We start from the raw sequence: 57,671 nt of genomic DNA on the forward strand, positions 1-57,671 counted from the left end.
CGCATTTGTACCTGGTTTTGATTTGATGTTAGCGCTATTCGTAATATTCACATTAATTTCTTCGGAGTTAATAGTTGTGGAACCTGAATCAGAAAGTACGTTTATAACACTTTCAATCAAACTTCCACCCCCAATATGTAATGTAGAGTCATTATTAGCTAAAGTAACATTTGCTGAATTATTGATATTTACGTTTACACTACTTTTAGAAGCAATCGTCCCAATTATTAAATCTTTAATTAAAGCTGGCTCTATAGAAGATGTATCTTCAATAATATTATCATTTTCATCGTAGTTTTTTTCTCCTACAATAAGAGTATTTAAAAGTTCTACATTGGCGCTATTATCAATATTTATAGTAACTGAGGCGCCTTCCCCTATATTTCTAATTAAACTAGGGATAAGTGAACTTGAGTCTGTATCAAAATGAAAATTATCAAATGTTGAATTTTTATAGTTTGAAATAGAAATTACTATGTTTGAATTTGGTTCTATATCAATTGGTGATGGTGAATGAAATGGAGTTTTTTCACCACCATCTTTTTGTATATACATGCCCTCATACATATTACCTATTGAACTAAGTCTACGGGAGGGGGCAGGGATAGGTAGTTCTTTATCATAGGTTATGTTTCCAGATCCAGTTTCTTTAAGAATTAAGTCCCCAACTCTTTCTACATGTATATCGCCGGATCCATCATCAATAATGACTTTTTGTTTAACATTATTAACAGTTATATTACCAGCATCATTTGTAATATCAACATTACCATGGACTCTGCTAACATGAACATCGCCGGATCTATCTACTATTTTTATGGAACTATTAATATTTCTTAAGTCAATACTACCAGAGCCATCCTCTATATCTACTGTTTGATTTGAGCTTGGAGCATCCAAAAGGTTACTATTATTGACTTTTATATTCCCTGATTTGTCTTTTATTGATAAATTACTTGTATTTTCAATATAAATGTCTTCTTCATTATCAGTAATAGATATTTCTCCAGAGAGATCATATAATTCAAGGATGCTTTTTTTATCAATAATTTCGATAGTTAAGCTAGGCGGCAAAGTAATTAATAGATCTATTATTTCTCTTTTTTCAACCTTTCGATTTATTGATAAATATGCTATATCCTTATCCTGAGTTAAGTTAAAGTCTATATTATCCAGATTATTTATAGTTGTTAAATTAGCATCTATAGAACTAGCATTAGGAGTGCCTCGAATCGTAAGTTTGTTGATTGAAGAATGAATAACCAATTTTGTTATATTGTTTTGAGATATAGGCAATTGTTTGGCATAGGTAAGATCTGGAGTTATAAAGATAGAAGTGAAAAATAAGATAATAAGAAGAAAAAATGAGAGTTTTTTCATAAAGCCTCCCTGGAAACATTTGGTTTTTATGTAATTATATAATTAAATCTACAAGATGAAAGGTCATAAAATTGTTAATTTTGCGAAATGTCACTCTTTAGGTAAAGCGTTCAAATTTAGCCGCTATATCAATCTTCCCATCGATAAGCCTCTAGTGATTCAAACAGTTCAGTTCTCTCTATTTCATGGAGCGACATCCAGCACGAAGTTCAAAAAAAAGATAGCCTTTACCTTACTTTTGCAAGGTGTAGGGCTATCTTTTTTATGTTTTGAACCGTTGCTGTCATAAATGCTTATTACTTTTTCTTCCGCATTCTTATTACAGCGTATCCGCGTCCTTGAAAATTTGCCGTTCATGTTCTTTCTTTACCGCATTCACTTTTACCATATCGACTACTTTTCCATCCATCGTCACCGCTGGCAATGCTTCAATCCCATACGCCTTCGTTTTCTCTTCAAATTCACCTTCGACACTCTGTTCCAGCTTGTTAAGCACGATGACCTCGCATTTGGGACAGCATAACGCTTTGACCTTTTCCACAAAAGCAGGACTGGAATGACTACCATCTACAAATATCTCGATTTTTGCTCCCATGTCTACTCCCCTCCTTTCGCACATTTTTGCATGATTGGGCATTGCTCCTTTGAGAGGGACCACATCGATGGTGGACGATTCGTGACTTCCTCTAGTAATGATTTGAAATGTTGCAGCTGGCTTATTTTTTTGTTGATTTCTTCTACTTTTACAAGAGCCATCTGGTGCATTTCCTGGGTCGGCAACTCTTCGTCATTTTTGTACAGACTCAAGAGGTTTTTGATCTCTTCTAAGGTAAAGCCAATTTCCTGTGCACGTTTAATAAATAGAATGTCCGTAACGGTTTGGTGAGGGAACATGCGGTAGCCGGATTTATTGCGTGGAGCTGCGGCGATAAGTCCCCTTTTTTCGTAGTATCTGACCGTTTCCATATGCACATTGGCTTCACTCGCCACTTGGCTTCTGGTCAACCCATCCATATTTTCCTCCTCAATCGTTATGATAAAGGCTGTAGTTACGTACAGAGTCAATCAGAAAAAAAGGATTGTCTGTTTGACAACCCTTGTCGGAAGCCGAAACCTCTATTTCGTTCTTGGTTCCCCGAACTCCTCTCACGGTTGAATAAAGGGCTGCCATCAGTCCCACGTTGTATGTTGTAATCGCTTTCTTCATTTGAATAAAAAAAGAGACAATCCAGTGCCAATATCGCTTCTGGACAGTCTCATAGGTTCTGTATTGTTGTGTACTACCATTTTTTCTTAGGTGGACATATCGGTTTGCATGGTGGCGGAAATGTCGGTTTTGGTGGTGGTGTCGGTGGTGGTGTTGTTGGAATAGGAACTTGTTGATCTTGCAAAACCTTTATCCCAAGACGCAGGACGATTTTTTCACGGACGGTCGAGAATGTTTTCGTTGTGTCTTTGCACCGCTTATTTTCCAAACCGATGTCTAATTCGGTGAATTCCGTGAATACCAGCTCACAATACGGTCTCTCGTTGTAAACTTTTCGGTTGCCGAACAAACCTACGTTAATCTTTGCCGCATGACCCGATTTATTCAAATATTCTCCGTGTGACTCGAAATCTGGTGCCAGTTGCAAAGTCGGTCCGGTAGCCGGAAAGGTCAGATCCGTACAGAAATCGAATGGTATCAGCGCCGTTGTATGTCGTACATCACCGCATACAGCAGTTCCCGTTACTTGATCGACTGTGGTGTACTCGATATTTTTGCGAATAAAACCGCTGACGAACAACTTTGCAGACAACGGGTTGAATGTGGGAACCAGCTCACATTGCTCCAGAATGACGCTCTTTAATACCCGAATGATCTCAAGTGCAGGCCTCTCCAAATGTACATTAGCCTCCACACATACGACAACTGCCGTTTCTGCCAATGTTACAGGTACTTTAATCGTTTTTGGAAAAATGGTTTCGGTTGAAGCCATTCCGAACACACGGGCGTTTTCCACCGTGCAGCTATTTTGCGTAACTTGAGTTTGGCCACATTTACAGCCATCGCCATGTATACCCATTTTTACTCACTCCTTTATCACCAACCTACTCTCTTTATATTATATGGACTAGATTCAATATGGATTTGGCTGATGCCAAGCGTTATCTGCCCTTTTTTTCTAGAAAAGACTGTTTACCTTTTTCGTTATGTATGGAGGCGGAACGGGAACCAGCTGCTTCCGATACCACCATACACGACCGCTAATGGTTGCCAAGCCGCTGAACTCCTTCCATTCTGATTGCGAATGGGTGAGCGGATCTGCCATAACTGTGATTTGCCATTCCCCCATCTCTACCCATCTATTCGTCGGACAAGCTGGTGCTGTGAGGAGAATTGCGCTTGTTCCTACATTTGCTTTCGGTAAGGATGGTCGTAATACTGTCGAGTTAAATGGAATGCGAATCGTTTCATGCTCTACTTTTTCCGAATGGACAGTGACCCCCAAACCCTTGATTTCCAACTCACCTGACAGCCAGACAATCTTTTTGCTATCATCGTGGCGAACGTGTTGGACATCGATCTTACTTTGGCATTCAACCTCTTTCCAATCAAGCTTCCAAGGCACACGTAAGGAATGGGTCCACTCTACGTCCCAAATTTCTTCTAGGAAAGCAACCTGCATGAACGATTGACCTGTACGTTCCACGTAGACTACTTTTGCGTGAATCAGTTCTTGCTGAGCACTGTTGTTTTCTTGCGTAAGATCCTTGGCATCCATGGAGGCGGGAGGAGTGGGAGAAGTCGACTGCGGTGTGACTTGTTCAGTAGCTGTCTGATTGACCGGAGGCGGAGGCACATGGTTTCGTTTGCGCTTAGGTTTCTTGGAGCGAAACACTTTCTGCTTATCCATGGCAGCTTCCTGAGGCAGCAGCTGTTCCTTCGGTGCGACAAAGAGGAGCGGGAGTGATGTACTCGACTTTTTCAAGGAGCCTCGATGGTTAAGAATTGGCTTTCTATTCTTAGGTTTTTTCTTGTCGTTCGGCATGTCCTCACTCCTTTCCATCAAAATACTCCTCCCTTTATCCATACGTGATCGCCCGTCTGATTGTATAGACACTTGCCCTTTCGGTAAACAATTCGTCTTCCCATGACAAAAAAGAACAACCCTATCCCGAAAAACCCGAGAAAGCCGTTGCCCCGCCTTGCCAAAATTATGAATCACCGACCGCCCAACCCCTTGCTTGCAACAAAAAGACATCCGCCCTTGTAACGGATGTCTTGCTCACTACGATTCTTCATGGCTGAGCTTTTCTTTTATCAGGTAACGGCATTTCACTTGTCCTTCCGTCATACACGACGTACGTTCTACATGCGCGTCTACTAGCGACTCAAACAAGGAGAGCTCGCATTGACATGCTTGGCGATAGCGAATGGCTACTTGTAGGAGAGGACAATTTACTTCTTCAAGCGTATACAAACCATCCCTGATTTTTTCCAAGTGAGGCATGTATCCTTCTTCATTTTGTATGCTCGCTAACGTTTTCACTCGCTGGTCAAAACCTTGTCCTCTCATTGCCTCTCGATAGTGTTGTAACATCCGTGCCATCCGCTTCTCAAATAATTGATCAACGAAAGCTTCCCCGTATAAATCTTGAATGCCCGCTACCATCTCTGTAGCCAAATCGCTGTAGTGACGCGGAAATAACTGTTCAGCAGTATTCGTTAGATGATACACATGGGCTGGTCTGCCTGTTCGTTGGCGAACGATTCGAGACTCGATATACCGTTCCCTATGCAAAACATCTAAATGCTTACGCACCGCGACTTTGGTTATACCGAGATGCTTTGACAGTTCCTGGACATCGACCGAACGACGCTTCTTAAGCAACACCAAAATTTCTCGACGTTTTTCCTGTTCTTGATAATAGACCGCGTGTCTGTTCATTGATGGACCTGCCTTAGCGAATTGCTTCGTTATACAAACGATTGACTTCCTCCCAGTTGACCACATTCCACCACGACGAGACAAAATCTGGGCGTTTATTTTGGTACTGCAAGTAATACGCATGCTCCCACACATCTACGACCAATATGGGCGTTTTCTTCTCCATAAAAGGAGTATCCTGATTGGGCGTGCTCGTCACTTCTAACTTGTCTCCGTTGACTACGAGCCATCCCCATCCTGATCCGAAACGACTGACAGCTGCTTTTGTCAATTCATCCTTCATTTCCTCAAAACTTCCGAAATATTTGTCGATTCCTTTCGCAATATCCCCTGTTGGTTTCCCGCCGCCAGTCGGACTCATGATTGACCAATACAAGCTGTGTCCATAATGCCCGCCCCCATGATTTCGAACTGCCATGCGAATGTCTTCCGGGATATCCTCCAAGTTACTAATTAGTTCTTCGACCGAAGCATTCCTGAACTGCGAGTCGTTTTCTAGGGCCTTGTTTAAGTTTGCCACATACGTTGCATGATGCTTTCCGTGATGAATTTCCATCGTTCTCGCATCCAGGTAAGGTTCCAGCTCATCATAGCGATATGGCAGTACCGGTAACGTAAAGGCTTCCATTTCCAATCTCCTCCAATCTTGATTGACGGTTACAAGCCTAGTTTACAAGATGAAAAATATTTTGTACATATCCAATTTTGTTTCCTTGATGCAAAACTTAATCACGCATGAAGCTTGCATTGCAAACAATACCGCTATGTTGTAAAATATCGACAACTCATTTTTCCTGAAGGAAACAATTTTTCCTGAATTCAAATCTTTGGTGCAGGAAGGAATATGATTCCATGAACGTCGTATTGGCAAAGGAACCGCCATATCCTGTTTTTCAGCCTCTGGTGCATTTGACGACAGGACAATTTTTCGGGTACGAAGCACTTCTTCGCTCCTCTACACACCACTCACCAGAATTCCTTTTTCGAAAGGCTCGTGCAGAAGGACACTTGTATGAATTGGATACATTGTCGATGAAAAAAGCAATGGAATCATACTTTACGAGTGTGCCTTTTCACGATCATGTCCCACTCTTGTTCATCAATGTGTTTCCTTCTACGTTGTTGAACCCTGCTTTCCTATCGTTTATTACCGAGGGCTTGTTTGGAGCGTGGAACAGTCGAATTGTCCTGGAAATCAACGAGGCCAATGAAGAAGACAAGATGTGGGAGATAAGTTTGTTGGGGCAAAAAATACGTGAGCTGCGTCAGCATGGATTCCTAATCGCATTAGATGATGTCGGCTCGGGTGCCGCGTCATTAAAAAAGATTGTGGAGTATGAACCAGATATCGTTAAGCTCGACAGGTACTTCGGCAAGCAATTGTCCTCCATGCCGAAAAAGCAAAAGCTCGTCTCACTTTTCGTCCAATACTGCCAAGATCAAACGCAGCTTGTACTGGAAGGAATCGAGGAGCCGGAGGACTTATCTGTCGCTTTGGCACTTGGGGTACCTGTTGGTCAAGGGTTTTTGCTGGGGCACCCAGAACCACTTCAAGCAACACAAAAAAGACGATGAAAACTTTCTCATCGTCTCTCGTCTCTGACTATTTTCCTACCGGCTCCATGGAAGCGTCCAGTGCATGAGCCACATATTCTTCTGCACTGTGCTGAATTTGTTCATCCGAAACCCCCAATACCCCTTGGAACAAGAAGGGTTTCAAGAATTTCATTCCCGTTAAATTCGCCATCGCATGCAGCGGTTTGATCAGTTCGCTGATAGAATAGTAGTTGTATCCTTCACGTTGATAAGCTTCCTCAGGTCCGCCCGTAGAAATCGCGAGGAGAAGCTCTTTTCCATGCAGCTTGTTTCCTTCAGATCCGTAAGCCCAACCATACGACAACACAGCATCCTGCCACTGTTTCAAAAGGGCTGGTGTGCTGTACCAGTAAAGCGGAAATTGAAAGACGATACGATCGTGCTCTTGCATCAGCTTTTGCTCATGTTCAACATCGATCTGGAAATCGGGATAGACAGCGTATAAATCGTGAACCGTTACGCTTTCTTCTTTTTGCATTCTTTCCTTCCATGCTTTATTGATACGAGATTGGGACATAGTAGGGTGTACGGCGATGACGAGAGTTTTCATGAATATCCTCCAAACGTTATTTGTTTGTACATACAAATTAACAGAAGGACAGGGCACTGTCAACTATCCCGTTCCTTACAAATGCTGGAATCAAGACTTTGACTCGTTCTTTTCCAGCATTTCGACTGTCTCGTGAATCATCTGTGTGACTGATTTTGCCTGAGCTTCTCCAAGCAATGCCACATAGTTTTTGTAAATATCTGTAATGGCTTCTTCTATGTTCGCCTGAGCTTCTCGGCCTTTTTTCGTAGGCAAAACGAAGATGTTTTTCCCCTCTACTTCTCGCTCCAGAAATCCTTTTCCAACGAGCTTATCAACAAAACGAGTAATCGTTGATGGTGTCATATGAAGAATTTGCGCCAATTGGGTCGGGGTCACCTTCTCCTTTTCGTTTACAGCCAACATAAGATACGCATGTGTAGGAGAAAATCCATAACGCTGGAAGGATTCATCCGCCATTTTCGTGATCACACGGGATAAACGATTGGAAGTGAAAAACAAACAGTTATGCAAATTGTCGCTATTCAAGCCAAGAATCCCCCTATTGCTGTTCTTCGTTCCTTGCGACTGTCTCGTCGCTCTCCTCTAACTATACGTGATATTTCGGTCAAATGTAAGCGAAAGAAAAATCCCTCACAAGAAGGGATTACAGACGAAACATTTGCTGTTCCGCGTATTGTACCAAACGCTTCGTCATCTCTCCGCCGACAGAGCCATTTTGGCGTGCCGACGTATCTGCGCCCAACTCGACTCCAAATTCAGCAGCGATCTCGTACTTTAATTGGTCAAGAGCTGCACGGGCTTGTCCATACACCAAGGAATTCGAACGTGCCATTGCTGTTCACCTCTGGTTGTGATCGATTGAGTGTTGGTAGTATGTGCAGATCATGGAAGTGTATTCAAACATGCTCCGACCGTAGTCTTTGTTCTTTGGAAACCAAGCCACTCACCATGTAAACTGGCGCGCCTTCCTCCGAGTACACTTTTCTGGCAATATTCGTTTGCTCCCATTTTTCTAATAACGTTGCTGCTTCATCCATAGTGATTCTGGCATTGTAAGCCAACTCGTAAACTGCTAAAGCACCGCCATTCTTCGTAGCTACTTGCAGTGCGATTCGCTCCATTCTCTCTAGCACCGGTTTTTGTGTGAAGGCGAAATAACCGTAGATCCCTCCTATGATGGTACAAGCGAGAATGAAGATAAGGCTGTTCCAATGTACAAGGGCATATCCGCCTACATAGCTGAAGACAAATGCTAAACAGCAAAACAGCAGAAATCTCGTCCTTTTATCGATCCATGCAGGGATCGAATCATAATCATCGTCATAATCGTACACTTTTGACTCATCCGTATAATTCGGAAAGTGATAGATGATTCCACCATCTTCTTGATACGTAATCGAGCAGTAGTTGCTTTTGTGCCATTTATCGATAATAAGCTCCATCGATTGATAACTTTCATCCGTATAATAAGGAATCTCTTTCAGATTGAGTTCCCCTTTATTATCCATGACATACTTCAGAACATCGTGTTCCGAATGCCGTTGATCCTCTTTTCGATGGGAGGACAATAGGTAACGTCCGATCAAAACGAGAAAGATAAGTGCAGCAATTGCAGCAGAGAGATACTCTCTCATGTTTAACACAATCTGTTCTTCGGAGATCACAACCAATGTGCCGATGACTGTAATTAATACAGCACGAACGATTCTTTTTTTGCGTATGCGCTGCGTTCGTTCCAGCTTTTGTGTTTCCTCATCATCAGCCTCCTCGTTGTCTTCACTTTCATAAGGCATATGTCCGTATACGTGATCATCCAACTGATACACGGTCATCTTGCCAGGCATGGAGGACGTGCTCAGAACCTTTCGTTGTTCCATTTCTCTCAGAATTTGTTCACACCGCGATAGCGGTAACTGCGATTCCAAAGCAAATGATGCAACAGAGACGACTCCATGATTACGATTGGCGACAGTCATTGCAATTGCTTGCTGTGTTCGTTGCATTTGCTTTTTGGCCAGCCTCTTGCCTTCCAAGTAAAAGACTGCGTAACCAATAGAAATGAGACTCATGAAGATTGCTAAAAAGATTGAGTTGTCTAAGATTTGATAGATGCCATCAATGACAAAATAACCAGAAAGCAAAGCAAGTATGAGAAAAACGCCAATAACAAAAAGAATCACCAAGCTACCTAAAAATTTATTCATTCGCCGCTCATTCCTCACCTTCAGTAAAGCCCGCGAAATAATAGAGAATGTCACCCTTCTCGGTTACACTTAGGTCAGCGAAACCATCTTTTTGAAGCTTATTTAAAATATCTTGCGCTCTTTGTATGGTAAGAGCAGATTGGGACGCGATATCCGCTGCCGTCACATAACCCTGCTGATCACGCGCAAGGGAAAGAATAAACAGGATATTCTCGGACTCGAGGCTTTCAAGAAACTTGAGCTTCTTGAGCCCTTTTGATTTTGCCCTTTTGTATTTGATTTCAAGTGGCAGGCCAAGGATGAAACCAAGTGTCATGGCATTCACCACATAATGTAAGGCTGTCATTTCATAAGGAATGTACGCTTCATATCTGTCCCCATAAAAAAAGAGCAGAAAAGCCTCCACATAAGGTTGTAGGATCGGTTGCATCCAAAGTGATAACAACCAAATGCAAATCATCATCCCAAAAACAATCATGAAATCCCTTCTTTTCACTCTATTTTTCAGAAATATCGTTCGACTAAATTTTACCTGAACCAATATAAAAAGACACTAACAAATCGCTAGCGTCTTGGGACCCACTTTTCTATGACTCTCGAAGTATATTTGCTCGTTTATCTTTCCATCATAGAGGTGAAGATTGGAAATACACAACACAGGAACTGTCAGGAAGCAACCGAATTCTATGCACTTCAAGAGCCTTTTAGAGTAAATGCTAAGGAAGTGTCGTTGATCGATTTGGTATCGAGTGGCAGTTTAATTACAAGGAATAGCAGTTGGATGAACACCTGCCATTCAGTTCTCTGAATTGCTTTTTTTGATTTCTCCGAATCCAACTCTAGAGGGGAGGTTCTTTACATCCTCATTGTGATAAGCATTGATGATATCCGGTACATATTCTTCCGTCAATCGCATGCCTACAAGAATCATTTCCTTTTCTTCTTCTGACACGCTAAACAACTGGTCACCGCATTTTTCGCAAGCCATCACCCACCGCTCCTCCAGCTTCTGTAGGCGATTCATATCCCATTGCACGTCTTGCTCACATGTTGGGCAGGCAATTATTTTCATCGTGTCTTCCTCCTATACGCACGGCTTACTTTTCTTGCATTTTACTAGAATGGACAAAAAAAGACACTAACCTCGTGTTAGTGTCTTCTCATATGATCGATGCGATGGGAAGATTTCTAAGGTGACGAGAATCCCCCCATATATGTAAAGCTTATCTCCCGAACCTGCACCTGTTGCCTGCCAACCGGACTTTCCAGCACAACAGAATCGTGTGGAGCCGCTAGCAGCAGTTGCCTACCTATGGGCGATAAGAATGAAATTCTGTTGTTATCCGGGTCAATGTCCGTGGGATAAACCACAGTAAATGACTCCTCAAATTGATCATCTTCAAATAGCACTTTTACGCTGCTGCCTAATAAAGTAATTGCTTTAAGCGATTGAAAGAGTGCACTGTCTTCTTTTGCCAAAATGCTTTCAAGTGTTTGCTTGTAACGCTCGACAATCTCATCGATGGCTTGCTTTTCTTTTCCGTAGTTCCGTACATATTGATCGTAAAAGAGTGAATACTGCTCGTCAAAAAAGACAAGCTGGTTGATCAGATGATTTCTGGTGCCATTCAAAATACTAGGGTTCATAGTAGATTTCACCCCCCAGTTGCTTTTCATAGACATGTTTGATGAACGTAATGTTCTTCATCGGAAAAACCCTCCTTAAAAAAATAGCCCCCGAAGGGACTCTCATCATTGTATCAATAATTTCAAAATGATTCCATCGACTGTTTAGAAATGCTTTACAGAGGATGATCAAGACGCTCACGCACCGGCATGATGAATGCTTCCTCCACTTCCGTTGCAGGTAATGGGCGGCTAAAGTAATACCCTTGGATTTCCTTGCAGGCATTCTCCATGAGAAAATCTAACTGTCCCTGCGTCTCGATCCCTTCCGCAATGACATTCATGTTTAAATGCTTCGACATGGAAATGATCGTTGCGACAATCGCTTGATCACTCGGATTCATCGTGATATCCGTAATGAACGAACGATCAATTTTTAGCTTATGAATAGGCAGCAACTTGAGATAGCTGAGCGAGCTGTAACCCGTTCCGAAGTCGTCCAGGCTAATTTTTACGCCATATTCATTCAATTCCTTTAAAATTTCTGTGGAAAGTTCTGGGTCCATCATCATGCTTTCCGTTATTTCCAATTCCAAGTACTGTGGTTCTAGTCCGCTCTCTACCAGAATTTGTCGGATGTAGCCTACGAGATTAGGTTGGTGGAACTGACGAGAGGACAGATTGACTGATACGGGAATCAATGGTCCACCCGCATCATGCCATTTCTTCATTTGCTTGCAGGCTTCCTTCAAAGTCCACGTGCCAATCTCAAAGATCAAGCCCGTTTCCTCCGCGATGGGGATGAACACACCAGGTGACAGGATTCCTTTTATCGGATGATTCCACCGAACGAGTGCTTCCACGCCAATGAGCTGATTGATCCCCGTTTGAACCTGTGGCTGGTAGTACAAAACCAGTTCGTCATTCTTTACCGCTTTTCTCAAATCCCTCTCCAGTTCAATACGCATCAACACTTGGTCATCGAGCTCATTGGTAAAAAACTGAAATCCGTTTTTCCCGTTTTTCTTCACTTCGTACATGGCAGCATCAGCATTTTTGAGCAATTGCTCCTCACTACATCCGTGATCGGGAAACACCGCTACGCCAATACTCGCCGAGACATAATAATCTTTTCCTTGCAAGAGATAGGGGACCTCGATTTCCTTGACCACTCGATCAGCCAACGTCGAAAACTCGTGATCGCCTTCAACATTTTGGCAGATCAGTGTGAACTCATCACCACCCATACGGGCAATCGTCACATCGAATCCTTCCGCGCTTTTTTTGATCCGATCGCTCACTTCTTGCAAAAAACGATCCCCGTACGTATGGCCCAGAGAGTCATTGATCAATTTAAAACGATCTATGTCCAGTACCAGCACCGCAAAACGCGTACCCTGTTCGCTATTGCAAATAATCGCCTCCTGCAAGGCTTGATGGAGCTTCCTTCTGTTCGGCAAGCCGGTTAAATCATCGTGAAACGCCTGATATTCAATCATCGACTTGGCGCGCTGCTCCAGCATACGTGTCTGGTCTTCGTAAGCCTCCAGGACCAATTGCTGCTCAAAGCTAAGCAGCTTCGTAATAGCTTGTGCCAGCTTTTTTGATTCAGGATAAACTTCTTTCCGATCATCTATAATTCGCATAAGTGTGCCTAATAGGTTTTGAAAAGAACCCATGTACCACTTGGGAGGAAGCCCGATTTTTTGATGAACCATCGCAATCTTCAAGCGTTTTTCAATGAAGGCAGGATCGATCCGGCCGTCAAACATCTCGATTAAATGGTTCTTTAAGGTTTGACGTAAACGTTCAACGGTTGTGTGCTCCATCACAATTTGTTTCAAAGAGTCCACGTGGAGAATCGATTCATAAAAAGAAGAAGTAATCTGCTCAATTTCAGTCTCAATGACAGGGCGAAACGCTGCGATTAACTGCAAATCTTCTTCCGTCAAGTTAATCATGTTCATTTGTGCGATAACTTCGGTATTTCCTTCTATTAAAATCCGTGCAGAATCGTCAGCCGGCGCAATCGACGGTTGGCAGCATGCAGCGCTGTTTTCTTTGGACGAATTTGATGACTTCTGCATTTACATAGATTCTCCTTTTCCATAGAACCAACGTACGTATAGGCTCATGCTTATTCATAAATATACATTCGACAAAATTCTACATTGTCCTCCATGTTTATCCATGACATTGATGAATACTACCTCTCTGGGATAAGGAAAGAGTCTGCACGATTTACGTACAGACTCTAAATGTTCCCGCTACTTTTTCAGATCAATCGGCTTTTCTTTTACCAGAGCGGCTACCAGTTGCTGTTGCACCTCCGCTTCCACTTCTTTGAACGTTACTTTATAGCAGACATCTTCTTTTAACCAAAAATAAGTGTGATTGTCCTTCTCCGTTGGGCTACTCAGTGTATCATCGATTTTATACGGCTCTGTGCGGAATACTTCTTGTCCACTGATGTTCAAAGTGGTGACTGGCACTTCAAATTTTACCCCGTCTATTCTCTCAAACGGGATCTTTTTTTGTTTTTCGCTCCCACTGTGCCGATTCTCCCAGTCTTTTATTGTCTGACCATATCTGGTTGAAGCTCACCTTTTCCGTATGGATTATCCCCAATCAATACGATCTTATCATTTTCGGTTACCAGCACATGGTAGTGCGAGCCTGGTCCTTCGATCGCATAGTCGTACGAAGAGGAAATTAGTTTAACAGGTGCAGCCACTTTTTGCTTTTTAAGCGGTTCCCATTCATGTTCGAAAATTTGCCCATCCTTGGTAATCCGCAAACGTCCGCTCATCATGGCAATGCCTTCTTCCGTTTTGGATTCCAGCTTCACTTTGATAGCTCCTGCGTCATTTCCTTCGCTCTCAGGGTAAGCCTGAATTTCCTGAACCTTGCCTGCTTCGTTGATTGCCCAAACTGATGCGATATCCTTTGTATAACGGACAAAATACTCAGGTGCAAGCTCACGAATTCCTTCCAAACCAGCTATTGACGCAAATGAAGTGAACGGCTCATCATTCTTCCGTTCTGCGTACAATACCTGACCATTTTTCGTCACAGCAAAAAACGTATAAAGATTGGCATAAAGCTTGGTCACATCCGCTGCCAATTTTGAATCTATCTTGAGAGTTTCCACTTTCTGTGGGCGCAAGTTTGTGATGACATATACCCCTCCGCGTTCGGCGGAATCATAGCTGAATTCCACAGTCAAGTATTGGTCATCTTCCGTACGCAACAAGAGATGCTCCTCCCCACCAACGAAATCCTTGATGCGAGAAGGCAACGCCAATGTTTCGCAGCTGCTAAATCCACTGCTCCACAACTGGATTTGTCCGTTCTCATTCAAGGTAACCGGAGAATTCAGGATGCTATCCATTGTTTTTACTTTCGTAGGTCCTTTCACTTCATATGGCATTCGATCCGCACCAAAACTCCATACAGAACCATCCTTACGAACGAAGTACGGTCGATCCAGCTCAGTTACTACCTGTTTTACATCACGTAATTCGCCCAATTCTGTCCATTTGTCAAACGTAACAGGGATTCGTCCCAGCTGTCCTGTCATATTGCTGCCAAATGAATAGACGTTTCCTTTTTTATCGAGAGCAATCACATGGTCGGTACCCGCTTGTACGTCTGTAATATCAGAAAGATCTGCTATTTTGACAGGCTCCTCGAGCTCATTTTCCAGATTCGCACCGAGCATTCCAAGCGTATTATGTCCCCAGCCCCAAACAGTTCCGTCCGCTTTTACGACCAAGTACAATCCTTCTCCGCCAACTGCCATCCGCTTGGCACCATCTGCATGAGCGGCACGTACTACTTTTTCGTTTTCTTTTGTATTGTAGCTATACACTTCGCCCTTTTCTGTTTGGATCAAGGCGCGATCCGTGTAATCGACGGCAACCTGCTTTACTTTCCCTGGGATATCCATTACCTGCAGATTTTCTGTGTTCAGCTCTCCCGATTTTCCATCGAGATAAAGAAGCTTCCCTTGGTCATCTACTAGAAACAAGGAAAAGGCTGAGCTATACATGTCACGGATATTCGAAAGCTTCGTCACCTTTTCTGCTACTTTCGCTCCTTCTTCCCATTTCAGTACAGTACCATCTTCTTTTAGTAAAAAGAGTACGCCTTCATGAAGGTCGAGCTGCTGAATGTTCTTGATTTTATCCAGACCAGCCAGTTTTTCTGGTGCTTTCTTCTCATTGATCTGCCATACCTCACCGGAGCCCGTGAGAACATAATCCGTCATGACTTGCTTGGCATCTTTGATCCCTGCTAGCTTGTGCGGTTCATACTTCCTGTCTGATTGATAGCCCCATTTCCAAACTTGCCCATCCCCTGTAAAGGCATACGAAATGCCAGGCCTCCACCCATAGCCTGCTTCATCAAAAATGACGCCTGTTGAAATGGCAGTAATCCCTTCCAGTACCGGTCTATTCTCCAATGGTTTCCAGGACTTCATCGTCGTATCCGAAACATCCGCTTTCGCTTCATCTTGACTGCAAGCCTGTAGCTTCAACTCGGTATTGCCCTTCGTACTAGCCGAAGCTTCTACTTTTTGGGAAACGGCCTTCGCAGGGGATGCAGCAGCGATCCCACTTGTCGTCAATAGGCAGAGTACCGCGGTAGAGCTTAATAATGCTACCCATTTCTCTCTTCGTACCATCGTGAATCTCCTCGCCATCGTCTAATGTAAACAATTGTAAGACGCTGGAAACTCGAATTGCGTTACTTTTTTTGCGATTACTTTCGTACGCTTCTCACTGTTTCAGTCCAGATATCCCTCTGATCTAGCTCAATCCCCATCAGCATGTAATTACTGAGATTATCAACGACGAGCGCTAGAATATGAGCTTTCCCTTCTGATTGTTAAGTCAAATTGCAACCGGATACAAAAAAAGAGCTTTACCATGGATTCGGCAAAGCTCCGCTGTTCTTTCAGTATTGTTGTTGACTCGGGTCATCAGTATGGCTTTGACGGACGGGACTTCTGTTCGGCTTCCTTGACAGCCGCTCCGGGATTCGTTGCGCCCATCGGTCCGCCCATCTCTTTGCTGTTTCCGCCATTGCCCTGAGCGATTCCAGCTTTCAAACGCTGGCCGTACTCTTCGTCACATTGCGAGAAGTAGCCAAGCATTTTCTCTTGAATGCGACGATCACAGGAAAGGAGTGCATCCGTCAGATTGACTATGAGGTCTTCTCTTTCCCAGTCTTCCAAGAGGCGATAACGTTCTCCCGCCTGTTTGAAATCATTGGTGCGATCAATCTTTTGACGTACGACCTTCCCTTCCACTTCTGGCTGATGATCAGGAGCTGCTTGCTTGGCTTCCTGCAATCCGCCAATCGTCGATGGCTCATAGTTAATATGCCGCTGCGTCCGGTCTACACGGTACAGCATTTGACCGCCTTCCTGGTTGGTAGCGACATGGTTTTTGGGAGCGTTGACCGGAAGCTGCAAATAGTTGGCGCCAACCCGATAACGTTGCGTATCGGAGTAAGAGAAGGTCCTTCCTTGCAGTAGCTTGTCATCAGAAAAATCAAGTCCATCCACTAAAACACCTGTCCCAAAAGCTGCTTGCTCGACCTCTGCAAAATAGTTATCCGGGTTTTTATTCAATACCATTTTACCTACAGGAAGAAACGGGAATTGATCTTCGGGCCATATTTTCGTTGGATCAAGCGGATCAAAATCGAGCTCTGGGTGATCGTCATCACTCATGATCTGGACGCACATTTCCCACTCCGGATATTCTCCTCGTTCAATCGCTTCATACAAGTCTTGTGTGGCATGATTAAAGTTTTTCCCTTGGATCTCTTCCGCCTGTTTTTGTGTCAAATTTTTAATCCCTTGCGTTAATGGCTGCCAATGATATTTGACCAGGACCGCATTTCCTTCGTGGTTAACCCACTTGTACGTGTTTACGCCAGAGCCTTGCATTTGCCGATAGTTCGCCGGTATCCCCCACGGGGAGAACAAAAACGTGATCATATGCATGGCCTCAGGCGTGTTCGAGATAAAGTCAAAGATCCGTTCCACGTCTTGAATGTTTGTGACAGGATCAGGCTTGAACGCATGTACAAGATCAGGAAACTTCATGGCATCCCGAATGAAAAAAACTTTGAGGTTATTGCCCACCAGATCCCAGTTCCCGTCCTCTGTATAAAACTTCACCGCGAACCCACGTGGATCGCGCAATGTCTCGGGCGAATGTGTGCCATGATTAACCGTAGAAAACCGTACAAACACAGGCGTTTTTTGCCCCCGCTCCGAAAACAATTTCGCCCTCGTGTACGTAGAAATCGGCTCATCTCCTACGGTTCCATACGCTTCAAAATAGCCATGTGCTCCTGCACCTCGGCTATGCACGACACGCTCAGGTGTTTTCTCCCGATCAAAATGTGTGATTTTTTCCAGAAAGTCGTAATTTTCCAGAACGGTTGGCCCGCGATTTCCAACGGTCCGCAAGTTCTGGTTGTCTGTGATCGGATGGCCTTGGCGATTCGTCAGGATATTTTCTTCTGACTGGTTGATGGACTTGCTCTTTTCATCCATATGAATCCTCCCTGTCCAGTTTTTCTCATATGTGGTTCATAACCATGGTTACCGAATGAGGGATTCTTTATGCGAAAAGACTAAATAGCTTCGTAAGCAAAATCATCGTTAAGCACTGGAACCGTGCAACTCTGATTCCATTCCGCAGCGAGTGCGACATCTTCCGGGTACCCCATGCTGATCAGTTCTTGTCCGGAAGCACATTTCTGCAAGTAAGCGGGAAGATGATCTTGGGCCGATCGGAAGGCTGCCACCGCCATTTCGGCCTCTGGTGACAATCGATATCCCTCCAATCCGTGAAGCAGCGCACCTGCCGCAATCATATCCTCAATAGCCGGTCGCAATGCTCCATTCCCCCACCTTTCACCGCAAGCGATGACCGTTACGATTCCTTTCTGCTGCTGTATGTATCTGGCGACGGATGGTGCATTTCGCAAGCATGCAGCGATTACCTTCGCACCTGTTTTCTTTGCCAGCACGGTACAGGTGGATCCGTTTGGCGAGGGTAACACCATTCTACTTCCCACCGGAATTGTTTTCAGACAGGCGGGTGAAAGGGAGATTGGTTCTCCGCGTTTTCCAGCGAGCAGCGCTGTTTTTTGATTAGCGAATGCTAAGGCTGACTCATCCTTTACCTGATAAGGATAGACGATACCTCCACGTCCCGTTACGATATCGACACACGTACTGAAGGAGAGCACATCGATAATGACGATCATATCCGATGCTGCCCCGACCTGTTCCACCCCTTCGTATCCCCAATCGAATCGTGCCGTATAGTCTAGTTGTGTGCATACAGGCATTTCCCCCAAAAACCTCCACCATCCTCTATCAAAAATAGTTACTCGTCCCCTTACGTTCGCCGTTACAAATCAAGGCAAGAAACAATATCGTATTATTGTCCCACTAGTTTACACAAGAATGGAGTGAACATGGATGTCTGAAATCGAATACGACGACGATCAAGGTAATACGGAAAAAAGAAATCACAAACGCCCAAGAAGAAATACTGTGAGAACGACTGGTATTTTGCAAAACAACCTCGCCCGTGCTCTCACCGCTCACCTCGACCTGGTAAATCTGAACACAGAAGAGGTTGAAGTACGTGTGCAAGTATTGAACTGGGGTAACGCAGTTACACAAACGAATCCAGTTAGCACCTTGCTTGACATCACCCAATTTATCCCTGCGAATACTCGCACTGCTTTCAATGCGCTGGTCCCCGCATCTTTCCACTATGAAGTTCGCCTTACTGTCGCAGAAAACAACGGAAATGTCCTTCTCACCACTTATGGCCGTACTACCATCGGCGGAGGTCAAGTTGTTGGTCTTTCAGTTCTTGACAGTCAATTCCAAACTGTCGAAATCGAAACTTGTATTTAACTATTTTGCACGAAGAAAATGAGGAATTATGGTGGGACGCCATAGTTCCTTTTTTAATCCATTCGCATGCAGGAAAAGGCGCTGGGGACTATCCCAACGCCTTTTTACTTTTAGGACCACGACAAAAAAACTGCCCTCGAAAGGACAGTTTCTTTTTAAAAGGAGACTTACAGTTTTACTACGTTCTCAGCTTGTGGGCCACGGTTGCCTTGAACGATGTTGAATTGAACTTTTTGACCTTCGTCCAAAGTTTTGAAACCGTCACCTTGGATTGCGCTGAAGTGTACGAATACATCGTCTCCGCCTTCTACTTGAATGAAACCGAAACCTTTTTCTGCGTTAAACCATTTTACTGTTCCGTTCGTTTGCATTTAAAAAAACCTCCAAAAATTCAATTTGAATATGCTAGTCATATATTTACCGAAGCAAATAAAGCTCACATATCATGAAGAAATACCAAATCATGTGCTATGATACGCCTTCATGATATGTGAATTTTACCTACTCAGCCAATATGCGAATGTCATAGGACGGAACTGCAAAATTAAAAACTAAACCTTTTGAAAACCTAAAACAATGAAAGCCCTTCCTCTCTTCCATCCTTGCGGCTCCGATGACCGCGCCAGTGTGAATCGGGGATTCAAAAATGTTATCCATCAGCATACAAATACACCTCGATGAATGATTAGGTATCAATTTTTCAAGTAGCAACCTCATTCTACCATGGTTGTCCAATAAAAGCAACCGTTCACCCTTATACTGGGAAGGCGATACTCTGTTACAATAGCATTGGGAGGGATTTCATTGCATACTTTGACAACCATTCAATTATCCGAATTATTTCAAAAGAAAATGCCCGTACTTTTATTGGACGTACGCGACGCCGAAAAATTTATTTCTGGCAGCCTCGTTCATGAAAACGCTTCGACACGTAACGTCCCCTATCTTCTAATGAAAGAACAGGACAAGCCGTTCGATGAAGAAACCGAAAAACTTGCGCAAAATGTGCAGATTGTTACTGTATGTACAACAGGTAACAAAGCGCAAAAAGCTGCCGCTCTTCTTCGTGAGCATGGTTTTCAAGCAAATGCATTGGAAGGCGGCTTAACCGCATGGAAGGAACAATCAAACGAATCGAAATGAGCCTAATTTATCAACGCTTCTAGCTATTTGCCATATATTACTCCTTTATTTCGATTGGGATTGTCTGATATCGTTGTTCATGCCAAACGAAATAAGCCGAGACTTCCTCTTGAAAAGGAAGTGCGGGGGACTTTTTTGTGGATGAGATATTCCACATTGGGGTGAATCGCCGAGCTGGCGTAGGGTTGTTTCCTCAATCCGAATCCGACAACTAACCTCGTAGGCAAAAAAAAGGAGAGATTTGTTTAATGAAACGTTTTGGTTCTGTTACAATCGCGATGACTCTTGGTCTGGGCTTGGCTCTAACAGGCTTCGCTACTTCTGCTTCGGCTGCTTCTAATTGCCCTGTTCCTGGCGGACAATTCCAATATTATATGCCACAATTCCAAAAAGCTCCAAATTCCCAGCAATTTTGGAACTTCTTTCAACAAAAACAAGGCTTTGCCCCTGGACAATCAATGCCAGTACAACAGCCAATGACACCGATGCAACCAGCAAAGCCGGTACAACCAGCGCCTGTCCAACCAGCTCCAGTTCAAGCTGCACCAGCGCAACCTAGCAATAACGTCACTCAACCTGCCGCTCCAGTAAATCAAGCGGATCAAGGAAAAACTGGTGATTTTGCGAAACAAGTCGCGGATTTGGTGAACCAAGAACGTGCAAAAGCAGGTCTCAAGCCTGTTCAAATGGATGCAGCGCTGTCCAAAGTAGCGTTGGCAAAAGCACAAGATATGTCTGCTAACAACTATTTTGACCACAACAGCCCAACGTACGGTTCCCCATTTGACATGATGAAGCAGTATGGCATTCAGTACTCGACTGCAGGTGAGAATATCGCCATGGGTCAACAGAGTCCACAAGAAGTTATGCAACAATGGATGAATAGTGAAGGTCACCGCCAAAACATTATGAACCCTGCGTTCACAAAAATTGGTGTAGGCTTCACAAATGGCTACTGGGTACAAGAATTTATCGGATAGAACGCATTGCATGAAACGAAAAGCCGGTGTCTCTTAATCGAGACCCGGCTTTTTCGTGTAGGCATTATTCCTGCTGTGCTTCGGATGCCTGCTTATTGGGGGTACAACAGCAGCTATCCTGCTCATTTACCAAAGCGACGTCCTTTTGATGCATTTTTTGCTTGGTTGGGTAAGCAGATACTTGCTGCAGCTCGGCATTGACATCAGACGATTGGTTCATCCGTATGGCCCCCTTGCCGTTTTTTTGTGGTGCATCCCTAGTATGCTCGCGGTTGTAAACGACTCATTCCTAAGGAACACTGGAAGCACATACAAATGAACCTATCTGCTAATGATATGTTCAAGGTCTTTTAAGGCAGCCGCTGCTGCCGCGACAGGATCCGATTTTCCTCCAACGACCAATAAATCCCCCATGACATCTGTTTCTACCCGTATGGCTTTTGTCGTACCTGATACAGATGCAAATGGATGGGTAAGATCTACTGCACACAGTTCCACTGCTACAGAAAGCGTGCCATTCGCTTCCTTTTGGATGCTTCCGATCAGCTTGGGAATCTTCGTATGCTTCTTCCACGTCTCGATTTGTAACGCGGTTATTTCGCTAATACTTGCGCGTGCGATATCGGTCAGATTTACTTGTGCGCCAAAAGCGGCGTTTGCCAAGATCGTAATCTTCGACGCTGTATCCCAACCATCGATATCGTAAGAAGGATCCGGTTCGGCAATCCCCATCTTCTGAGCGAGCTCGACTGCTTCCGCACAGGTAAGCCCCTCTTCCATCATTTTTGTGAGCACGAAGTTAGTCGTTCCCGTAAAAATGCCCTCGACTCGTTTCACTTCACAGCCTGCCAAGTTATATTGCAATAGATCGATCGTTGGCAGGGCTGCTGCTGTTGCTCCACTCACTTTCAACGCGACGCCATGTTTTTTGGCTAGAGCGGCTAAACCAGCATAATCGACAACAAGCGCACCTTTTGAAATCGCGATTGCATGTATAGCATTTTCCAATGCATAACGAATAAAAGTAAGACCGGGTCCTCCCTCTTTTTCGGATGGACCAGCCTCGATGAGCACATCCGCTTGAACTGATTTGATAAATTCCAGCGCGTTCCATGATGGGTTCCTTGCTTGTTTTGTATGAGCATAGTCTTCCCATTTTCCTGAGTCGATTCCGTTCTCATCGTAGAGACCGGAAGCCGAGCGAACGACTCCCACGAGTCTGACATCCGCTTGATAAAGCTCGCGGTACCGTTCCCGTCGCTGCTCCAGCAGTCTGGCTACGTGCTGTCCTACTGTTCCAAAGCCGGTTAACATAATATTCCAACGTTTCATGAGTCAATCTCCTTGTTGTCTAAGCTCCGTTTATTTCCACCATTTTTTTCTACTTTTAGCCTGTATCCGGTGCAGATCCTTGTGATTCAGTTTCTTTCCTGTTTTTGCCGAGTAGAGCTCTTCCGTATGATCAATAAACAAAATTCCTTCCAAATGGTCCATCTCGTGCTGAATACACCGAGCAAGGAAATCTTCGGCTTCGATTGTCTTTGTCTCTCCTTGGCGGTTCAGCGTCTGAACTTTGACATAATTCGCCCGACGAACGATTCCAAAAACACCTGGTATCGAAAGACAAGCTTCTTGCCCTACCTGCTCACCTGATTTTTCCATCAACACCGGATTGATCAGTTCAATCAAGCCGCTGCCGCAATCCATCACAACTAAACGCTTCGGGATGCCAATCTGGATCGCAGACAAGCCTGCTCGACCTTTCGCAGCGTAAATCGTTTGGGCCATATCATCCAAAATCTTTTCAACCTGTGGAGTAATGGATGGTACTCTTTTTGAAGTTTCACGCAAGATAGGGTCCCCCAGGCGAACGATCATGCGTTCAGCCATTTCCTTCTCCCTCCCGCATTACTCAGTTTTCGATTTCAAAGTAGCAAATCAGTTCGCCGCTGTCAAAAGGAACCTTGCAAAATCTGAAATATCCCGCTGGGCAAGGGTGACAAATGCATGTAGATACGCTATCTTTATTGGTAAAGATAGATGTTTGTATATGAAAAGGGAGGCTACCATGCATTCATTAGCATCAACGCTGAACGAAACGATCCAACGCGAAAACCCACACGTATATGAAATGCTGTCCAATATCGCCAAGCTGATTTATTTCCCAAAAGAGGGGATTCTCAGCCAGTCCGCAGAAGCAAAAGCAAAAGCGAAAAAGTACAACGCAACCATCGGGATTGCACTGGAAAACGGTCAACCGATGCACCTTAAGGTCATCCAGGATAATCTGTCTGCTTACCAGCCAAAAGATATTTACGAATATGCACCGCCAGCAGGAAAGCCTGAGCTGCGTGCAGCATGGCGTAAAAAAATGATCGAGGAACAGCCTTCACTGGCTAACCATACCTTTAGTAACCCCATTGTTACAAACGCATTGACGCATGGCCTGAGCATCGTATCTGACTTGTTCGCTGATAGCGGCGACAGTGTCATCATCCCAGATAAAAACTGGGAAAACTACGAGCTTACCTTTTCGATCCGCCGTGGTGCGGAAATGGTCTACTACCCATTGTATAACGACGAGATGAAATTTAATGCTTCTGCTTTGCGTGATGCCATTCTCGCACAAAAAGACAAAGGCAAAGCCATCGTTGTACTCAACTTCCCGAATAACCCAACTGGCTATACACCAGGTCCAGAGGAAGGAAAAGAAATCGTCGCTGCACTCAAAGAAGGCGCTGAAGCTGGAATCAACATTGTCGCGGTGACAGATGACGCGTACTTCGGCTTGTTCTTCGAGGATTCGATGCACGAATCTCTCTTCGCTGGCCTGTGCGATGTTCACCCTCGCATTCTGCCTGTAAAAGTAGATGGTGCTACCAAAGAGGATTACGTATGGGGCTTCCGCGTTGGCTTCATTACGTATGCATCCCCATCCAGCGACTTGCTCAGCGCTTTGGAGCAGAAGACAATGGGAATCATCCGCGCGACTCTTTCCAGCGGATCACATCCTTCCCAAACGTTCGTCCTGCAAGCAATCACTGCACCGGAGTACAAAGCACAGAAGCAGGAGAAATTCGATATCATGAAAGGTCGCGCCAACCGCACCAAGGAAGTACTCGACACTGGAAAATACAATGACGTGTGGACCTACTATCCATTCAACTCCGGCTACTTCATGTGCCTCAAGCTAAAGACTGTCGAAGCGGAAACATTGCGCCAGCACTTGTTGGAACAGTATGGCGTCGGTACGATCGCTCTCGGTCAAACCGATTTGCGCATTGCTTTCTCTTGCATTGAAGAAGAAAACATTGCTGACTTGTTCGAATTAGTCTACAGCGGTGTAAAAGATTTGGAAAATGCCTTAACCAAATAAATGTAACTACAACTATTGCAAAAGCGTCTTGGCCACGAGTCAAGGCGCTTTTTGTTTTCTTACAAAAAAAAGGCCCGGATACTCACAACGTGTAAATGTGAGGGTTTCCGAGACCTTTCTATCATGCTATTTCTATTAGCTTTCCATTGACGAACGCATACGCCGTGGCTGCTGTGTACCAATAAAAATGGAGGCGAGCACCAGAATCATCCCCACTCCATGCATCCAAGTAAATGCTTCGTTCAAGAAAAAGACAGCCACGAGAGCAGCACTTATCGGCATCATTCCAGTGAACAAGCCAGCTTTCGAAGCCTCCACCTTCTCCACTCCTTTGTACCAGAGAAAAAAGGATAAGATACTTGCCGTAAACGCATAGTACACAAGAAGCCACCACACATTTGCAGGTACGGCACTCCAATCAAACCGCAAGCTTTCCCAGATCGCAAACGGAAGAAACAAGACAAAGCTGATGACATTTAACGCGGCCGTCATTTGGAAAGGCGTAATTTTCCCAGAAAGTCTTTTGGCAAAAATCGTGAAGAGCGCTTCGCTGATGACTGCAAAAAATACGAGCAGATTGCCCAGCATGCTTATCCAGTTTTGCTCCCCGCCGCCTCCAGTGAATGTAATGAAGCCGATGCCGCCCACTGAAAGACCGATCGCCTCTAAGCTGTTGGCGTGTAATTTTTCCTTGAGAATCCAGAATGAAAACAAAGCGATGCAGGCAGGTACTGTACTCGTAATGATACCGGCTGCAGTAGCGGTCGTCCACTGAACGCCGTACAGCATGCAAATACTAAACAGAAACACGCCGAAAAACGACTGCCAGAATAACACCTTGCCTTCCTCACGGCTCCAAGACGCTTTCCATTCCCCACGCATAACCAGCAGTGGCAATAGGATGACGATCGCGAGCAAAAAGCGCAGCTCCGAAAACAAAAACACAGGAACATGGGAAACAATTTCTTTACCGATGGAGATGTTGCTTCCGACTAAAGCCATAGCCAAGGCTAACTGAATGTAAGCTAACAGCATGACGACTCGCTTCTCCCTTCAACCTCCTACATTTCTCTACATCTGGCCAAACTGCTTGCGATTAACCTGCGTTTTGCCATTCTTTTTGAGTTGACGGGATCTTCTTTGTCTTTTTCTCTGCTGCCCCCACCAGCCAAGTACCAAACGGCAGTTTTCCCAGCCCATATGATATGGCAAAAGAAAGAATGGAGCACAAGACGAATGCTACCAAACTTCCCCACACGCCCGTGTGAAAAAGCTGAAGCTCACGCAAAAACTTCATCAAGTACGTCAAGATCAGCGCATGAATCAAATAAGCTCCGTACGAATATTTCCCGAAGAGTCCTAGCCAATGTGTCCATTTTGACGGCTTTTTGCTCATCCATAGGCAGAGAGCGTACACTGCCAGTAAGCAAGCCATCGTATAGAGGAACATGGACGGTTTCAAGGATGTCGCTACGTTTAAATTGATTTGACCTTGCCCTGAATCACGGAAAAGTTCATAGCCAATGACTGCGTACAGGACACCAACCGAAATGATGATCCACTGCCAGTATCTTTTCAGGATTGCACGGAATGCAGGCAGCGTGCAGGCGACCAAGCCACCGAATAAAAAGTAATAGAAATAATAGAACGCATTTCGATCACGGTATTTGATGAAATACGTATCAAGCCAATTCAGATCGAATCGAAAACCGTGCGCCGGGATGTACCGCGCTGAGAACCACATGAGGCCCCCATAAATCATTCCGGAGACACCAAGAGCGACAACGAGACGGAAGCGGCTGGTCACGAATCTGCGGAAAAGTTCAAATACTCCTTGCCAAAACGGATACAAAAGATAGAACTGAAAAATCATCACGACGAACCATAGATGATACGAGGACGTCCCTGTCAGGAAATTTTTGCTTACATTCCAAACGAACGCTACTCCCTCACCCAAAGGCTTCTCCATCAAGTAAAGATATACCACCGACCATATTCCATACGGAACCAAAATCTCCGTTATCCGTTTACGCGTGAAGGAAATATAGTTCACTTTTTCGGAGTAGTTGTAAAACAAAACAAGACCTGTAATGAAAATGAATGCTGGTACAGCGAATTTTAGCAAATGAAACAACATTCCGTAGACGATCGACACCTGCTCTGTCAGTCCCGGCTCACGGATATACACACCAATGACATGCTGATAAACCACAGCCAAGAATGCAAAGGCCCGGATCAGATCCAACTCACCAATTCGTTCTTTTCGAGCCATAACCAAATACCAGATCCTTCCTGTTTTTACGAAAAAAAGTGCTACCTCCCATCTTACCGACCAAAAGTCAGTCTGGCAAGCCTCAAATCAAAAAGACTGATACCCTTTTGTACTGGTATCAGTCACTACTATCCACCGTGATCCGAAGATAGATCCGCTAGACTTCGAATCGGCCAAATAAGACTTTGTACCCCACGTGAATACAGTGCTAGATGTGGAGAATCCGTTAGTGGGATTGACAGGTTTTCGGTCATCGCGTTTTCACGAATATGAAAGGCTGTCTCCTGTAGCTGCCACGGCTCGTGCACCACATCCGCATACATCATTTGCTTCGTTCTGTTACACCTGCAAAAGAGTGTGTATCGCTCCGTCAGCCAATGCATCAGCGTTCCCTCTTTGGCGAAAAATCTGTCAGCGAGAGGCTGGTAGCTGCCTTCGAACGTGGGAGACTGAGGTAGACCAGATAGACGTCGAGAGGTAAAATCGATCCGATCCCCTTGGCGATGAAAAGCCATCTGGGCCCGATAATACGGCAGTCGGTACCAAAATTTCGCAATCTTGATCACTAGCGGATTCGACGTATCCAGCGAAAGAAAATACACGCCCGTCTTCCCTCTTGCCTTCACATACGTCCGCACATTGATTTCAGGGAAAGTCGTCGTGAATGGTACGGATGGCATCCGATGCAAACGCACGCCACTCAGCAAAAACGGGATAATACTGATCCATGCCTTGCCATCGTAAGTATCGAGCTCAAGTCCTGCTGGTATGAGCGCATTGATAGACGCTGGGGAAATCGCCCAATGTAAAAAAAGAAGATGCTCCCACGTCTGCGTCATGGTCCATCCGTTATACTGTGCAGCCGACTTGATTTGGATGATTCTCTGTTCGATACGAATCCCTCCCATTCGTACGTGGATCAAGCGATTTAACTGGAAGAGGATGAATGATAGGCAAGGGGTACTTTCGTCACTTTGCTCGTCATCTCATCGAGTGAGACGAGATCCGCAGCGGTCACTTCACGAATAGACGTTTTCCCCAGCGCGAGAATGGCAATTTCCATCTCATCCACAAACGAAAGAAAAAAGTTATTCAAGTATTTCGCGGCTGATTCGAGGTCGAATTTGTTTTTCAAGCTCCCTGGATAGGTGGTCAGCTCTGTCGGTGGTTCCCACGGTATTGCTTTTGTCACCTGATCATGAGTCATCGCCCACAAAACAGCCGTCCCCATAAATATGCCGTCTGCTCCCAAAGCAATAGCTTTCAAGCACTCACCCGGAGTATTATATCCGCCTCCAGACAGTAAGGTAATTCGTTCTTTCACACCTTTTTTCTTCAAATAGCGCACGGCCCGGGTCAGCGCATAAATCGTCGGCAAACCGAAATCATCCTCCAGGATTGGAGGTCCTCCTTTTGTCCCCGCTTGTCCGCCATCAATACTGATAAAATCTACACCGGCCTGGATTACAATCTCTAGGTCTTTTTCAAGAATGGCACTGGCGCAGATTTTGACGCCAATCGGAACGCCGTCTGTTATTGTGCGCAACTTGTCTACGAGCTTCTTAAGATCCTCCGGCTTCGATACTTCCGGATGCCGCGAAGGAATGATAATCATTTCTTCATCCTGAACCCCCATGATTTCAGCAGCTCTTCCCTGGATATATTCAGCGGGGATAAAGCTCGCGGCAGCTGCAGTCGCCCCCTGCCCAAAATGGATTTCGATGGCGTCCGCCTGTCGCAAAATTTCCGGCTCCTTTGCCCACTTTCCCGAGTTGTATTGGAGAATCAGATGTTTGGCGAATTTCCTTTCTTCCGGAAGTAACGGACCTTCACCCGTATTTGTCAAAGTACCCACTGCGGCCGTTCCTTTTGCAATCGCGATTTTCACATCGGCACTTACACCGATACCGTATCCCATTGCCCCTACCATGAGCGGAATGTCCAAGGTTAACGGCTTTTTTGCCATGGGTCCAATCGTGATTTGCATATCCACTTCTGTATCCTCACTGGATGGCATCTTTGCCAGCTGTGCAGGGGAAAATATCAAGCTATCGAAGTTCAAGAATTTGCGTGGACTTCCGAAAGGACGCTCAATGGCTTGTCCAGTAGCTGCTCGCAAGCTGTTCTCCAGGACGTAGCGTGGACTGACTTTGGTCATTGCGGAGACCATCTCAAAAATATTTTCCGGATAACGGTCTGACATGAGGCGCTTCATAAACTTGGCGAGCAGCCACTGGGTAAGAGGTCGAAAAAGACAGATCAAAAGCAATCCCACCACGATGAGTGCAGCTATCGATCCTACAAAGGAGCCGATCAAAAACGAAATCCAGTTGCCAGCCATCCTTTTTCTCCTTCCTACTGTCAGAGCGCTGCTGCTTGTTACTAGGTATGTGAGATAGGAAAATTTTGCCCCAATCATTCCACTTTTATCCATCCTACGCCTTTCCCTGGCCTTTAAAGACACAAAAAACGCCCAGATTAACTGGACGTTTTCGAGCGAAGCCTTTTCCACAAATAAAAATAACAGGACGTCAGCACAAGCACGACAGCAATTATCATGATAGTGTCAAATCGCATGAGATCCTCCTTTTCGTTTCATTGGTACAAATTTGCCGTATGTCAAACAGCGCCACAGCCATTCTGCAGGACCAAACTGATAGTTGGCGAGCCACCAGCGACTAACGAAGATTTGCGCAGGGAAGATCACCAAGCTGAACACCAATCCGAGAGCCAGCCCAGACGTTCCGTACAAATGTCCAACACGCACGACCAAGACAGCGATGATGGTTTGGCTCAAGTAGTTGCTTAACGCCATTCTGCCGACTGGTTCCAAATGCTTCAGCATGCGCTTGCCGCTCTCTTTCCGATAAAGAAGCAGCAGTGACGTGATGTAAAAAGCGCACAGACTAAGACCGCTCCAGGTAACAAATGTCTGAACGGCGATCGAGATCGAGGCTGGGAATTTTACGATGCCAAATTGAACAAGCGGAATCATCGGTACAAGCACAGCACTTAAGCCCAGCGCCAGCCACCATACGCGGCGAATGGCTGGAATAAATTCTTCGGTCCTCTCAAATACTCCCCGCTTGGCTGCCAGAAATCCGAATAAAAAGAGCGGCAGAACAGATAGGATAAAAATGAACTCAAGAGAGAAAACGACTGGAATTTCGTAAGCAACCCGGAATTGCAACCACTCGATAATCGATCCATTGGTATAAGCATCGATAGCTTTTTGAATGAGCGGTGATTGATCTGGAATAGGAACGAGTTCCTCAGGAACGGTCAGCATCAGAGCAGACAAGGCCTGCATACCAATCAAGAGCGTCCACGCCCATCTTTTGATCGTCTTTTCTTGCCTGTGGTAAAACAGCAACAGAAGAAAACCAGCTAGGGCGTACGTATGAAGAATGTCTCCATACCAGAGGAAAACAAGATGTGCCATCCCCACAATCAGCAGCACCAATAATCTGCGAGTAAACAGGCTCTGATAAGGCAACTGTTTGCTCTCGGCGCGATGCATAAACAGAAAAAAGCCTACTCCAAACAAAAACGAGAAGATGGTGTAAAACTTCGTCTGTACAAACATGTTAAAGAAAAGCCGTATCCAACCATCGATTTCCGTATGGGTATTGACCATCCCTGCATCTGGTAAGAACATGATGGGATACAAAAATGACGGCATATTCACTAGCAAGATCCCCAAGAGAGCAAAGCCTCTAATCCCATCTAGCTGCCGAATTCGCTCACCTTCCGCAACAGGTGCTACTTTCACGTAATGAACCTCCTCAACTACGCTTTAGGCTTTAACACTTTTAATACGATTGATCCTTGAATAAAGTAACAAAATGCTTCTTCCACAACAAGAGAGCTTCGCAAAAACGAAGCCCTCTCTTACGTGCTGCCTTATTTTGATGGGGAAGTCGTTGTTCCTGTTCCTGTGCGGTTTGTCCTTTTCCGAAAATCGAGCAGAACACCGACAAAACCAGCAAATAACGCTGGCATGATCCAACCGGCCCCTTCCTTATAAAAAGGAAGAACACCCAAGATATCGTTCCAGCTCTGATTAAAAAATGTAAGATTCATCAAATCCACGACACCAAAAACCGTCACAACTGCGACAGTCGTCATATAAACAGACGAATGCGCAGGTATCCAGCGCTCTAGCAACGCCAACAAAATGAGCACGATAGCAATTGGGTAAATAGCGCCCAGGATCGGGACTGATACACTCAAAATCTCCGATAGGCCCAAGTTTGCGACTCCCATGCTCAGGACACAGAGAATCACTGCCCATCCTCTATAGGACAAACCTTTGAATCGTCCGTGAAAGTATTGGCTGCAAGAAGTTACGAGTCCAATCGATACACAGAGGCAGGCGACGGTAAAGATGACACCAAGAATCAGCGTACCGCTTGTCCCAAATAGCTGCCTCATGATAGCCGTCAGGAGCAGCCCCCCATTCTCCGGCCTACCTAAAGAGGCTCCGGATGAACCGAGCAGTCCCAAAATGACATAGATGAATGTCAGCAACATACCTGCTCCGAGCCCTGCTTTGATCATATTCGCAGACAGTTGCTTTTTGTCCTCGATTCCCTTGCTCCGCAGCGTATTAGCAATCACGATACCAAATACGAGTGCAGCCAAAGCATCCATAGTTAAATACCCGTCCAGAAAACCTTGCACAACTGGATTGGTGGCATATTTTCCTGTTGGTACCCCCGTTGGGCCTAGAGGTGTGAATAAGCTCTTGATGTAGATCAATGCAATCATGGTCAACAATGCAGGGGTCAGTATTTTCCCAAAGCGATCAATCAATTTGGAAGGAGTCAGACTAAACCAAAAGACAATACCAAAAAATACGATCGTATAGAGGAAAAGACTCCATGTGGAATCAGCGGCTTGTGCCGGCAAAAACGGCGCCATTCCCATCTCGTACGCGAGACTGCCTGCACGCGGGATAGCAAGTGCGGGTCCAATCGACACATAAATCAAAATAGGAAAAATAAGAGCAAAGCTTGGATGAACACGACTCGCCAATTGGTAAAAGCTCCCTGATTTTGCGATGGCAATCACCCCAAGGATAGGAAGACCGACAGCCGATAAGACAAAGCCCGCAATCGACAGCCAAACATAGGAACCAGCCTCTTGACCCAGATAGGGTGGAAAAATAAGGTTCCCTGCACCAAAAAACATCGAAAACAGCATAAAACTGACCAGCAACATTTCTTTCTTAGACAAGGTTATCATCGACGTGTATATTACCTCCCACCTTATTGAGAGGCATTCTATCAACTTTTGCGTCCCTTAGCTAGTAGCAACGCCATAGTTGTAATTGCAAGATCATTACCATTTTTCTCACTTTACTTAGAAGTAGAAAAACGGAGGAAACCACCTGCCCATATCTTACCTTTTGAACATCGACAAGTGGTTTTCCTCCTATCATTTTCGCATGGAGACAATTCGTTTGTAAAAGGACTGATCCTCCAGCTTTTGAAAGAGAGAAAGAGCAGGTCGGAAGTTGGCTTCAATAATCCACGGTTTGCCATCCACATCAATCCCTAGGTCCAAACCGATCTCCCGGAGTGTCGGATAGGCTCTTCCCAATCGATTAGCTACCGCCGCAGCAACCATGCGGATATCACTCAAGAGATGCGGGCCCGCGTCTATATTCGACAGCTTGATTGCCGTGCGGACGGGTAAAACTTTTCCACGACTGCGAGCCACATTTGTCACGACATAGCCCGGTCCTGCAAGCTTTGCACACCACCCCGTTATGACCCAAGGCTCCTTGTTGCTCCTTCGCTGGATCATGACACGTACATCAAAAGGCTTCCCGTTGATTCTACCGAGTGGGATACGTGGCTGGAGCAGGTATGTTTTTGGTCGAAACAACGATTCCACGTATCGGATCGTGGCCTCTTTCCCATCCACAAGACGACGACGACTCCCACTATGAACCAAATACTGCTCTTCTCCTTGCGCCGTTACTTGAATAATTCCTACCCCACCGCCGCCTCCCGAAGGCTTCAGCATCACGTGTGTAAACGCATCTGCATACTCCCATAGCTCTTCAGGAGAGTACACGCGGGTTTTGGGCAAAAACTCCTGCAAAAGTTCGTCTTTGACCATGTGCTTATGCTTGCCCCATTTTCCTACGTTTGGCGGTTTTATGGCAGTGTCTCTCCATTCTTTATCAGATGATGCTCCTCTATTTTCGTGATACGATTCTGTTCGTCCACAAACACGACCTTGGGAACGAGTTGTTCGATCTCGGATTCATTGTACATGCCCATACTCAAAATGATGACTAGATCTCCTGGCGAAAATAGGTGGGCAGGCGGACCGTTCAGACAAATGACTCCGCTTCCCGATACTCCGGGTAACGCGTATGTTTTCCAGCGCGTGGCATTACGCAAACTGGTTATTTGCACGATTTCATATGGCTTGATATCAGCCGCATCCATGAGAGCAACGTCAATTGTGATACTCCCCACGTAATCCAGTTCGGCCTGCGTAACTGTCGCCCTGTGAATTTTGCCTTTACACATGTGTCGTTGCAAAGCCGTTCACCCCTTTCCAAACCGATGACATTAGTCTATGTGCGATGTATTGTCCATGAAACCTCCTGCGATAGGAAATCTGGTTAGGGGATATGATACGCAGCCTGCAAATCGACTCCATAGGTGCAGCATAATTGGCTTAGTTCTTTCGTCAGATTCGGATCGAATGGAATTCCGTTTTCCATGTGTTCTTGCTTTTTACGGCCTTCGATCTCACCAGGTATGAAAATTTCGGATACTCCATCTTTCGTAGGTACACTTTTCACCTCACGAATGTATGCATCCATATTGGTGCAAAAATCCCGTAGTGGCATAAATCGTTCAATATCCACCGTCAAGAATAGATGTCCAACGTTTTGTGGATCATTCCAATTGTCATACAGGCTTTTTACATGTGGTCCCGTTGCTGCACCCGTTAGCAGCCCACACAAGATATCGATGAACATCGCCAATCCATAACCCTTTGCTCCCCCAATCGGCAAAAGTGAGCCTAGCAAGGCTTGTGTGGGATCAGTCGTTTCCTTCCCATTCGGATCGATGGCCCAATCGGCAGGAATCGTTGCCCCTTTTTTAACGGCTAAGGCGATTTTTCCTCTGGCAGCGACACTCGTAGCCATATCTAACATAAAGGATGGTTCTTCTCCTGCTGGTATTCCCACCGCAATTGGATTCGTTCCGAAAAAAGGGCGAATTCCTCCTGTAGGTGCCATTGCTTCGGGGGCATTGGAAAGGACAAGAAGAATCCTTCCTTCTGCGATCGCTCGTTCTGCATAGTACGAACAGGAGCCAAAGTGGTTGGAATGACGAACACCAACTACCCCGATTCCCATCTGCCGTGACAACTTGATCGCTTCCTCCAGTGCCGCAACCCCGACTACCGCACCCAGCTGGTTTTTGCCGTCTACCAGTGCTGTTGCTCCCTCCTGTTTCCATACCACTGGCTCATCTTTCAATTCGATCAAGCCTGCTTCGATTCGTTGGATGTAAATCGGCAGCCTCGCCAACCCATGGGACTCTATGCCGCGCAAATCAGCATGGACGAGAGATTCTGCGACTAGCCGTGCATGCTCGCGTCTTGCACCTGCCTGTAAAAGCACTTCTGTTACGACTTGCTCCAAACGCTTCCAATGAAAGAGTGCAGGGTGCATCTTCTCTTTTTCCCCTCCTTCATCGCTGTTCTGTGCTTCGCCTGCTTCCTAATCTGAATATAGATATGTCACGCGCTGATTGACCGCTACAGGCATTGACCCAGTTCAGTCGACGATTCCAACAGAAAAAGGAGCTCCCGCTATTGGGGCTCCTTTTTTGCGATACTCCTATTCATAACTAGCCAGTATCGTGATGATCTGGTCCTGCATCTTGGTAAACAGCTCTTCATCCTCGACATAACCATTAAACATAATCGATACGATGAGCTTCTCCCCGCCTTTGGTCGTGAGATAGCCAGACAGTGTGTTCACGCCCGTCATCGAACCTGTTTTCGAATGAAGATTATTAGCGGCAGGCGTTTCCTTCAAGCGGTTTTTCAGTGTGCCATCGATTCCCGCTATGGGTAAAGATTCATCATAAGTGGCAAATGTCGATTCCTTTGTCATTCCCTCAAGTACGGATGCGATCTGCCGAGCAGAAATAAGATTGTAGCGCGTCAATCCTGATCCATCCATCATGTCGAAGGTGGTATTCCCGCCGAGCGAAGATACGGTTTCCAGGACGACCTCTGCCCCAGCGGATGCGCTTCCTTTCCCTTTCTTTGCGGCTCCGAGTGTCTTGAGAAGCATTTCGGCGTAGTAATTATCACTTCGCTTGTTGAGGTACTGAACGATTTCCTTCAGCGGCAGTGACTCAAATTGTGTCCATTTCACTGCTGTTGCAGGAACTGGCTGGATCAACACTTCACTTTTCGGAGCAAACGCAATTCCTTCTTGCTCCAACGTTTCCTTAAGCACGGTCCCCACGTACTTGGCTGGCTCTTCCACTGGTACGCGCTCGTAATCCCCTTCGTGATCAAGCGGGAGGTTTCCTGACAGTCTGATTATATTTGTGCCACGATCACGCAAGATAGCAAACGTATTTTCTTCCTCTTTTTGTACGGTCTTGGCTTCATTGCTCACTTGCACATAAGCTGTTTTGGGAAGCACGTTGATTTCCACTGGTTCGCCAGCATCGTTAGCGGGCTTGAATTCGATCATGACCGTTCCACGGTTCAGTGCTAGAGCCCCAATGGTCGGGTTGTAATAGTAGCTCTCGTCATCCCATGCCCAGCCGAGGCCAAGCCGTTGTTGGTCAAAGTAGCTGTCATCCATCACGAGATTCCCGTTGATACGCGTGATTCCTTGTTGCTTGAGCCACCCTGCTATTTTTTCAATCGACACACCTTCCTGCACTTGTAGCGCATTCTCTGTGTGCAAAGTAGGGTCACCGTATCCTTTCACATACAGATTGCCTTGTTGTACGCCCGTAGAGGTGATCGATGCGTCTCCATACACTTCCGTTTTGAATACGTAATCCGAACCTAGCTGGTTCAATGCTGTGGCAGTCGTCAGCAGCTTCAGATTCGATGCTGGGGTAAGCAGTGTGTCCGCATCCCGTTCGTATAAAACAGGGTCACCTGATGAATCCAACGATTTGACCATGATTCCTGCCGTTACACCTGCTGCTTCTGGCGTATCGAGGATGGGATCGATCAAAGCAGAGAGTGGGTACGTCTTTTTCTCTGGAGGGCTGAAACCTTCCGGAGCTGCGATATCCGGGTAGGTTGTTAACAAAATTCCGATTCGATCCTGTAGCTCCCTCGCATACTTCGATTTATAGATGCCGTTGATCAAAATCGAAAAGGCCAGCTTATGACCATTTTTTGCCGTTACATAACCCGACATGGTATTGACACCGCTTAACGAACCTGTCTTCGCAAACAAATTCTTTTCCGCACTTGTTCCTTTCATGCGGTTTTTCAAGGTGCCGTCCACTCCTGCGATTGGGAGTGATTTTTCCAGTTCCGTTCGATATTCTTGCTCCTGCAAAAAGATGAGGGTTTCGATCATCTGCTCTGGGGTGATCATATTAAATCTCGATAACCCCGAGCCATCTACCTGGCGATAGCCTGACTCAATGCCAGCGCGCTTCATCACGTCCGCTATAGCTTCACTGCCTGCCTCAAAGCTGCCCTCGCTTTTCTGAGTAACGCCCAGCGTCTTTACAAGCATCTCGGCATAGAAGTTGTCACTATCCTTATTGAGCTCCACCGTGATCTCAGCCAACGGTTTGGACAAGTGGGTATAAAGCGGTACTCCGCTTTGCAGCACTGTCTTTTTCATTTCTGTCTTTGGATGTAAGGCAATCCCTTGTTTCAGCAACTGATCCTTCCATAGATCGCCCACATAAAAAGCCGGGTCTTCCATCGTGACATCTTCATCATAAGGAGCTGCTTGTATCCCGATCGTACCGGATACGATGATTTCATTTTTTCCGCGCGGACGCTCGACGAGCACGTTGCTCACCTTGCCCTCTGTCGTTTTCAACTGGTTTGTGACTGTTATGTATGTGGTAGCCGGATTCATGGTCAGGACGGGGGCATCATTCACCGTTTTACCAGGGGTTGCAGTTAGCGTCGTAAAGTTTTTATTTACGGCTAATCCACTTACCTGAGCGCTGTACCCATACGGTTCGTCATCCCACATCCAGCTCGTGCCCAATCTGGTCTCATCGAAATAGCTGTCATCGAGAAGCAGGTTTCCATTGATTCGTTTGATCCCCAAATCTTTGATGGCTTTTGCCATTTGCTGCAAATCCTCTGGGGTCAGGCTAGGATCCCCATAGCCTTTTAAAATCAAATCTCCTTGCAAAATGCCACCGTTATTTACCTTTCCTGAAACAAACACCTCAGTCTTCCACTGATAATCCGGCCCCAGCTTATCCAGACCCGCTATTGTCGTAAACAGCTTCATGTTGGAAGCCGGGATAAAATTACGTTCGGCATTGTGCTTATATACGTACTTTTTGTCGGTTAGATCATAGACCGCGACTCCAGCGTAAATCCCCTTGCTATTCTCATCGTTTTTCAAATCGGCGAGGAATTTTTCTATGCTGAGTGCAAGAGGACTAGAAGAAGTGACCTCTTCCTTGGCTAGCGCAGGTGAAGCTGCTACCTGCAACAAGAGAGCCAACACAAAAAACCACGTACCGACACGTCGAAAAGCAAACAAATGATTCATGATAACCTCCTTGTCATAGTCTGGGCGATTTCAACCAACAAATCACAGTACGCCATCATGATAGCACGTATTCTATTTATTCGGAATATTACCATTATACTAAAACTCTACAGGCATGAACGATTACCATTCCGTTCATACTACCTTCAAGACTTCTTTTGTTTGGAGGAAATGGTTTCATGCTCTATCGATTGCTGCTCAGTTTGTCACTTCTCTGCGCCTTTTCATTCCCCGTCCATGCCCAAACCGACATCGGGCGTCTACAAGTAGATCGCTCCTCCTATTCTTCCCTTGCGGAGCTCGTCAAAAAGTGCGACTTGATCGTCATCGCGTGGGTTGACAGTGCCCATCGGACGTATCCAACGGGACGCACCATTCCCCAAGGCAAGATCGTGAACTATACGCAAAGACTACAGGTAAAAAAGGCCATAAAAGGTACAGCATCCAGACTATTAACAGTGATTAGCACTGGCGTAGAGCCGCTCCCCGACGCCTCCAGTCCGCTCAACCTACAATATCCTGGGCCGCTGGCGGAAGGGAATTATATGTTGTTCTTACGTAAAGTGAGCGGATCACAGCTATACAGTACAGCAGGTCTCTGGCAAGGCGTTTATCCAATCTATCAAGGAAAAACGATTGCGCTTTCCAATCTTGGTTTTACTGAACTGAACCAACTGTCACAAGAAGAAGCCATCCGAAAAATAACAGCGATATCCCGCTAACGCCACAGCAAAAAACCGCTCTAGTAAACGAGCGGTTTTTTGACGTTGCCATCATGTGCTGTCAGTTGCGCATCACGTAGATGAAAATCACCATAGACACAGCACAAGCGAGTACGCTGAGAATAAACCCCCAGATCACCCATTTGCTATTCGTCTTGTTTATGTGTTTGTCGTCCATGGAAACTTCTCCTCATTCAAGCATTCACCTTCTATTATAAGGTTGTTTGACAAGAAAGGGAAACCGTTAATGTGGCGAAAACTGTTAAAGACCTGCTCTCGTAAGACGACGAATTCCAAGTACACAGCCACTCGTTACGAACAGGACACACATGACGACAAACGTCCCCAGCTCTCCTAGCGACAAACTCTCTTGGCTGAGCACGCCCATGCCAATTGTTAAAAGCGACAGAGGAAAAAACATCCCCAGCCCAGACACATACAAGCCCAGCCCTACAAAAACAGTGCAAACACTAATGCCTACTGGTACAGCAAAGCTCTGTATCCGCGTGGAAAGCCACAGTTGGAAGGCGATGATGGTGAACGAAGCCAGCCAGCCTCGCGTGATCCATCCGAACACTTCAGGAGGAAACGAAAAATGTGCGTGTAGTCCAGCGATGAAACCCGCGCAAATATACAACACGAGGAAGAAAAGCTGCACAACAAAAAGGAGAACGCCAACCACCACCAGCTTCGCGATAAAAATCGTTGGAGTCGATACAGGTGCTGTCAGTATCACGTTCCAGTTACGGTTTGCATGCTCCAGTCGGCACACGAACGAACAGCAGATCGCGATGAGAATGGGCAAGAAAAATTCTCCGTAGAACAAGCTCACCTGCGTCCACAGGCTGTACCAGCCATTTTGCAGGATCGCTTGGTTCATCCAGTAGTTGGCGAAGCCGATCAACGTACTGAATACAGGAAGGACAAGCAAAACGAGCCATATACGAGAACGACGCAGTTTTACCCATTCTGCTCCCAAACATTTGATTAGCATACAAGGTCCTCCCTATATGTCTTGCCGGGATACGTGAATGCTCCCAGCTAGGTAGAATGCGATGCCCATGAGTACGACGATGATCGGCAAATGAACGCCGACTTCGCGTGTAGTAAACAGCATGGTTTCGTTCACGTACTGATACGTAACGGGCGAAAAGTCTACATAGTACGACCAGATGAAAAGGCGTCCGACTTGTGGCGGAAACAAGGCCGCTGTCATGCCAATGAATCCCCCGATCATCCCGAGGCATAGGCTAAATGCCTGATTTTTGATGGCGAGAGATATCCATTGTTGCAGAGCAATCACCACGAGATTCGTCAGCGTAGTCCCCGCTACAAAGCGGAGTAATAGGCCAATAGGGACGGGCTCTGCTAAACCATAGCCAATGCCAAATGCAACGATCGCCAATGTCTGTAGAATGACGGCACTCCCCATCAAAACAGTCGCAGAGACGAATTTTGCCGCATAAACCGCTTTCTGGCTGACAGAGGCAGCCATCAGCAGCTTCCATGTACGCCCTTTATGCTCCATATCACAAATCCGTGAAACAATGACAGCCGAACCGATCGGCAAAAACAATCCATTCATGGCTGTAATCGTGACCAGAATGGCGCTCCACGCTGCGGCATCCGGATTTTTTGTCATGGAGATACTGACAGCCATAAACCCCCATGCTAGTTCGATGCTCAAAAGAATGACTAGCATGAGAAACAAGCGCTTATGTCGAATTTTATAAAACTCAAGCCAAAGCGTCCTCATTACAAGCTCCCCTCCTTGCCTGTAAGGGAGAGGAAAATGCTCTCTAGGCTTTTTTTGTGCTCTTCAATGCGATAAACATCAAGGCCCGCCATAATCAGCGCCCGGTTTGTCTGCGCTACCTCCTTATCCCCCATGCCTTCCATGACCAGGTAGCCATCTTGGAGACTTGGAGAAAACTCCATATCTTGAAGAACTTTTCTCGCTTTTTCATTGTCCTGCGTTTTCATCCAAACATGAGGCTGACTATTCCTTTGCAGCTGCTCCTTACTCCCTTGGAACAGCAGTTTCCCCCCGTGAATAATGCCGATGGATGTGGCCACTTGCTCGATTTCCGAGAGCAGATGGCTGGAAAGCAAGACGGTCATTCCATACTGGTGTGGCAACGATTGAATCAATTCCCGAATTTCACCGATTCCTGCCGGGTCCAGACCGTTTGTCGGTTCGTCGAGAATGACGAGCTTTGGAAAATGCAGCAAAGCCATGGCAATTCCCAGTCGCTGCTTCATCCCAAGCGAATACTGATCTACTTTTTTGTTCTGTTGTTTTTCCAGACGGACGATTTGTAAAGCCTTCTCTACATGTTTGTTGGGGACATCTCGCAACCGCTGCATAACGCGCATATTTTCCAGACCGGTAAGATGACCGTAATAGGAAGGAGCCTCGATCAAGGAACCCGTCTGACTCAAAATTTCAAGTCGGTTCCTGCTAAAATCCTTCCCGAATATGGACACACTCCCGTCAGTCGGCTTGACTAATCCTAACAGCATTTTAAGAGTCGTCGATTTTCCCGCACCATTTGGACCGAGGAAGCCATAGACCTCCCCTTCTCCTACCGAAAGATTCACCCGTTCGACGGAATAGACCCCTCCATAGCGTTTTGAAAGGTTTTCTGTTCGAATCACCGTATTCATCTTTTCTCGCTCCTATCTGTTGGTCTCTCCTACGAAATCATAGAGTCCCAACCCGTCGATAAGCTGACAAGAATCTTACAACAACCTTAAATCGACTCCGAGTGGGTAGAACACACAAATCGTACGAGTATAATGAATACGGGTGATTCAATATGGAAGAGTGGAAACAGAAAAAAGTGCTCATCGTGGAAGATGAGCTTGAAATCAGAAATATGATTGATGGATTTTTGCGTAAGGAAGGATTCTCTCGGATTTTTCATGCGGGTAGTTATAAAGAGGCGTTAGTGATATGTGCTTCGGACAAGCCAGATGTCGCGATCCTGGATGTCATGCTGCCTGATGGAGATGGATTTGGACTTTTGACTTCGATCCGTCGTTTCTCGCAAATCCCTGTCATTTTTCTGTCAGCGAGAGGCGAAGATGAAGATCGATTGCTCGGACTTGGCCTGGGCGCTGACGACTATATCGTGAAGCCATTTTTGCCGCGCGAGCTCGTTCTTCGTCTCCTGGTCATTTTACGACGCGTTTACGCTCCTCCCCAAATCGATCGTCTGCCCGTTTTCCAGCTTGGTGAGAGTACAATCGATTTGGAGGCGGCAATCGTGACGAGAGATCACCACGAGTACGCTTTGACCGCCAAGGAACACGCACTCTTGCGAAAACTCTATGAAAATCGGGGACGAATCGTCACGAGCGATGCCCTGTGCCAATCCGTATGGGGTGACGATTACTACGGGTATGAAAACACGTTGATGGTTCATATGCGGCGCATTCGCGAAAAGATCGAGCCATGTCCGTCCACCCCAGAATATTTGCTGACGGTAAGAGGACTCGGATACAAATTACTTGTAAAGGAAGAGTTGTAGATGGATGGAGCCGCACGGATTTTACGTCGTTATACAGGTGCTTCTATCCTGATCGCCGTCTTTTTGCTTATCGTCAATTACATCATTCTCGGCACATTTGTTTTCAAAGGCATGAACGAAGGATCTCCTCCCATTCACGTCACACAGGCTGTCGCAGAAGGTCTCTACAAGAACGGTTCCCACTATACGTTGGAAGCGAATGCACAAGAATGGTTGCAAAAAAGCCAGGCTTGGGCCATGCTGATTGCGAACGATGGGAAGGTCATTTGGGACTACGCCATACCGGACCAATTGCCCCGCACCTATTCTCTGGCAGAAGTGGCGCAGTTCTCGCGAAATTACTTACAGGACTATCCTGTTTTTGTTTGGGAGCATGAGATGGGGCTGGTCGTCGTGGGCTACCCGAAGGACAGTCTCAGCAAGTACCAGTTTCATTTCCCGATCAGTTGGATAAGCGATTTGCCGTATCGATTACTGGTTTTGCTTTTCGGAAATATCATACTCGCCGCTCTTCTCTCGCTATTCATTGGCTCTCGACTCATTCGGGCAATCCGCCCTCTGATTAGCGGCATTCACGCTCTGTCTGAAGATCAGCATACACATGTCGAGGCAAAGGGAATGTTCAGCGGGATTGCTAGAAGCATTAATCATGCATCGTCGCTTCTGCAAGAGAAGAACGCTTTGCTAAAAGCCAGAGACGAAGCACGCTCGAACTGGATCGCAGGAATTTCCCATGATATACGCACGCCTTTATCGATGGTGCTCGGGTATGCGAGTGAATTGGAAGAGAGCAATGCGGTGCCTTACGAGCAGCAGCAAAAAGCAAGCATTATTCGAAAGCAAGGGGAAAAGCTCCGGTCTTTGGTCAGCGACTTGAATCTCGTTTCCATGCTGGAATACGAAATGCAGCCCATTCACACCAAACCGATTCGGCTATCGACACTTGCGCGGCAAATTGTCACTGACTTTTTGAACAATGATTTGGCAGAGACGTTTACCATCGAGCTGGATGTCACGACTGAGCAATGCTTCGTGATGGGCGATGAGAAACTTCTTGTCCGCGCCATCACGAATCTAGTCCAAAACAGCATCGCGCATAACCCATCAGGCTGTCACATCCACGTACAAACGAGCCTGTCACCCAACCAGCGCAATGCTCTTCTGATTATCACTGACAACGGAAAAGGCATAGAACAAAGCATGCTGCCTGACTTGGTGGAATTGCCTTATTCGTCAAAAAGAAAATCTCCCTTACACAATGGTCATGGTCTCGGTTTGCCTATGGTTGCACGTATTGCTGCCGCTCATCATGGACACCTGCTGTTAACAAGCGATACAGGAAAAGGAATGACAGCAGAACTTTGCCTCCCCCTCTGCTCCTAAAAGGAAGACATCATAGAGAAAGCACCTCCTCTGTCTCGCCAATGGAGAGTAGACTCTCAAGAGCGTGCAAAGGGGTGCTTTTTACTGATTACTTCACGAGATCGCGCATGATCTCTTCTGCTTTGATGTCAGTTGTTATCAGCTTCTCTTTTTTCATCCAATCAATCAGTGTTTGCCAAGATTCGGCCGTCTGGTATCCAAAAGGCTTTTCTCCCGCATCCATCAACGGAATGAGGATATCCAAGCTCTTGGTCTCAATGTCTTTTTCCAGCGGGAAATCCGTAGCCTGTTTGGTAAACAACAAATCGAGTGCCTTTTCCTTATTATTTTTCACATAGTCCTGTCCCTTGCCAATCGCACGCAGGAAACCTTCCACAGCTTTCTGTTTTTTGCCCAAAGTCTCGTCACTTGTCGCCAATACGAGCTCATAGTAGTCTGGAACACCAAACTCAAAAGGCTTGAACACATTGACTGGAACGCCGTGCTTCTCCAATATCGGTTGCTCATGGTTGATATAGCCACCTACCACTGCATCGACTTTTTTGGCCGTCAACGCTGGGACGATGTCAAAGCCGATATCCGTGAAGGTCAGTCCGGAATCATCGCCACCACCATGCTTCACAACTTGACGTACGATCGATTCATCAAGTGGAAGTGATGGATAACCGATATTTTTTCCAGCCAACTTCTGTGGAGTATCGATTCCACTGTCTTGGCGCGTCATGATCACGTTTAACGGATGACGAACAAGTGCACCTACAGATACGACAGGGACTCCTTCGGCACGAGCTTGGATGAGCTGTGGTTGATAACTGATTGCCAAATCTACTTTGCCCGCAGCCGCCATCTTCAACGGATCATTGCTGTCTGAAGGCATTTGCATGGTCACCTTGAGGTTCTCGTCTTTGAAGTAGCCTTGCTCCTCAGCGACATACAAGAAGGAATGTACAGCATTCGGATACCAATCGAGCGCAATGGTAAGCTCAGTCGGCTCCGCTCCTTTATCAGCAGGGGCTTGCGTCTGACCAGCATCGGTGCTCGCCTGATTGCCGCAAGCAGCAAGACCTGTTGCCAATGTGAGTGCCATAAATGCTTTCGTCCATTTGTTGAAAGGTTTCATTGTTGTTCTCCTTTGATTTTCATATGCGGGGAAAAATGACGTTCGACTCGTCCAGCCAGCCAAAACAGCAGCATGCCTAGAATGGAGAGCAACAGGACCGAAGCAAACAACGCGGGAGCCTGAAAATTGCCAGATGCCCGTCTGCCAAAGTACCCGAGTCCCTCGCTCGCTCCCAGCCATTCCCCAATCGTCGCCCCAGCCACACTGTAGGTAGCTGCCACTTTGAGACCACTGAAGAAATGGGGTAAGCTCGACGGGAGTTGCAGCTTGGTGAAAATTTGTCCGTTCGTTGCCCCCATCGTTTTTAACAGCTGGAGCATTTCCTTGTTTGTTGAGCGAAGTCCATCATACGTGTTGACGACGATCGGAAAGAAAGTAAACAGAATCGTAACAGCGATTTTTCCAGATAAATCATACCCGAACCACAAAATGAATACGGGTGATAATGCTATAAGGGGGATCGTTTGGGAGATGACGATATACGGATAGACCAAGCGCTCCACAATCCGACTGCGAATCATCGCAAATGCAAGGGAGATTCCAAATACAATCGAGATCGATAGCCCCAGTAACACTTCCTTTAACGTCGCCCAAAGATGTATGCCTACTAAAGAGGTACGTAAATCCCACAACGATACGACCACAGCGCTAGGCGGCGGTAAAATGAATGGCGGCACTCCGAAGAAGCGACAACCAGCTTCCCACGCCAAGAGAAAAATGGCGATGGAGATGCCAAACCAAATGCCTCTCCCCATCATGCTTCTCTCCTCAACGGCTTCATTGCTGCTTGGCGATCCTGTCGAAGCAGTTCCCAAATTTGTTCACGCAATGCCAAAAATCCAGCTTGGTTGCGACTGCTCACCGTTCGTGGTCTGCTCACCGGAACGGTTAATTCGATCGGCTTAGTGATCGGACTACCTAAAAGCACAATAATACGATCTGCAAGTAAAATGGCTTCGTCGATGTCATGTGTAATCATCAGCATCGTACTGCCTGTTTCCTGCCACTTTTCCATCAGCCACTCTTGCATGTCCATTCTCGTAATTCCATCCAATGCACTAAACGGCTCATCCAATAGCATCATCTCTGCACCAGAAAACAACGCGCGCAAAAAGGAAACTCGCTGACGCATTCCACCAGAAAGCTGAGCTGGATAGCTGTCAGCCCAATCCTGAAGCCCGTACCTAGGCAATTGCTGTCTGGCACGCTTATGCGCTTCTTTTTTCGTCATACCTTTGATTTCTAGCGGCAAAGCTGCATTTTCGACAATCGTACGCCATGGCATGAGCAAATCACGTTGGGGCATATAGCCGACCTGCCCCAAACGATTTGCTACCGGTACACTGCCGAGCCTGATTTCGCCTTGTCCCGGCTCAAGAAGACCTGCGATGAGTTGAAACAAGGTGCTTTTCCCGATCCCGCTCGGACCGATCAAGCTGACAAACTCCCCTTTTTCCACACGCAGATCAAAATGATCAAGAATCTGCTTGTCGCCATACGAAAAGCTGACGTCGGCGAAAGCTAGTTGTTCTCCCACGGCCACATTTCCTCTCTGTAGGACATGTCCCAGAACATGTACTCCATTTTGGAGGTGTTGACAAAATACTCTTCCAGTTTGGCCAGCTCTTGCTCACTCTTACCTTCCGCCAATTGGTTCATGATATCAATCAGCCAGATCGCCAACTGACCAAACTCATCGGAGCTGTACATGCGCACCCATTCACCGTACAGTTCGTGATCTAGCGCTCCTTCTACTTGAGCCAAGCGCTTGCCGATCTCCCAATAGCTCCATGTGCATGGGAGTAGGGCACTCACCAATTCTGCCAACGACCCTTGATGAGCGACACGCAGCATGTAGCTGGTGTACCCGAGCATCACAAACGAAGGCTCTGTCGCTTCCAGCTCCGCGCGAGAGATACCAAAGCGCTCGGCATATTGACGATGCAGCTCCATCTCGGTGTTCAGCGTCGATTCTTGCAAAGCAGCGAAGCGAGAGCTTGTTTCCAGATCGTACGCCTTCACACTCGCAATCGCGAACATTTTCGCGTAATCAATCAGATAGATGTAGTCTTGTTTCATGTAATATTTGAATGCACCAACGGGCAGGCTGCCATCGCCAAGTCCGGTGACGAATGGATGTTGATGAACACGCTCCCAGATCGGGGCTACACTTTTTCTCAAACGCTCAGTAAAGGTTGTCATGCGATACTCACTCCTTCGCTTCCTTTGGGGTATTGCACCAGGTGGCCATAAATCGGGCCATAATCTGGGCAAAATGAACGAGCTGGTCAGGATCAATCGATTCATCAACGGCATGTGCATGCGTTAACTCACCGGGTCCGAATAGGACAGCCGGAATGCCTCCATGCGCAAACCAGCCTGCATCGGTCACCGTAGGCGACATATTAACGATAGGCGCTTGATGCATGTGACTTTCATATGCGGATTGCAGCGTTGCCAACCCCGGATGTTTCGTATCCAACTCCAGTGAAGGGAAGATTTCACCGCGCTCCTCAATCATCGAACGTCCACCCCAGCGGAATGTTGGCGGATTGTCTCTCAACCAAAGATCAGCTGCTGCTGCACGCCCGACGTGGTCCTCGATCTCTCGAATAATCTCTTCGTGGGATTCGTTCGGATAAAAATGAACGGTAATCCATAGAGCGCAACGGTCTGCGATGAACGCAGCGTGACGACCTCCCTCGATGACTGCGGGATTGATCGTATTGCTACCTGCCGGGAAGCCGGGGTAGGACTTCATGACAGCCCAGTCCCGCTCCAGCTCCTGTAGTGCGGTGATCACCTTCATCATTTTTTCAATGGCAGAAGCTCCCCGAACGCGTCCGCCTGCATGAATCGTCTGCGCGCGCATTCCGTCATGCAGCGTCGTCGGACTCTCAATCGTGATCCAGCCTGTAATGACCCCACCCTGCCCTTGCATTTGGAGATTGCTCGTATCCACTACAACGGCGTAGTCAGCCTGATAGCCACGCTCAATAGCGACCAATGTCCCCGCTTCACCTGCTTCTTCTCCGATGACGGATTGAAAGAGCAGATCACCTTGGAGCTCCACTCCGTGTTCGCGCAGCATTTGGATCGCAAACAAGCTCGCTGCGAGTCCGCCTTTCATATCCGCAACTCCACGGCCGTACAGGCGTCCATCCTTGCCATGTGTCAGAGCAAAAGGTGGATAGTTCCACCCCGTGTCATTTCCGACTTCAGCTACATCGATATGCCCGTTGACAATCAAGCTGTTTGCCTGTGTAGAAGCAATCCCTGATAACCGACCGACGATATTGTCGTCTCCTGGATATACCGTCCAGCGATCGACCTCGAATCCCATCGCTTGCAGTCTGTTGGCGATTACTCCTTGTGCGGCATCGCTGTTTCGCGCGGGAGGACTTACAGTCGGATGAGAAACGAGCTCTGCCAATAATGCGAACAGCTCTTCTTTGCGGCTGGCAATGGATTCTACCGCTTCTGTCAGTCGATCCACTCTACTCAATCATCCCTTCAATCGGGCTACTTGCGGACGCGTAACGCTTTTTCGCGATACGGCCTGCCAGGAAGCCTTTGCGACCTGCTTCCACTCCGAGCTTCATCGCTTCTGCCATCAGGACAGGATTTTCAGCGAGGGCGACTGCTGTATTCAACAAGACACCGTCAGCACCCAGCTCCATCGCTTTCGCGCAGTCCGCTGGCGAGCCAATTCCTGCATCCACAATTATCGGTACTTTGGCATCCTCGATAATAAAGCGGAGGTTGTTTTCGTTGACAATCCCTTGTCCGGAGCCAATTGGTGACGCACCTGGCATAACCGCATGTACGCCAACCTCTTGCAGACGTCTAGCAAGAATCGGGTCGTCATTGGTGTAGGTCAGTACGATAAAGCCTTCTTCCACCAAGATTTTCGAAGCCTCGAGCGTGCCAATCGGGTCGGGGAGAAGTGTTTTCGGGTCTCCAATAACTTCGACCTTGATCATGTCACACAGGCCAGATGCTTTAGCCAAACGGGCAATGCGCACTGCTTCTTCTGCTGTATAGGCACCTGCTGTATTTGGTAGCAGGGTGAATTTTTTCAAATCGAGTTGTTCCAAAAAGTTTGGTTCTTGCGGATTTTCCAAATTCAAGCGACGAATCGCAAATGTCAAAATTTCTGCTTCCGACACCTCTACTGCTTTCCCTTGTGTATCCAAGTCAGCGAATTTACCTGTCCCGAGAAGCAAACGGGAACGAAACTCGTAAGGTCCAATTTTCAATGTATCCATCATGATGATCATCCTCCTCCGACAAAATGAACGATTTCTATGCGATCTCCGTCTGCAATCGGTGTTTGTTCGTACGCTGAGCGGTCAATAATTTCACCATTTCGCTCCACGACGACAATCTTCTCTTGCAGGGAATAAGAAGCGAGCAAGGCCCGCACTGTCGTGATCTCTTCCGCCAACTCTACTTTTTTCCCATTCAGCTGAACAATCATTGATTACCTCCTTCTACTGGAAAAAAAACGGCTTCTCCCGCCTGCCTGAGTCGATTCAGACAAACAGAAGAAGCCGTATACCCATCCCATCTCACGGGACGAATGGCATAAAAAAACCATCCGCCTCGGATGGTTGAGTGAGATCTTATCATGCATGCACGCAAACAAGCATAGTTCCGCTCGGATGCAACACGTGATACTGATTCCAAATACCTCTTCCTCCGCTGGCATGACCCAGGTCAGGTTCAACGGTCAGTAACACACTCGTTACAATCTCAGCCAACGTTGCTTGGCTCCCGTTTGGTAATAAAGCTATGCAATTGTCGTACATTCGAGTACTACAGTAACACTCTATTTCGTGTTTGTAAAGGCTTCCTTGTGCATCTTTTCCAGCTCAAAAAGACAACGCTCTGCCCAAGCTGCCATTTTCGCAAGCTTTTCCATTTCTCTCTCCATCGCCTGACGCACAGATTCCTTATAGTCTGGAATCGCGCCATTATAGCGAATGACACCTTGGATAGGCGTCATGAATTTCTCCATGTAAGAGAGTGCTGGACGCTGGTGAAACAGCGGCACCTCTACTTCATAGGAAGAATGCAAATCGCCTTGCGTCGGGTATTTGGTAACTGCCAACACTTTTACAAGCAGCTTCGAATCGTGGATTTCCAATACTTCTGTAATATATTCACCCGTTCGCTGTGTAACGCGAACGATATCTCCCGGATTCCAGTTCATCGCGGTTTCCTCCTTTTATTGAATCGAGTTCATTTACATTAGTAAGGCTTCCAGCAGTTTGCGAGCATGCAGCAATACTTCTTCCGCATCCACTACTGACTGACCGCCACCCTGTGCCATGGCAGGATTTCCCCCACCTTTTCCGTTTATGACCGGCAAGGTTTCTTTCAACACTTGATTGATGGCTACGTTGACTTCTTGCCCACGAGCAAACACGACTTGCATTTTGTCTTCGGTAGTAGCCGCCAAAAGGCAAATCGCATCTGGCGCCAGAGCAGTAGCCAGCTGTGCGAACTGTTGAAGCTGTTGAATGGTTTTGTCTGTGAAGGTACGCATAATGAGGCGAGAATGACCGAGTTGGCTAGCAGCAGATAGTTGTTGATTGACTTCCACTTCTACGAGTTGCTTATCCACTTCTGCCAATTTTGCCTTCAAGGCGTCGCGTTCTGCAAGGAGGCGTTCCGTCTGTGCGATCAGTTCCCCTTCATTGGTAGCGAGCAGCTTCGCCGTATCACGAACGACAGCCTGCTTTTGGTTGTAGTCCCGCAAAGCTCGCCAGCCACAGATGAATTCCAGACGAATGTTTCCGCGGTGTCGCTCCCAGCCCAAGATCTTGATCATCCCGACTTCGCCCGTACGCGCTGGATGTGTGCCTCCGCATGGGTTGTAATCAAAATCAGGTATCATCACGACACGAATATTTTCAGTAACGGTCGGCTGTTTTTTCAATGGTAGCGTTGCCAACTCTTCGTCATCAACGAACCGCGCAATGATGGGATGGTTTTCCAGAACAATCTGATTCGCTCGCTTTTCTACCTTCTCCCATACATCCGCTGTCAACTCATCCAGTCGTACATCAATGGTGACACGTTCTTTGCCCAAGTGAAAGGCAACGGTCTCCGCTTGCACCACTTCCAGGAAGGACGCAGATAAAATGTGTTGACCAGCATGCTGCTGCATATGATCGAAGCGGCGGTCCCAATCGATGTGACCCGTTACTTCCGCTATGCTTTCGGACAAGGGAGCTTCCAGTCGGTGACGAATTTCGCCATCTAGCTCTTCCACATCTACCACACGAATCTCTTCCAATACACCCAGATCGGAAGGCTGACCGCCTCCAGTAGGGTAAAATGCCGTTTGATTCAGTACCACGTAAGGTGTCCCATCTTGCTCAACACCAGTTCTCGTCACCTGGGCCGAAAACGTTCTTGTATAGGCATCCTGATAATAGAGTCTGTCGTCCATCGTTACTCCTCGCTGCATGGAACCATGGTTCCAGCCTGATTCTCCCACTAGGGGGCAATACGAAAAATGTATGTATCAAGCTTAGCCAAACAAGTGATCCATTTGTTTCTCACGCTCTTCGCGCTCCTCTGGGCTTGCCAGGTCATACTTTTTCAATAAATGAAACAGCTCGTTTAGACGCTCTTGGCTGTGTTCGCCATTCAACTGATTTTTGAATTGACTCACACGCAACTCCGACAGATGTGGAGCTTGTTCTGCCAGTTTTTTGAGTACGTCCTCATGGCTGTGATCCAATTTGCATTCTCCCATGATTTCTCCCCTTTTCCTTACTGTCATCTTCATCATACCATGATTTTTCATCCAAAAAAAAGGCGTACAACCCACGATGGAATGTACGCCAGATGACTATGCACGCTTACGGACGCGAAAGTTCTCCTCGATCAACAGCCAATTTTGCGGAAATGGCAAACCGAGTTTCCAGTAGCTGACGCCTCTCAAACCAAGCTGTTTAACCAGATTGAACTTAGCTTGGATCGACCGCGCATCCTCAAACCACACCTGATGTTGCTTGCCTTGATCATCGGTATACGTAAAAAAAGGAGCCTGCGCGCGATAGTCATACCGGATCACTGCATTATGCTGTGCAGCCAAAGCAATTGCCGCTTGCGGACTCAGAGCTTTCGCTGTCGTTCCTCGCTCATATGGTAAGGTCCAGTCGTATCCGTACAGATTTTGACCCATCAAAATTTTCTCGGCTGGTATTTCTGTAATGGCGTACTGCAAGACACGCCGCACCGGTCCGATCGGAGAAACCGCCATGGGAGGACCTCCACTATAGCCCCATTCATACGTCATGATCACGACAAAATCGGCAAGCGCTCCTATCGCCTTGTAATCATGGGCGGAATACCATTTGCCTGCTTGCTCGGCACTCGTCTTCGGTGCGAGCGCAACAGACATCATCAACCCTGCTGCGTGTATGCGGTCCCTTGCTTTTCGCAAGAAGTTTGCGTACGCTTCTGCCCCAGTTGTGGGCAATGCTTCCAGATCAAAATGGATATCCCCCATTCCCAACTCACGGGCGGTCGCGAGAATATTATCCAACAATTTGTTCTGGAGTTCTTGATCATTCAGGATGAGTGCGCCCAATTCCGTACTGAACTGACCTTTTTCCAAATTCGTCACGACCATCATAAGTAGGACCTGGTTTTCTTTTGCGATCGCCGGAAAGTTGTTCAGATTTGGTCGTTGTAGGGTTCCATCCCGTTTGATGCGAAAGCTGAACGGTGCCAAATACGTAAGATGAGGGGCAGCCGTCCGAACATCCGCTTCCATCGCTGGTGGGACAGTGCGGCGCGGTTCCACATACGCATTGAAATCAGCCGCTCGTCTAGGGCGAGGCGGGATATATAGCTTTTGCCCAACTTGTAGCGGTTTATAGGGAGAAATCCCATTTACGCGAGCAAGCTCTGCTGCGCTGATCTGGTTACGCTGACCGATGGTATACAACGTATCTCCTTGTTTGCCCCAATAGTAGCTTCCTACAATCGGGATCACCATCGCCTGTCCGGTTGCCAGCTTATTGGGATCTGGTAATTCATTCGCCTTATTGATCGCTTCCGGCGTTGTGCCGTACGTCTCGGCGATGCTCGCTAAGGTTTGTCCTTCTTCCACCACGTGGATTTGCATACGCCTCCTCCTTCGCATTTCTTCTCTCTTTGTCATATTCATGGCGAAGGAAATAGGTGTATGTCTAGGCCAGAGGTTTCAGTACATCGTATAAAAATCCAACGGACTGGATGGCATAATGCCGTTCCAACAATTCATTTCTGTGAAAAATGAGCAAGGCGGGTACGCTGGTCACTTGCCATTGTTCTGCCAATGCAGGCGCCGTATTAATGTTGAGCTGATACAGAGGAACGGTAGGTAATGTTTCTTGCATGATGCCGAGCATACGTGCTGCGAGCTTGCAGGTTCCACACATCGGTGTATAGACAAAAAGAGCGACCGACTCCCTTTCTTGCAGGTATTGGATCAGTTGTGTTGCGGATAGTTCTTGCACGTCGTTCACTCCTTTCTCTCACTTCGGATATGATGATTAATGCTAGACTCCCTGTCTGAGGCTGTCAACAGCACTACGCACTACTGTATGCCAAGAACAATTAGAGTTGACTCTCGAAAAAGGAACCTTATAATAAGCTCGAGCTAATTGATAATGATAATCAGCACCCCTTTTCCACAGAAAAAAGTCGACAGAATTCCTTTATGAAAAGGAACTGTCGACTTTTTCATCAAACCTTTATCGCGCAATCGTTGTATGAGCCAACTCCTCCGTCACGGTACAGACGGCACTCGAATCCCAGCTACCTTTGCCTTGTGCTTTCGCTGCCTCATACATTTGTGCAACCGTTCCTCCAACGAGTACAGGCACTTGTTGTTCACGTGCGGTTTGCGCATAGAGCTGCAAATCTTTGTGCATATGATCCAATGAAAAGACCGTATTTTCATACGTACCGTACAAGATGTTAGGCCCAAAAACGGAGAGCACACGATTATGGGCAGAGCCTTTGTCCATGACGGCTGCCAGCTTGTGTGGATCGACTCCTGCTTTTGCACCGACACTGAACGCCTCGCCCAACGCTGCTGTGATGACGGCAACGACAGAGTTGTGGCAAAGCTTCGCCACTTGTGCAGCTCCGGATTCCCCCAGATAAAAAATTTCCTTTCCAATTGCCCTGAGATAGTCCATGATTTCTGGAAGCTTTGCTTCATCTCCGCCGACCATAATGGTCAACGTTCCGGCCACAGAACCCGCAGGTCCTCCACTCACCGGACAATCGTAGTAGTAGATCCCTTTTTCGACGCCGTGCTGATTCAGACGTTTTGCTGTAGCAGGATCGATCGTACTTGTATCAAATACGAAACTGCCAGCCCCTAATGATAAGAAAAGTCCGTTCGCACCCAGCATGACTTCCTCTACAATCGCAGGACCTGGAAGCGAAGTGAAAACGACACGTGCTACGCTACCCACTGCCTGTGGAGACTCGACGACTATCGCTCCTTTTTCCTTCGCCCAGGCTTTTGCTGCCGGACTTGGATCATAGGCATACACGTGGTAGCCTTTTTGCAACAGATTGCAGACCATTCCTTTCCCCATTGCACCAATGCCGATAACACCAATCGCTTCCATCTTCGCTCCTCCTGCTTTCCCTATACTTATACTTATGGCCGAATATAAACCGTTTTTGTCTCGACGTAAAAATCGAGCGCTGACTCCCCTTGCTCTCTCGGACCCAACCCAGATATCTTTTTGCCACCAAACGGAAACTGTGATTCAAAATGAGTCGACGGCATATTGACATGCGTGACACCTGACTGAATGCCTTTGACAAATTGGAACGCTTTTTGTAAATCGTTCGTAAAAATCGTGGAGGACAAGCCAAATTCAACCTGGTTAGCCACTTGCATAGCATGTTCGAAAGAATCCACATCGATCACGGCGATCACAGGGCCAAAAATTTCTTCGTTGGCAATCGTCATCTCCTGAGTAATGCCAGTAAACACCGTCGGCGCGACAAAATACCCCTGGGCAAGATCACCTTCTAACAGACGCTTACCCCCACATTCCAGTACGCCACCTTCTTCGATACCCTTTTGTACATAATGAAGATACAAATTGAGCTGATGCTCGTCCACTACTGGACCGTTATGATTGTCTGGATCGAAACCATTCCCGATTTTCAAGCCCTTCGCTCGCTCGATTAGTTTTGCTTTTACCTGTTCGGCTACTTCGGGAACGACCAATACGCGACTGGTCCCCGTACAACGTTGGCCATTATCGAAGAATCCACTCAGTACGATAGAATCGATAGCGAGGTCTATATCAGCGTCCGCGAGAATGATCGCCGGATTTTTCCCGCCCATCTCCGCCTGAATCTTGCCTCCTCTGGCACCAACTGCTCTCCCCAAGGCCAGTCCCACTTCCGAAGAACCCGTAAAGGAAATTCCTTTGACCAGTGGATGATTCGCCAATTCATCACCGATTACCGCACCAGGTCCTGTTACCAAGTTCACTACTCCACTCGGAACGCCGCTCTCAATCAGGAGCTCTATCAGCTTTACGCTAATCAAGGAGGTGTTGCTCGCCGGCTTGAACACAACTGTATTGCCAGCGAGGATAGCCGGGACGATCTTCCACAAGCCAATCCCCAGCGGGAAATTCCATGGAGCAATAATCGCGAAAACCCCGATCGGCTCTCGCACCGTGTAACCAATTACCCGTTCATCAAAGGAAGGCACCGTTTGACCTGTCAAGCGAGTGGCTTCCCCAGTCAATTGCTTCATGGAGGTGATTGTCTTGGCAACCTCGCCTCTCGCTTCCCGCAATGTTTTTCCGACTTCACGAGTGATCGTTTCTGCGAGGTCTTCTTTGTGTTTTTCCAATAAGTGAATGAGGGAAAATAAGAATTCTCCACGTGTGGGAGCCGATTTTTGCGACCATGCACCAAAAGCATTGGCAGCAGCTTCAATGGCAGAACGTGCATCCAGCCCGTCCGATTTTTGAAAATAACCGAGAACCTCATTTGTATTGGCAGGGTTCGTACTAGGGAAAACCTGTCCAGTATGGCTCGTCACCCAAGCTCCATCGATGTAGTTATTGTAGGTTGCTGTCAAATCGTCTCCCACCTTCCGCATCTTATAGAAGTATTGTATATAGCAAAAATTATGAATACAATGTATATACAGACACTTATTTCCAACTAGTAATGTGTATTTCTCTACATGGAGGACACGTGGATGAATTCATTTTCGCTCCTGCTTGAAAAGCTGCACGAATGGTTTGGCGAACAGCCTTTTTCGATCTGGTTCCAATTATCGCGTGATCGACATTTTCGGCTTATTTTCTCTTCTTTTCATGAAAACGCTACCACGAATATTCCCCCTATTAGAGTACCTCGCTGTGACAACGATGTTAGCCACATGCGATATACATATGCCCAACAGATGTACCGTTTTTTCTACGAAAAGGAAGGACAAGCCGTTATTTACCTTGCACATAAAGCAAACCAACCGGTCATCCTTACCTCTGACCAATGGGAACTACTGTGGTTCGGGATTCGCCTGTTGTTGGCTGAAGAAAAAATGACTGCCACAGCGGAGGAAAGCAAGAAGCTCTTTGAAGGGATTCGCTCGATATCTGCTACTCTCGATGTACACCAAATCATCCGTGGCATCATTGGTAATGCACTGGCTGTTATCCCGGCCGCTGACGCAGGTCTCTTGCACTTGTATGATCCCACTATCGACCGATTGATTCCGAAAGCGACTGTCGGTTTTCATGATACGGTGTTCAAGGATCTCAAAATGCGGGTTGGCGAATCCATCGCGGGCAAAGTGTTTGAAGACGGAATCCCACGCATGTACAAAACCAGCCAAGAAACAACCCACGGGATGAAGGACATCTCCGCTGACAACTTTCATTCCCTGAACCACGCAAAAACATTGCGAGATTTGAATGGGTTGCTATGCGTACCAATAACACGTGAAGAAAAGCGTATTGGCGTGCTGGTCCTGCATCAGTTTCATCAAGAAAATGTGTTTACCGAGTATGACCTCGATCTCCTCCAAGGATTCGCAGACCAAACTTCTATCGCCCTGCAAAACGCCGAGCTCTATGCTGAAGTCAAACAAGCGTATGAACATATGGCTGCCATTAGCGCCCAACTGCAAGCCAAGCACGATGATTTGATACAGCGCAACCATCTACATGAATCCATCAAGCAGTTGTCCCTGCAAAATAAAGGGGCGGAAACAATCGTAAAAACCCTCGGCAAAATGACAGGCCATTCCATTTTTTTTGCCGATTGGCTTGAGCAGAAAATGTATCCTGAAAAGAGTGTTTTATTTTTCAGCTGGGATGAACTGTATACTTTGCTGAACAAAAGAAGACAGCCTGTTTCCGTCAATCTGTTCTCTCCCGCTTCTGGTGACGATCAACTGTTCTGCTTGTATCCACTAATCAATGGGAGCATCTTTCTCGGATGTCTCATGCTTCCCTTAGACGAACATGGGCTATCTGATCTCGCGCGAATGACGGTTGAGCAAGGGAGTGCTGTGCTCATTCTCGATTTGGTGAAAAAACAATCGATCAGCTCCGTGCTGTACAAGCGAGCACACGATCTTTTTCAAGAGCTGATCGCAAGCAAAGGCAATGAACTGTATGACCGCGCCCGTTCGATGGGGCTACAGCCGCAAGCAAAATATTACGTAGTTTATGCCCATCTGACGCAATGCCACGATCTGGCTTTGCTAGAAGCAAACATTCACCGGCTCATTACCCGTTGGAAATGGGCGTTCAGTAAAACACAGATGTTTGTCTACGGATTCCATAACCATGTCACGCTTCTCATCCGGTCTCTCGGCTCCCGAGATGGCAAGAACATCCGCGAGAGACTGCAACAGGCGTCTTATGAGTGGGAACTTGGTAAGGAAGCATCGTTATCGATTGGCGTGGGAAGTAAGGCAAGCGGGATTGAGCAAATCAGCAAAAGCTATGAAGAAGCCAAGAAAGCCGCTCACTATTTGACCAACCGCAGCCGTTCTGGTGTAGTGCACTACAAAGACCTGGGTGTCAATCGCCTCATGCTGAACCAAAGTCAGGCC

General features: G+C 46.6%; 59 protein-coding genes and 2 riboswitches (2 of these 61 running past the window's edge). Of the genes, 9 read left to right on the top strand and 50 right to left on the bottom strand.

What is annotated here, in order from left to right; genetic code table 11:
* From PMI05_RS27960 to PMI05_RS27990, 7 genes are all read right to left on the bottom strand, one after another.
* Nucleotides 1-1,380 carry the 5' portion of a hypothetical protein gene (locus tag PMI05_RS27960; RefSeq protein ID WP_007729257.1) on the bottom strand. 1,134 nt of this gene lie to the left of the window's left edge, so 1,380 of the gene's 2,514 nt are visible here — the first part of the coding sequence; the start codon lies at nt 1,378-1,380; the stop codon falls past the left edge of the window.
* Nucleotides 1,381-1,699: 319 nt separating this feature from the next.
* Nucleotides 1,700-1,975: a hypothetical protein gene (locus tag PMI05_RS27965; protein ID WP_007729261.1), complete on the bottom strand. Its 276-nt coding sequence runs from the start codon at nt 1,973-1,975 to the stop codon at nt 1,700-1,702.
* Between the two features lie 2 nt (nt 1,976-1,977).
* Nucleotides 1,978-2,394 carry a MerR family DNA-binding protein gene (locus tag PMI05_RS27970; protein WP_007729263.1) on the bottom strand — a complete coding sequence of 139 codons (417 nt, stop codon included), beginning with the start codon at nt 2,392-2,394 and terminating at the stop codon, nt 1,978-1,980.
* A 266-nt stretch (nt 2,395-2,660) separates the two neighbouring features.
* Nucleotides 2,661-3,446 (bottom strand): CsxC family protein, encoded by a 786-nt coding sequence (locus PMI05_RS27975; RefSeq protein ID WP_007729265.1) that lies wholly within the window; start codon nt 3,444-3,446, stop codon nt 2,661-2,663.
* A 99-nt stretch (nt 3,447-3,545) separates the two neighbouring features.
* Nucleotides 3,546-4,430, bottom strand: a complete 885-nt coding sequence (locus PMI05_RS27980) for a hypothetical protein (RefSeq protein WP_007729267.1) — start codon at nt 4,428-4,430, stop codon at nt 3,546-3,548.
* Between the two features lie 222 nt (nt 4,431-4,652).
* Nucleotides 4,653-5,312 (bottom strand): metalloregulator ArsR/SmtB family transcription factor, encoded by a 660-nt coding sequence (locus PMI05_RS27985; RefSeq protein ID WP_007729269.1) that lies wholly within the window; start codon nt 5,310-5,312, stop codon nt 4,653-4,655.
* A gap of 13 nt (nt 5,313-5,325) precedes the next feature.
* Entirely contained in the window at nt 5,326-5,940 is a 615-nt protein-coding gene (locus PMI05_RS27990) for a superoxide dismutase (RefSeq protein ID WP_007729271.1), read from the bottom strand.
* Nucleotides 5,941-6,164: 224 nt separating this feature from the next.
* Here PMI05_RS27990 and PMI05_RS27995 point away from each other — a divergent pair, with 224 nt between their 5' ends.
* Nucleotides 6,165-6,887: an EAL domain-containing protein gene (locus tag PMI05_RS27995; protein WP_007729272.1), complete on the top strand. Its 723-nt coding sequence runs from the start codon at nt 6,165-6,167 to the stop codon at nt 6,885-6,887.
* A 28-nt stretch (nt 6,888-6,915) separates the two neighbouring features.
* On the opposite strand, the gene PMI05_RS28000 is transcribed toward PMI05_RS27995, so the two are convergent.
* From PMI05_RS28000 to PMI05_RS28060, 12 genes are all read right to left on the bottom strand, one after another.
* Complete coding sequence (locus tag PMI05_RS28000; RefSeq protein ID WP_007729275.1) at nt 6,916-7,458, bottom strand: NAD(P)H-dependent oxidoreductase; 543 nt, start codon at nt 7,456-7,458, stop codon at nt 6,916-6,918.
* Between the two features lie 90 nt (nt 7,459-7,548).
* Complete coding sequence (locus tag PMI05_RS28005; RefSeq protein WP_007729276.1) at nt 7,549-7,986, bottom strand: MarR family winged helix-turn-helix transcriptional regulator; 438 nt, start codon at nt 7,984-7,986, stop codon at nt 7,549-7,551.
* Nucleotides 7,987-8,104: 118 nt separating this feature from the next.
* On the bottom strand, nt 8,105-8,293 hold the full coding sequence (locus tag PMI05_RS28010; protein ID WP_007729278.1) for an alpha/beta-type small acid-soluble spore protein: 189 nt from the start codon (nt 8,291-8,293) through the stop codon (nt 8,105-8,107).
* Between the two features lie 64 nt (nt 8,294-8,357).
* Nucleotides 8,358-9,665, bottom strand: a complete 1,308-nt coding sequence (locus tag PMI05_RS28015) for a hypothetical protein (RefSeq protein WP_007729279.1) — start codon at nt 9,663-9,665, stop codon at nt 8,358-8,360.
* 7 nt (nt 9,666-9,672) lie between these two features.
* Complete coding sequence (locus PMI05_RS28020; RefSeq protein ID WP_007729280.1) at nt 9,673-10,143, bottom strand: MarR family transcriptional regulator; 471 nt, start codon at nt 10,141-10,143, stop codon at nt 9,673-9,675.
* Nucleotides 10,144-10,461: 318 nt separating this feature from the next.
* Complete coding sequence (locus tag PMI05_RS28025; RefSeq protein WP_007729281.1) at nt 10,462-10,737, bottom strand: hypothetical protein; 276 nt, start codon at nt 10,735-10,737, stop codon at nt 10,462-10,464.
* Nucleotides 10,738-10,853: 116 nt separating this feature from the next.
* Nucleotides 10,854-11,312 carry a GreA/GreB family elongation factor gene (locus PMI05_RS28030; protein WP_007729282.1) on the bottom strand — a complete coding sequence of 153 codons (459 nt, stop codon included), beginning with the start codon at nt 11,310-11,312 and terminating at the stop codon, nt 10,854-10,856.
* Nucleotides 11,313-11,467: 155 nt separating this feature from the next.
* Complete coding sequence (locus PMI05_RS28040; protein ID WP_007729283.1) at nt 11,468-13,378, bottom strand: bifunctional diguanylate cyclase/phosphodiesterase; 1,911 nt, start codon at nt 13,376-13,378, stop codon at nt 11,468-11,470.
* 180 nt (nt 13,379-13,558) lie between these two features.
* Nucleotides 13,559-13,783 (bottom strand): hypothetical protein, encoded by a 225-nt coding sequence (locus PMI05_RS28045; protein ID WP_007729284.1) that lies wholly within the window; start codon nt 13,781-13,783, stop codon nt 13,559-13,561.
* A gap of 80 nt (nt 13,784-13,863) precedes the next feature.
* Entirely contained in the window at nt 13,864-15,978 is a 2,115-nt protein-coding gene (locus tag PMI05_RS28050) for a hypothetical protein (protein WP_007729285.1), read from the bottom strand.
* Nucleotides 15,979-16,275: 297 nt separating this feature from the next.
* Nucleotides 16,276-17,865: a catalase gene (locus tag PMI05_RS28055; RefSeq protein WP_007729286.1), complete on the bottom strand. Its 1,590-nt coding sequence runs from the start codon at nt 17,863-17,865 to the stop codon at nt 16,276-16,278.
* Between the two features lie 80 nt (nt 17,866-17,945).
* Nucleotides 17,946-18,668 (bottom strand): 2-phosphosulfolactate phosphatase, encoded by a 723-nt coding sequence (locus PMI05_RS28060; RefSeq protein ID WP_007729287.1) that lies wholly within the window; start codon nt 18,666-18,668, stop codon nt 17,946-17,948.
* A gap of 133 nt (nt 18,669-18,801) precedes the next feature.
* Between PMI05_RS28060 and PMI05_RS28065 the strand changes: the two genes are divergently transcribed.
* Nucleotides 18,802-19,248, top strand: coding sequence for a hypothetical protein (locus PMI05_RS28065; RefSeq protein ID WP_007729288.1), 447 nt, complete (start codon nt 18,802-18,804; stop codon nt 19,246-19,248).
* Nucleotides 19,249-19,415: 167 nt separating this feature from the next.
* Here PMI05_RS28065 and PMI05_RS28070 read toward each other — a convergent pair whose 3' ends face one another.
* A complete protein-coding gene (locus PMI05_RS28070) occupies nt 19,416-19,619 on the bottom strand; it encodes a cold-shock protein (RefSeq protein ID WP_007729289.1) in 204 nt (67 codons plus the stop codon).
* 433 nt (nt 19,620-20,052) lie between these two features.
* Here PMI05_RS28070 and PMI05_RS28075 point away from each other — a divergent pair, with 433 nt between their 5' ends.
* Together PMI05_RS28075 and PMI05_RS28080 are read left to right on the top strand one after the other, a co-directional pair.
* Complete coding sequence (locus PMI05_RS28075; protein WP_007729290.1) at nt 20,053-20,391, top strand: rhodanese-like domain-containing protein; 339 nt, start codon at nt 20,053-20,055, stop codon at nt 20,389-20,391.
* Nucleotides 20,392-20,475: 84 nt separating this feature from the next.
* Nucleotides 20,476-20,632: riboswitch (cyclic di-AMP (ydaO/yuaA leader) on the top strand.
* A 7-nt stretch (nt 20,633-20,639) separates the two neighbouring features.
* Nucleotides 20,640-21,371, top strand: coding sequence for a CAP domain-containing protein (locus PMI05_RS28080; RefSeq protein ID WP_007729291.1), 732 nt, complete (start codon nt 20,640-20,642; stop codon nt 21,369-21,371).
* Between the two features lie 64 nt (nt 21,372-21,435).
* Here the strand turns inward: PMI05_RS28080 and PMI05_RS31210 are convergent, their stop codons facing one another.
* The 3 genes from PMI05_RS31210 to def all read right to left on the bottom strand — a co-directional run bounded on the left by PMI05_RS31210 (nt 21,436) and on the right by def (nt 23,261).
* Nucleotides 21,436-21,591, bottom strand: coding sequence for a hypothetical protein (locus PMI05_RS31210; RefSeq protein WP_007729292.1), 156 nt, complete (start codon nt 21,589-21,591; stop codon nt 21,436-21,438).
* 101 nt (nt 21,592-21,692) lie between these two features.
* On the bottom strand, nt 21,693-22,703 hold the full coding sequence (locus tag PMI05_RS28085) for a homoserine dehydrogenase (RefSeq protein WP_007729294.1): 1,011 nt from the start codon (nt 22,701-22,703) through the stop codon (nt 21,693-21,695).
* 30 nt (nt 22,704-22,733) lie between these two features.
* Nucleotides 22,734-23,261: a peptide deformylase gene (gene def / locus PMI05_RS28090; RefSeq protein WP_007729295.1), complete on the bottom strand. Its 528-nt coding sequence runs from the start codon at nt 23,259-23,261 to the stop codon at nt 22,734-22,736.
* A 178-nt stretch (nt 23,262-23,439) separates the two neighbouring features.
* On the opposite strand from def, the gene PMI05_RS28095 reads away from it, so the two are divergent.
* Nucleotides 23,440-24,747 carry an aminotransferase class I/II-fold pyridoxal phosphate-dependent enzyme gene (locus PMI05_RS28095; RefSeq protein WP_007729296.1) on the top strand — a complete coding sequence of 436 codons (1,308 nt, stop codon included), beginning with the start codon at nt 23,440-23,442 and terminating at the stop codon, nt 24,745-24,747.
* Between the two features lie 135 nt (nt 24,748-24,882).
* On the opposite strand, the gene PMI05_RS28100 is transcribed toward PMI05_RS28095, so the two are convergent.
* From PMI05_RS28100 to dacB, 10 genes are all read right to left on the bottom strand, one after another.
* Nucleotides 24,883-25,782, bottom strand: a complete 900-nt coding sequence (locus PMI05_RS28100) for a DMT family transporter (RefSeq protein ID WP_007729298.1) — start codon at nt 25,780-25,782, stop codon at nt 24,883-24,885.
* Nucleotides 25,783-25,843: 61 nt separating this feature from the next.
* Nucleotides 25,844-27,019, bottom strand: a complete 1,176-nt coding sequence (locus PMI05_RS28105; protein WP_007729304.1) for an acyltransferase — start codon at nt 27,017-27,019, stop codon at nt 25,844-25,846.
* A gap of 128 nt (nt 27,020-27,147) precedes the next feature.
* A complete protein-coding gene (locus tag PMI05_RS28110) occupies nt 27,148-27,927 on the bottom strand; it encodes a YqjF family protein (RefSeq protein ID WP_238543370.1) in 780 nt (259 codons plus the stop codon).
* 20 nt (nt 27,928-27,947) lie between these two features.
* Complete coding sequence (locus PMI05_RS28115) at nt 27,948-29,360, bottom strand: FMN-binding glutamate synthase family protein (protein WP_007729307.1); 1,413 nt, start codon at nt 29,358-29,360, stop codon at nt 27,948-27,950.
* A gap of 225 nt (nt 29,361-29,585) precedes the next feature.
* Nucleotides 29,586-30,791: a DUF418 domain-containing protein gene (locus PMI05_RS28120; protein ID WP_007729308.1), complete on the bottom strand. Its 1,206-nt coding sequence runs from the start codon at nt 30,789-30,791 to the stop codon at nt 29,586-29,588.
* Nucleotides 30,792-30,922: 131 nt separating this feature from the next.
* Nucleotides 30,923-32,266: a branched-chain amino acid transport system II carrier protein gene (gene brnQ / locus PMI05_RS28125; protein ID WP_007729310.1), complete on the bottom strand. Its 1,344-nt coding sequence runs from the start codon at nt 32,264-32,266 to the stop codon at nt 30,923-30,925.
* Between the two features lie 192 nt (nt 32,267-32,458).
* The gene (locus tag PMI05_RS28130; protein ID WP_007729312.1) at nt 32,459-33,148 is read right to left on the bottom strand and encodes a YheC/YheD family protein; all 690 of its coding nucleotides are present in this window, start codon (nt 33,146-33,148) and stop codon (nt 32,459-32,461) included.
* Between the two features lie 38 nt (nt 33,149-33,186).
* Nucleotides 33,187-33,579, bottom strand: a complete 393-nt coding sequence (gene panD / locus PMI05_RS28135) for an aspartate 1-decarboxylase (RefSeq protein ID WP_039961544.1) — start codon at nt 33,577-33,579, stop codon at nt 33,187-33,189.
* Between the two features lie 83 nt (nt 33,580-33,662).
* Entirely contained in the window at nt 33,663-34,727 is a 1,065-nt protein-coding gene (locus PMI05_RS28140; protein ID WP_007729316.1) for an Ldh family oxidoreductase, read from the bottom strand.
* Nucleotides 34,728-34,895: 168 nt separating this feature from the next.
* Entirely contained in the window at nt 34,896-37,790 is a 2,895-nt protein-coding gene (gene dacB / locus PMI05_RS28145) for a D-alanyl-D-alanine carboxypeptidase/D-alanyl-D-alanine-endopeptidase (protein ID WP_007729317.1), read from the bottom strand.
* Between the two features lie 179 nt (nt 37,791-37,969).
* Between dacB and PMI05_RS28150 the strand changes: the two genes are divergently transcribed.
* Nucleotides 37,970-38,512: a hypothetical protein gene (locus tag PMI05_RS28150; RefSeq protein ID WP_007729320.1), complete on the top strand. Its 543-nt coding sequence runs from the start codon at nt 37,970-37,972 to the stop codon at nt 38,510-38,512.
* Nucleotides 38,513-38,774: 262 nt separating this feature from the next.
* On the opposite strand, the gene PMI05_RS28155 is transcribed toward PMI05_RS28150, so the two are convergent.
* From PMI05_RS28155 to PMI05_RS28165, 3 genes are read right to left on the bottom strand one after another with little or no spacing between them, the layout of a single operon-like run.
* A complete protein-coding gene (locus PMI05_RS28155) occupies nt 38,775-39,506 on the bottom strand; it encodes an ABC transporter permease (RefSeq protein WP_007729323.1) in 732 nt (243 codons plus the stop codon).
* A gap of 12 nt (nt 39,507-39,518) precedes the next feature.
* A complete protein-coding gene (locus PMI05_RS28160) occupies nt 39,519-40,268 on the bottom strand; it encodes an ABC transporter permease (protein WP_007729325.1) in 750 nt (249 codons plus the stop codon).
* Nucleotides 40,268-41,179, bottom strand: a complete 912-nt coding sequence (locus tag PMI05_RS28165) for an ABC transporter ATP-binding protein (RefSeq protein ID WP_007729327.1) — start codon at nt 41,177-41,179, stop codon at nt 40,268-40,270. Before PMI05_RS28165 ends, PMI05_RS28160 begins: the two co-directional genes overlap by 1 nt.
* A gap of 152 nt (nt 41,180-41,331) precedes the next feature.
* Here PMI05_RS28165 and PMI05_RS28170 point away from each other — a divergent pair, with 152 nt between their 5' ends.
* Both PMI05_RS28170 and PMI05_RS28175 read left to right on the top strand, forming a co-directional pair.
* The gene (locus tag PMI05_RS28170) at nt 41,332-42,045 is read left to right on the top strand and encodes a response regulator transcription factor (RefSeq protein WP_007729329.1); all 714 of its coding nucleotides are present in this window, start codon (nt 41,332-41,334) and stop codon (nt 42,043-42,045) included.
* Complete coding sequence (locus tag PMI05_RS28175) at nt 42,046-43,428, top strand: sensor histidine kinase KdpD (protein ID WP_007729331.1); 1,383 nt, start codon at nt 42,046-42,048, stop codon at nt 43,426-43,428.
* 88 nt (nt 43,429-43,516) lie between these two features.
* On the opposite strand, the gene PMI05_RS28180 is transcribed toward PMI05_RS28175, so the two are convergent.
* From PMI05_RS28180 to PMI05_RS28245, 14 genes are all read right to left on the bottom strand, one after another.
* Nucleotides 43,517-44,548, bottom strand: a complete 1,032-nt coding sequence (locus tag PMI05_RS28180) for an ABC transporter substrate-binding protein (protein WP_007729333.1) — start codon at nt 44,546-44,548, stop codon at nt 43,517-43,519.
* The gene (locus PMI05_RS28185) at nt 44,545-45,303 is read right to left on the bottom strand and encodes an ABC transporter permease (RefSeq protein WP_039961545.1); all 759 of its coding nucleotides are present in this window, start codon (nt 45,301-45,303) and stop codon (nt 44,545-44,547) included. Before PMI05_RS28185 ends, PMI05_RS28180 begins: the two co-directional genes overlap by 4 nt.
* Entirely contained in the window at nt 45,303-46,085 is a 783-nt protein-coding gene (locus PMI05_RS28190) for an ABC transporter ATP-binding protein (protein WP_007729340.1), read from the bottom strand. Before PMI05_RS28190 ends, PMI05_RS28185 begins: the two co-directional genes overlap by 1 nt.
* Entirely contained in the window at nt 46,070-46,750 is a 681-nt protein-coding gene (gene tenA, locus PMI05_RS28195; RefSeq protein ID WP_007729343.1) for a thiaminase II, read from the bottom strand. The genes PMI05_RS28190 and tenA overlap by 16 nt, the downstream gene beginning before the upstream one ends.
* A 7-nt stretch (nt 46,751-46,757) precedes the next feature.
* Nucleotides 46,758-48,053, bottom strand: a complete 1,296-nt coding sequence (locus PMI05_RS28200) for an acetylornithine deacetylase (protein ID WP_039961547.1) — start codon at nt 48,051-48,053, stop codon at nt 46,758-46,760.
* The gene (locus PMI05_RS28205; protein ID WP_007729347.1) at nt 48,046-48,819 is read right to left on the bottom strand and encodes a thiazole synthase; all 774 of its coding nucleotides are present in this window, start codon (nt 48,817-48,819) and stop codon (nt 48,046-48,048) included. The genes PMI05_RS28200 and PMI05_RS28205 overlap by 8 nt, the downstream gene beginning before the upstream one ends.
* Nucleotides 48,820-48,824: 5 nt before the next feature.
* Nucleotides 48,825-49,028 (bottom strand): sulfur carrier protein ThiS, encoded by a 204-nt coding sequence (gene thiS / locus PMI05_RS28210; protein WP_007729348.1) that lies wholly within the window; start codon nt 49,026-49,028, stop codon nt 48,825-48,827.
* Nucleotides 49,029-49,227: 199 nt separating this feature from the next.
* Nucleotides 49,228-49,338: riboswitch (TPP riboswitch) on the bottom strand.
* Nucleotides 49,339-49,379: 41 nt separating this feature from the next.
* Nucleotides 49,380-49,763, bottom strand: a complete 384-nt coding sequence (locus tag PMI05_RS28215) for a kinase-associated lipoprotein B (RefSeq protein WP_007729350.1) — start codon at nt 49,761-49,763, stop codon at nt 49,380-49,382.
* Nucleotides 49,764-49,796: 33 nt separating this feature from the next.
* The gene (locus PMI05_RS28220; RefSeq protein WP_007729351.1) at nt 49,797-51,008 is read right to left on the bottom strand and encodes a DHHA1 domain-containing protein; all 1,212 of its coding nucleotides are present in this window, start codon (nt 51,006-51,008) and stop codon (nt 49,797-49,799) included.
* An 81-nt stretch (nt 51,009-51,089) separates the two neighbouring features.
* Nucleotides 51,090-51,317, bottom strand: a complete 228-nt coding sequence (locus tag PMI05_RS28225; RefSeq protein ID WP_007729352.1) for a hypothetical protein — start codon at nt 51,315-51,317, stop codon at nt 51,090-51,092.
* A gap of 96 nt (nt 51,318-51,413) precedes the next feature.
* Complete coding sequence (locus tag PMI05_RS28230) at nt 51,414-52,697, bottom strand: LysM peptidoglycan-binding domain-containing protein (RefSeq protein ID WP_007729354.1); 1,284 nt, start codon at nt 52,695-52,697, stop codon at nt 51,414-51,416.
* Between the two features lie 64 nt (nt 52,698-52,761).
* A complete protein-coding gene (locus PMI05_RS28235; RefSeq protein WP_007729355.1) occupies nt 52,762-53,070 on the bottom strand; it encodes a thioredoxin family protein in 309 nt (102 codons plus the stop codon).
* A 237-nt stretch (nt 53,071-53,307) separates the two neighbouring features.
* Nucleotides 53,308-54,198, bottom strand: a complete 891-nt coding sequence (locus PMI05_RS28240) for an NAD(P)-dependent oxidoreductase (RefSeq protein WP_007729360.1) — start codon at nt 54,196-54,198, stop codon at nt 53,308-53,310.
* A gap of 32 nt (nt 54,199-54,230) precedes the next feature.
* Complete coding sequence (locus tag PMI05_RS28245) at nt 54,231-55,703, bottom strand: aldehyde dehydrogenase family protein (protein ID WP_039961550.1); 1,473 nt, start codon at nt 55,701-55,703, stop codon at nt 54,231-54,233.
* A 102-nt stretch (nt 55,704-55,805) separates the two neighbouring features.
* On the opposite strand from PMI05_RS28245, the gene PMI05_RS28250 reads away from it, so the two are divergent.
* Nucleotides 55,806-57,671, top strand: partial view of a helix-turn-helix domain-containing protein gene (locus PMI05_RS28250; protein ID WP_007729366.1) — the 5' portion only. It continues 258 nt past the right edge of the window; the window shows 1,866 of its 2,124 coding nt (coding positions 1-1,866); its start codon is at nt 55,806-55,808; its stop codon lies beyond the right edge, outside the window.

The organism is Brevibacillus sp. BC25, from assembly GCF_000282075.1.
Classification (GTDB): domain Bacteria; phylum Bacillota; class Bacilli; order Brevibacillales; family Brevibacillaceae; genus Brevibacillus.

Excerpts from the sequence above, each read along its gene's own strand:
- PMI05_RS27965 (WP_007729261.1), bottom strand. The coding sequence starts at position 1,975 with ATGGGAGCAAAAATCGAGATATTTGTAGATGGTAGTCATTCCAGTCCT.
- PMI05_RS27970 (WP_007729263.1), bottom strand. The coding sequence starts at position 2,394 with ATGGATGGGTTGACCAGAAGCCAAGTGGCGAGTGAAGCCAATGTGCAT.
- PMI05_RS27975 (WP_007729265.1), bottom strand. The coding sequence starts at position 3,446 with ATGGGTATACATGGCGATGGCTGTAAATGTGGCCAAACTCAAGTTACG.
- PMI05_RS27980 (WP_007729267.1), bottom strand. The coding sequence starts at position 4,430 with ATGGAAAGGAGTGAGGACATGCCGAACGACAAGAAAAAACCTAAGAAT.
- PMI05_RS27985 (WP_007729269.1), bottom strand. The coding sequence starts at position 5,312 with ATGAACAGACACGCGGTCTATTATCAAGAACAGGAAAAACGTCGAGAA.
- PMI05_RS27990 (WP_007729271.1), bottom strand. The coding sequence starts at position 5,940 with ATGGAAGCCTTTACGTTACCGGTACTGCCATATCGCTATGATGAGCTG.
- PMI05_RS27995 (WP_007729272.1), top strand. The coding sequence starts at position 6,165 with ATGAACGTCGTATTGGCAAAGGAACCGCCATATCCTGTTTTTCAGCCT.
- PMI05_RS28000 (WP_007729275.1), bottom strand. The coding sequence starts at position 7,458 with ATGAAAACTCTCGTCATCGCCGTACACCCTACTATGTCCCAATCTCGT.
- PMI05_RS28010 (WP_007729278.1), bottom strand. The coding sequence starts at position 8,293 with ATGGCACGTTCGAATTCCTTGGTGTATGGACAAGCCCGTGCAGCTCTT.
- PMI05_RS28015 (WP_007729279.1), bottom strand. The coding sequence starts at position 9,665 with ATGAATAAATTTTTAGGTAGCTTGGTGATTCTTTTTGTTATTGGCGTT.
- PMI05_RS28020 (WP_007729280.1), bottom strand. The coding sequence starts at position 10,143 with ATGATTGTTTTTGGGATGATGATTTGCATTTGGTTGTTATCACTTTGG.
- PMI05_RS28025 (WP_007729281.1), bottom strand. The coding sequence starts at position 10,737 with ATGAAAATAATTGCCTGCCCAACATGTGAGCAAGACGTGCAATGGGAT.
- PMI05_RS28030 (WP_007729282.1), bottom strand. The coding sequence starts at position 11,312 with ATGAACCCTAGTATTTTGAATGGCACCAGAAATCATCTGATCAACCAG.
- PMI05_RS28040 (WP_007729283.1), bottom strand. The coding sequence starts at position 13,378 with ATGCAGAAGTCATCAAATTCGTCCAAAGAAAACAGCGCTGCATGCTGC.
- PMI05_RS28050 (WP_007729285.1), bottom strand. The coding sequence starts at position 15,978 with ATGGTACGAAGAGAGAAATGGGTAGCATTATTAAGCTCTACCGCGGTA.
- PMI05_RS28055 (WP_007729286.1), bottom strand. The coding sequence starts at position 17,865 with ATGGATGAAAAGAGCAAGTCCATCAACCAGTCAGAAGAAAATATCCTG.
- PMI05_RS28060 (WP_007729287.1), bottom strand. The coding sequence starts at position 18,668 with ATGCCTGTATGCACACAACTAGACTATACGGCACGATTCGATTGGGGA.
- PMI05_RS28065 (WP_007729288.1), top strand. The coding sequence starts at position 18,802 with ATGTCTGAAATCGAATACGACGACGATCAAGGTAATACGGAAAAAAGA.
- PMI05_RS28070 (WP_007729289.1), bottom strand. The coding sequence starts at position 19,619 with ATGCAAACGAACGGAACAGTAAAATGGTTTAACGCAGAAAAAGGTTTC.
- PMI05_RS28080 (WP_007729291.1), top strand. The coding sequence starts at position 20,640 with ATGAAACGTTTTGGTTCTGTTACAATCGCGATGACTCTTGGTCTGGGC.
- PMI05_RS31210 (WP_007729292.1), bottom strand. The coding sequence starts at position 21,591 with ATGAACCAATCGTCTGATGTCAATGCCGAGCTGCAGCAAGTATCTGCT.
- PMI05_RS28085 (WP_007729294.1), bottom strand. The coding sequence starts at position 22,703 with ATGAAACGTTGGAATATTATGTTAACCGGCTTTGGAACAGTAGGACAG.
- def (WP_007729295.1), bottom strand. The coding sequence starts at position 23,261 with ATGGCTGAACGCATGATCGTTCGCCTGGGGGACCCTATCTTGCGTGAA.
- PMI05_RS28095 (WP_007729296.1), top strand. The coding sequence starts at position 23,440 with ATGCATTCATTAGCATCAACGCTGAACGAAACGATCCAACGCGAAAAC.
- PMI05_RS28100 (WP_007729298.1), bottom strand. The coding sequence starts at position 25,782 with ATGCTGTTAGCTTACATTCAGTTAGCCTTGGCTATGGCTTTAGTCGGA.
- PMI05_RS28105 (WP_007729304.1), bottom strand. The coding sequence starts at position 27,019 with ATGGCTCGAAAAGAACGAATTGGTGAGTTGGATCTGATCCGGGCCTTT.
- PMI05_RS28110 (WP_238543370.1), bottom strand. The coding sequence starts at position 27,927 with ATGGGAGGGATTCGTATCGAACAGAGAATCATCCAAATCAAGTCGGCT.
- PMI05_RS28115 (WP_007729307.1), bottom strand. The coding sequence starts at position 29,360 with ATGGCTGGCAACTGGATTTCGTTTTTGATCGGCTCCTTTGTAGGATCG.
- brnQ (WP_007729310.1), bottom strand. The coding sequence starts at position 32,266 with ATGATAACCTTGTCTAAGAAAGAAATGTTGCTGGTCAGTTTTATGCTG.
- PMI05_RS28130 (WP_007729312.1), bottom strand. The coding sequence starts at position 33,148 with ATGGTCAAAGACGAACTTTTGCAGGAGTTTTTGCCCAAAACCCGCGTG.
- PMI05_RS28140 (WP_007729316.1), bottom strand. The coding sequence starts at position 34,727 with ATGCACCCTGCACTCTTTCATTGGAAGCGTTTGGAGCAAGTCGTAACA.
- dacB (WP_007729317.1), bottom strand. The coding sequence starts at position 37,790 with ATGAATCATTTGTTTGCTTTTCGACGTGTCGGTACGTGGTTTTTTGTG.
- PMI05_RS28150 (WP_007729320.1), top strand. The coding sequence starts at position 37,970 with ATGCTCTATCGATTGCTGCTCAGTTTGTCACTTCTCTGCGCCTTTTCA.
- PMI05_RS28155 (WP_007729323.1), bottom strand. The coding sequence starts at position 39,506 with ATGCTAATCAAATGTTTGGGAGCAGAATGGGTAAAACTGCGTCGTTCT.
- PMI05_RS28160 (WP_007729325.1), bottom strand. The coding sequence starts at position 40,268 with ATGAGGACGCTTTGGCTTGAGTTTTATAAAATTCGACATAAGCGCTTG.
- PMI05_RS28165 (WP_007729327.1), bottom strand. The coding sequence starts at position 41,179 with ATGAATACGGTGATTCGAACAGAAAACCTTTCAAAACGCTATGGAGGG.
- PMI05_RS28170 (WP_007729329.1), top strand. The coding sequence starts at position 41,332 with ATGGAAGAGTGGAAACAGAAAAAAGTGCTCATCGTGGAAGATGAGCTT.
- PMI05_RS28175 (WP_007729331.1), top strand. The coding sequence starts at position 42,046 with ATGGATGGAGCCGCACGGATTTTACGTCGTTATACAGGTGCTTCTATC.
- PMI05_RS28180 (WP_007729333.1), bottom strand. The coding sequence starts at position 44,548 with ATGAAACCTTTCAACAAATGGACGAAAGCATTTATGGCACTCACATTG.
- PMI05_RS28185 (WP_039961545.1), bottom strand. The coding sequence starts at position 45,303 with ATGGGGAGAGGCATTTGGTTTGGCATCTCCATCGCCATTTTTCTCTTG.
- tenA (WP_007729343.1), bottom strand. The coding sequence starts at position 46,750 with ATGACAACCTTTACTGAGCGTTTGAGAAAAAGTGTAGCCCCGATCTGG.
- PMI05_RS28205 (WP_007729347.1), bottom strand. The coding sequence starts at position 48,819 with ATGATGGATACATTGAAAATTGGACCTTACGAGTTTCGTTCCCGTTTG.
- thiS (WP_007729348.1), bottom strand. The coding sequence starts at position 49,028 with ATGATTGTTCAGCTGAATGGGAAAAAAGTAGAGTTGGCGGAAGAGATC.
- PMI05_RS28215 (WP_007729350.1), bottom strand. The coding sequence starts at position 49,763 with ATGAACTGGAATCCGGGAGATATCGTTCGCGTTACACAGCGAACGGGT.
- PMI05_RS28220 (WP_007729351.1), bottom strand. The coding sequence starts at position 51,008 with ATGGACGACAGACTCTATTATCAGGATGCCTATACAAGAACGTTTTCG.
- PMI05_RS28225 (WP_007729352.1), bottom strand. The coding sequence starts at position 51,317 with ATGGGAGAATGCAAATTGGATCACAGCCATGAGGACGTACTCAAAAAA.
- PMI05_RS28230 (WP_007729354.1), bottom strand. The coding sequence starts at position 52,697 with ATGCAAATCCACGTGGTGGAAGAAGGACAAACCTTAGCGAGCATCGCC.
- PMI05_RS28240 (WP_007729360.1), bottom strand. The coding sequence starts at position 54,198 with ATGGAAGCGATTGGTGTTATCGGCATTGGTGCAATGGGGAAAGGAATG.
- PMI05_RS28245 (WP_039961550.1), bottom strand. The coding sequence starts at position 55,703 with ATGCGGAAGGTGGGAGACGATTTGACAGCAACCTACAATAACTACATC.